Annotated in this window: 47 protein-coding genes; 38 read left to right on the forward strand and 9 right to left on the reverse strand. The window is 71.6% G+C overall.

Annotated features, from left to right (window positions below; all coding sequences use genetic code 11):
- Positions 1–276 precede the first annotated feature (276 nt).
- Both EV190_RS22000 and EV190_RS23810 read right to left on the reverse strand, forming a co-directional pair.
- Positions 277–2,037 carry a serine/threonine-protein kinase gene (locus EV190_RS22000; protein ID WP_243742727.1) on the reverse strand — a complete coding sequence of 587 codons (1,761 nt, stop codon included), beginning with the start codon at positions 2,035–2,037 and terminating at the stop codon, positions 277–279.
- 309 nt (positions 2,038–2,346) lie between these two features.
- Positions 2,347–4,371 carry a serine/threonine-protein kinase gene (locus tag EV190_RS23810; protein ID WP_208113287.1) on the reverse strand — a complete coding sequence of 675 codons (2,025 nt, stop codon included), beginning with the start codon at positions 4,369–4,371 and terminating at the stop codon, positions 2,347–2,349.
- 485 nt (positions 4,372–4,856) lie between these two features.
- Between EV190_RS23810 and EV190_RS22010 the strand changes: the two genes are divergently transcribed.
- Together EV190_RS22010 and EV190_RS22015 are read left to right on the forward strand one after the other, a co-directional pair.
- Positions 4,857–5,249, forward strand: coding sequence for a DUF948 domain-containing protein (locus EV190_RS22010; protein WP_133743520.1), 393 nt, complete (start codon positions 4,857–4,859; stop codon positions 5,247–5,249).
- Positions 5,246–5,509, forward strand: a complete 264-nt coding sequence (locus EV190_RS22015; protein WP_133743521.1) for a DUF6167 family protein — start codon at positions 5,246–5,248, stop codon at positions 5,507–5,509. The genes EV190_RS22010 and EV190_RS22015 overlap by 4 nt, the downstream gene beginning before the upstream one ends.
- Positions 5,510–6,137: 628 nt before the next feature.
- On the opposite strand, the gene EV190_RS22020 is transcribed toward EV190_RS22015, so the two are convergent.
- Together EV190_RS22020 and EV190_RS22025 are read right to left on the reverse strand one after the other, a co-directional pair.
- Positions 6,138–7,079, reverse strand: a complete 942-nt coding sequence (locus tag EV190_RS22020) for a hypothetical protein (RefSeq protein WP_133743522.1) — start codon at positions 7,077–7,079, stop codon at positions 6,138–6,140.
- Positions 7,080–7,444: 365 nt separating this feature from the next.
- Entirely contained in the window at positions 7,445–7,810 is a 366-nt protein-coding gene (locus tag EV190_RS22025; RefSeq protein WP_133743523.1) for a hypothetical protein, read from the reverse strand.
- Between the two features lie 192 nt (positions 7,811–8,002).
- Between EV190_RS22025 and EV190_RS22030 the strand changes: the two genes are divergently transcribed.
- Both EV190_RS22030 and EV190_RS22035 read left to right on the forward strand, forming a co-directional pair.
- Positions 8,003–8,866, forward strand: coding sequence for a helix-turn-helix domain-containing protein (locus tag EV190_RS22030; protein WP_133743524.1), 864 nt, complete (start codon positions 8,003–8,005; stop codon positions 8,864–8,866).
- Complete coding sequence (locus tag EV190_RS22035; RefSeq protein WP_133743525.1) at positions 8,863–9,099, forward strand: DUF397 domain-containing protein; 237 nt, start codon at positions 8,863–8,865, stop codon at positions 9,097–9,099. Before EV190_RS22030 ends, EV190_RS22035 begins: the two co-directional genes overlap by 4 nt.
- A gap of 7 nt (positions 9,100–9,106) precedes the next feature.
- Here the strand turns inward: EV190_RS22035 and EV190_RS22040 are convergent, their stop codons facing one another.
- Positions 9,107–9,646 (reverse strand): NUDIX hydrolase, encoded by a 540-nt coding sequence (locus EV190_RS22040; RefSeq protein ID WP_133743526.1) that lies wholly within the window; start codon positions 9,644–9,646, stop codon positions 9,107–9,109.
- A 43-nt stretch (positions 9,647–9,689) separates the two neighbouring features.
- The gene (locus tag EV190_RS22045; protein ID WP_133743527.1) at positions 9,690–11,024 is read right to left on the reverse strand and encodes a transcriptional regulator; all 1,335 of its coding nucleotides are present in this window, start codon (positions 11,022–11,024) and stop codon (positions 9,690–9,692) included.
- 182 nt (positions 11,025–11,206) lie between these two features.
- Between EV190_RS22045 and EV190_RS22050 the strand changes: the two genes are divergently transcribed.
- From EV190_RS22050 to EV190_RS22200, 32 genes are all read left to right on the forward strand, one after another.
- Positions 11,207–11,332 (forward strand): albusnodin family lasso peptide, encoded by a 126-nt coding sequence (locus EV190_RS22050; protein WP_133743528.1) that lies wholly within the window; start codon positions 11,207–11,209, stop codon positions 11,330–11,332.
- Positions 11,333–11,394: 62 nt separating this feature from the next.
- Positions 11,395–13,104 carry an albusnodin/ikarugamycin family macrolactam cyclase gene (locus tag EV190_RS22055; RefSeq protein ID WP_133743529.1) on the forward strand — a complete coding sequence of 570 codons (1,710 nt, stop codon included), beginning with the start codon at positions 11,395–11,397 and terminating at the stop codon, positions 13,102–13,104.
- Positions 13,101–13,844, forward strand: coding sequence for a lasso peptide biosynthesis B2 protein (locus tag EV190_RS22060; RefSeq protein WP_133743530.1), 744 nt, complete (start codon positions 13,101–13,103; stop codon positions 13,842–13,844). Before EV190_RS22055 ends, EV190_RS22060 begins: the two co-directional genes overlap by 4 nt.
- Positions 13,841–14,422, forward strand: a complete 582-nt coding sequence (locus tag EV190_RS22065) for a GNAT family N-acetyltransferase (RefSeq protein ID WP_133743531.1) — start codon at positions 13,841–13,843, stop codon at positions 14,420–14,422. The genes EV190_RS22060 and EV190_RS22065 overlap by 4 nt, the downstream gene beginning before the upstream one ends.
- A gap of 12 nt (positions 14,423–14,434) precedes the next feature.
- Positions 14,435–14,992 (forward strand): DUF6879 family protein, encoded by a 558-nt coding sequence (locus EV190_RS24445; protein ID WP_341770571.1) that lies wholly within the window; start codon positions 14,435–14,437, stop codon positions 14,990–14,992.
- On the forward strand, positions 14,892–15,158 hold the full coding sequence (locus EV190_RS22070) for a DUF6082 family protein (protein WP_133743532.1): 267 nt from the start codon (positions 14,892–14,894) through the stop codon (positions 15,156–15,158). Before EV190_RS24445 ends, EV190_RS22070 begins: the two co-directional genes overlap by 101 nt.
- Before the next feature lie 682 nt (positions 15,159–15,840).
- Entirely contained in the window at positions 15,841–18,513 is a 2,673-nt protein-coding gene (gene alaS / locus EV190_RS22075) for an alanine--tRNA ligase (RefSeq protein ID WP_133743533.1), read from the forward strand.
- A 112-nt stretch (positions 18,514–18,625) separates the two neighbouring features.
- Positions 18,626–19,105 carry a Holliday junction resolvase RuvX gene (gene ruvX, locus EV190_RS22080; protein ID WP_133743534.1) on the forward strand — a complete coding sequence of 160 codons (480 nt, stop codon included), beginning with the start codon at positions 18,626–18,628 and terminating at the stop codon, positions 19,103–19,105.
- The gene (mltG, locus tag EV190_RS22085; RefSeq protein ID WP_133743535.1) at positions 19,102–20,931 is read left to right on the forward strand and encodes an endolytic transglycosylase MltG; all 1,830 of its coding nucleotides are present in this window, start codon (positions 19,102–19,104) and stop codon (positions 20,929–20,931) included. Before ruvX ends, mltG begins: the two co-directional genes overlap by 4 nt.
- A gap of 91 nt (positions 20,932–21,022) precedes the next feature.
- A complete protein-coding gene (locus EV190_RS22090) occupies positions 21,023–21,859 on the forward strand; it encodes a shikimate dehydrogenase (protein WP_133743536.1) in 837 nt (278 codons plus the stop codon).
- A gap of 346 nt (positions 21,860–22,205) precedes the next feature.
- Positions 22,206–22,808 (forward strand): translation initiation factor IF-3, encoded by a 603-nt coding sequence (gene infC, locus EV190_RS22095; protein ID WP_279536635.1) that lies wholly within the window; start codon positions 22,206–22,208, stop codon positions 22,806–22,808.
- 155 nt (positions 22,809–22,963) lie between these two features.
- The gene (rpmI, locus tag EV190_RS22100) at positions 22,964–23,155 is read left to right on the forward strand and encodes a 50S ribosomal protein L35 (RefSeq protein ID WP_133743538.1); all 192 of its coding nucleotides are present in this window, start codon (positions 22,964–22,966) and stop codon (positions 23,153–23,155) included.
- A 202-nt stretch (positions 23,156–23,357) separates the two neighbouring features.
- Positions 23,358–23,735 (forward strand): 50S ribosomal protein L20, encoded by a 378-nt coding sequence (rplT, locus tag EV190_RS22105; protein ID WP_133743539.1) that lies wholly within the window; start codon positions 23,358–23,360, stop codon positions 23,733–23,735.
- A gap of 20 nt (positions 23,736–23,755) precedes the next feature.
- Positions 23,756–24,580, forward strand: coding sequence for a TrmH family RNA methyltransferase (locus EV190_RS22110; RefSeq protein WP_133743540.1), 825 nt, complete (start codon positions 23,756–23,758; stop codon positions 24,578–24,580).
- A gap of 406 nt (positions 24,581–24,986) precedes the next feature.
- Positions 24,987–26,078: a sensor histidine kinase gene (locus EV190_RS22115; RefSeq protein WP_133743541.1), complete on the forward strand. Its 1,092-nt coding sequence runs from the start codon at positions 24,987–24,989 to the stop codon at positions 26,076–26,078.
- A 382-nt stretch (positions 26,079–26,460) separates the two neighbouring features.
- Positions 26,461–27,579 (forward strand): phenylalanine--tRNA ligase subunit alpha, encoded by a 1,119-nt coding sequence (pheS, locus tag EV190_RS22120; protein WP_133743542.1) that lies wholly within the window; start codon positions 26,461–26,463, stop codon positions 27,577–27,579.
- A complete protein-coding gene (pheT, locus tag EV190_RS22125; RefSeq protein WP_133743543.1) occupies positions 27,579–30,074 on the forward strand; it encodes a phenylalanine--tRNA ligase subunit beta in 2,496 nt (831 codons plus the stop codon). Before pheS ends, pheT begins: the two co-directional genes overlap by 1 nt.
- A 179-nt stretch (positions 30,075–30,253) precedes the next feature.
- Complete coding sequence (locus EV190_RS22130) at positions 30,254–30,739, forward strand: MarR family winged helix-turn-helix transcriptional regulator (RefSeq protein ID WP_133743544.1); 486 nt, start codon at positions 30,254–30,256, stop codon at positions 30,737–30,739.
- A gap of 272 nt (positions 30,740–31,011) precedes the next feature.
- Positions 31,012–32,454, forward strand: a complete 1,443-nt coding sequence (locus EV190_RS22135; protein ID WP_133743545.1) for an NAD(P)/FAD-dependent oxidoreductase — start codon at positions 31,012–31,014, stop codon at positions 32,452–32,454.
- 155 nt (positions 32,455–32,609) lie between these two features.
- Positions 32,610–33,638, forward strand: coding sequence for an N-acetyl-gamma-glutamyl-phosphate reductase (gene argC / locus EV190_RS22140; protein WP_133743546.1), 1,029 nt, complete (start codon positions 32,610–32,612; stop codon positions 33,636–33,638).
- The gene (argJ, locus tag EV190_RS22145) at positions 33,635–34,786 is read left to right on the forward strand and encodes a bifunctional glutamate N-acetyltransferase/amino-acid acetyltransferase ArgJ (protein WP_133743547.1); all 1,152 of its coding nucleotides are present in this window, start codon (positions 33,635–33,637) and stop codon (positions 34,784–34,786) included. The genes argC and argJ overlap by 4 nt, the downstream gene beginning before the upstream one ends.
- Positions 34,783–35,703 carry an acetylglutamate kinase gene (gene argB / locus EV190_RS22150; protein ID WP_133743548.1) on the forward strand — a complete coding sequence of 307 codons (921 nt, stop codon included), beginning with the start codon at positions 34,783–34,785 and terminating at the stop codon, positions 35,701–35,703. Before argJ ends, argB begins: the two co-directional genes overlap by 4 nt.
- Complete coding sequence (locus tag EV190_RS22155; RefSeq protein WP_133743549.1) at positions 35,700–36,911, forward strand: acetylornithine transaminase; 1,212 nt, start codon at positions 35,700–35,702, stop codon at positions 36,909–36,911. The genes argB and EV190_RS22155 overlap by 4 nt, the downstream gene beginning before the upstream one ends.
- Entirely contained in the window at positions 36,908–37,441 is a 534-nt protein-coding gene (locus EV190_RS22160) for an arginine repressor (protein WP_133743550.1), read from the forward strand. The genes EV190_RS22155 and EV190_RS22160 overlap by 4 nt, the downstream gene beginning before the upstream one ends.
- Positions 37,442–37,536: 95 nt before the next feature.
- Positions 37,537–38,958 carry an argininosuccinate lyase gene (gene argH, locus EV190_RS22165; RefSeq protein WP_133743551.1) on the forward strand — a complete coding sequence of 474 codons (1,422 nt, stop codon included), beginning with the start codon at positions 37,537–37,539 and terminating at the stop codon, positions 38,956–38,958.
- Between the two features lie 211 nt (positions 38,959–39,169).
- On the forward strand, positions 39,170–41,467 hold the full coding sequence (locus EV190_RS22170; RefSeq protein ID WP_133743552.1) for a sensor histidine kinase: 2,298 nt from the start codon (positions 39,170–39,172) through the stop codon (positions 41,465–41,467).
- A gap of 82 nt (positions 41,468–41,549) precedes the next feature.
- Entirely contained in the window at positions 41,550–41,972 is a 423-nt protein-coding gene (locus EV190_RS22175; protein WP_133743553.1) for a roadblock/LC7 domain-containing protein, read from the forward strand.
- Complete coding sequence (locus EV190_RS22180) at positions 41,969–42,352, forward strand: DUF742 domain-containing protein (protein WP_133743554.1); 384 nt, start codon at positions 41,969–41,971, stop codon at positions 42,350–42,352. Before EV190_RS22175 ends, EV190_RS22180 begins: the two co-directional genes overlap by 4 nt.
- Positions 42,333–42,965: a GTP-binding protein gene (locus EV190_RS22185; protein ID WP_133743555.1), complete on the forward strand. Its 633-nt coding sequence runs from the start codon at positions 42,333–42,335 to the stop codon at positions 42,963–42,965. The genes EV190_RS22180 and EV190_RS22185 overlap by 20 nt, the downstream gene beginning before the upstream one ends.
- A gap of 94 nt (positions 42,966–43,059) precedes the next feature.
- Positions 43,060–43,989, forward strand: coding sequence for a sirohydrochlorin chelatase (locus tag EV190_RS22190; RefSeq protein WP_133743561.1), 930 nt, complete (start codon positions 43,060–43,062; stop codon positions 43,987–43,989).
- 132 nt (positions 43,990–44,121) lie between these two features.
- Positions 44,122–46,149: a sensor histidine kinase gene (locus EV190_RS22195; protein ID WP_243742729.1), complete on the forward strand. Its 2,028-nt coding sequence runs from the start codon at positions 44,122–44,124 to the stop codon at positions 46,147–46,149.
- Positions 46,146–46,505, forward strand: coding sequence for a DUF742 domain-containing protein (locus tag EV190_RS22200; protein WP_133743556.1), 360 nt, complete (start codon positions 46,146–46,148; stop codon positions 46,503–46,505). Before EV190_RS22195 ends, EV190_RS22200 begins: the two co-directional genes overlap by 4 nt.
- Positions 46,506–46,562: 57 nt before the next feature.
- Here EV190_RS22200 and EV190_RS22205 read toward each other — a convergent pair whose 3' ends face one another.
- From EV190_RS22205 to EV190_RS22215, 3 genes are read right to left on the reverse strand one after another with little or no spacing between them, the layout of a single operon-like run.
- Positions 46,563–47,141: a permease gene (locus EV190_RS22205; RefSeq protein ID WP_133743557.1), complete on the reverse strand. Its 579-nt coding sequence runs from the start codon at positions 47,139–47,141 to the stop codon at positions 46,563–46,565.
- Positions 47,141–47,713, reverse strand: a complete 573-nt coding sequence (locus tag EV190_RS22210; RefSeq protein WP_243742730.1) for a TetR/AcrR family transcriptional regulator — start codon at positions 47,711–47,713, stop codon at positions 47,141–47,143. Before EV190_RS22210 ends, EV190_RS22205 begins: the two co-directional genes overlap by 1 nt.
- A gap of 7 nt (positions 47,714–47,720) precedes the next feature.
- Positions 47,721–48,560, reverse strand: coding sequence for an alpha/beta fold hydrolase (locus EV190_RS22215; protein ID WP_243742731.1), 840 nt, complete (start codon positions 48,558–48,560; stop codon positions 47,721–47,723).
- 235 nt (positions 48,561–48,795) lie between these two features.
- On the opposite strand from EV190_RS22215, the gene tyrS reads away from it, so the two are divergent.
- A complete protein-coding gene (gene tyrS / locus EV190_RS22220; RefSeq protein WP_133743559.1) occupies positions 48,796–50,094 on the forward strand; it encodes a tyrosine--tRNA ligase in 1,299 nt (432 codons plus the stop codon).
- A 432-nt stretch (positions 50,095–50,526) separates the two neighbouring features.
- Positions 50,527–50,721: hypothetical protein (locus tag EV190_RS23815; protein WP_208113288.1), on the forward strand; the 195-nt coding region annotated here is incomplete at its 3' end.

Genomic DNA, 50,721 nt, shown 5'->3' on the forward strand with positions numbered 1-50,721 from the left:
GCCGTCGCCGCCCGCCGTGACCTCGCGATCCGCGTGGCGTGAGGCCGAAAGACCCACCCGAAGCACCGGCACGCCGAACCACCCCCGCGCCGGAGGCTCCGGCGCGGGGAGGGTCGGGGCTCTGCCGGGTCGGGGTCCGCTGTGTGAGGGTTTCGTTGGTGATCGTGACGTCAGCGTTCCACAAAACGGACAAAGTGGAACGCCAGCGTCACGATCATCGAGCAGGCCCCTGTGGTGACCGCGAACCGGGAAGAGGGCTCACGGCCGTCGGGAGAGTCACCCGGCCGTCCCGAACCGGCGCGCCGTCTCGGCGGTGACCGAGGCGATCACGATCCAGGCCAGGCCCTGGGCGCTGTTCGGGTCGGCGCGGAGCACGGACTCCTGCTGGCTGGCCCACCAGCGCAGCGAGGGGCTTCGCAGGTTCAGGACCTCCGCCCGGTGCCGGTCGACCTCGGTGCTGCGCGACCGCACCAGCAGCGCCGTCGCGTAGAGCCGGTCGACGATCCTGCTGTCGGGGGGCAGCAGGACCGAGGAGCCCAGCCGCCGGTGCTCCATCCTGATCTGGTTGCGGAGTTCGCGCAGCGGCGCGGTGGTGTGCGCCACGACGTCGGCGACACCGCCGCGCACCTCCCGCAGGATCCGGCAGCCCCGCCCGAAGTGCCGTCCGACGCAGGTCAGGTGGGCGCACGTGTGCCTGGCAGCGTGGTCGAGGAAGACCCCGCGGTCGCCGAGGAGCCGTCGCAGCAGCTCCTGGTCCCGCTCGTCGCCCAGCGCGAGTTCGACCAGGCCCGCCTCGTCGATGAAACGCCCCCGGTACCTGGGCCGGACGTGCGGGGCCAGCCGCGCGGCGACCGCCGCGCAGGCCAGGTCCATCGCGATGCGGTTGTCCAGCGCGTGTTCGACCAGCCTGGCGAGTTCCGGGTCGGGCCGCTGCCGCCGCAGCTCCAGCGTGATCCCCTCCAGGTTCTCCCGCCACCACTGACGGGGGTCGGCGTGCTGGTCCTGCATCTCCAGGACGAGCAGAGTGGCCGGATCGGCCCGCTTCGAGCCGCCGCCCCCGCCGAAAGGGGGACGCGGGAAGGAGGGCAGGGAGGGAACGGGGAACCGCGCCTGGTGCCCGGGGTCGGGATCGGAGGGCAGCACCGGAGGGTGGACCGGAGGCTGGGCCGGAGCGGGCAGTTCGATGGCGAGGGCGCGGGCGCGGTCCAGCAGTTCCTGGGCGGTGGGACGGTCGTCCGGGTTCTTGGCCATGGCCCGCAGCGCGAGATCGGCCAGCGGCCCGGTGAAGTCGTGCATCGCGGGCTCCCTGTTGAGCACTCGCTGGATGACCGCGTGCGTGTTCTCGGCGGCGAAGGGCTGGTGCCCGGTCGCGGCGAAGACCACCAGGCAGCCCCAGGCGAAGACGTCGGCGGGCGGCCCGCCGGGCTCCCCCCGGTAGCGTTCGGGGCTGATCGTGCCCGTCGTGCCCAGGGGGGCCGACCCCGTCTCGGTCAGCCCCTCGCCGTCCAGGGAGAGCGCGATCCCGAAGTCCAGGATGACCGGCTTGTCACGGCTGATGATGACGTTGGACGGCTTGAGGTCCCGGTGCACGAAACCCGCGACGTGGATGGCGCGCAGCGCGTCCGCGACCACCCGGGCCAGCAGGAGCGTGCCCTTGGCGGACAGGCGGCCCTGGTCCTGCAGGTTCCGGCCCGGAACGTACGGGGTGACCAGCCAGGGGCGGTTCCCGGCGAACCCCTCGTCCAGCAGCGGGATGGTGTACTCGCTGCGAACGCTGCGCAGCGCCTCGATCTCGTTGCGGAACCGCTGGCGCCTCTGGCTGATCTGCCCGGACGTCTCCGGCCGCATGAGTTTCAGCGCGACGGGGCGGCCGCCCGCTCCGATCGCGGCGTAGACGACGCCCATGCCGCCCTCGCCCAACCTGCCCAGCAGGCGGTAGCCGGGAATCCGGATCTCCTCCTCGTCGGGGGTCAACGGGGACAGGTCCGCGGGGAAGGTGTTCGGCATCGGCGTTCCGGAGTGGAGGGAGGGGCCCATCAGTCGATTATCGGCCGTTCCGCCGCGGGGGTTCCGCCGAATGGCTGGATCCGGTCAGTATCGGGCCTTCCGCGGCGGTCCGGCACAGGGGCCGCGGCAACGGGGACGCCCACCACGGTTCCGGTGCGGGGCGTGCAGGGCGTGCGCGGCGGTGCGCGTTCGGAAACACCGGGAACCGGAGGACACCTTTGAAGGCCGCGTGACGTTCGCGCTGCCGTCGCTTCGCGAACGTCACGCGCCCCCGGACCGTCGCCGGTGGTCGGGCCGGATCCCGGCCGGCCCTCCGAGCGGCGCCGCGGGGGATTCTCTCTAGCCCGCGGGCGGGTACAGCTCGGTGACCGAGACGACCAGGGGGAGGTCGGTCTCGGGGTCGCGGTCGCCGAAGGTCACCTCGGCGACGACCACGTCACCCCAGCCCAGGTAGTCGGCCAGGTCCCGGCCGGTGACCGCGAAGGTGCCGCGGCCCTCGCCGTCGGTCGACAACTGGTCGGGGTTGAGGCAGAAGCGCGCGCACAGGACCTCGGCGTCGGGGGCGATCAGCGTCTCCAGGGGCTGGTCCACGCCTTCCGCCGGGTCCCACCGCTCGCCCCAGTCCTCCGGGGTGATCTCGCCGCCGCTCTGCCCCTCGAACGCGTCGCCCGTGTCCTGGAGGGGGGTGTACGACCACGGGCCGGAGATCAGGTTGGCCTCGCCCGGTCCCTCGAAGCGGACCGTGATGGTCCCGCTGTCCAGTTCCGGGGGCACGGGGGCGGACGAGGAGTCGGCCGCGGGGGCCCCGGGCTCGGCAGTGGGCTCGTCCCCGGGATCCCCGCCGAACGCGGCGACACCGGCCCACACGGCGCCGCCCACGAGGAGGAGGGCCAGCACGCCGCCGCCCGCGAGCAGGAGGGTGCGGTTGCCCGGCTTCCCCGGGGCGGACGGGAACGCGGGCGCCGCGCCGCCGGAGACGGTGGAGAAGGCCGCCGTGGTCTTGGCGGGCTCGGAGGGCCCGTGGAGGGCGGTCGGCGCGGGGAGGGAGACCGCCGGTCCCGTGGGCGCCGGGAAGCTCGGAGCGGAGGAGACGGGCAGCGTGGGCTCGTCGGCTCCGGGGCCCGCCGGGGTCACCGGTCCGGCCTGGCCGGGAAGCGTGGGGCCGTCGGCGTCCTCGGCCTTGTCGGCCTTCGGAGCCGGGGAAGGGGCCGCCTCGGGTTCCACCGGATCCACCGGTCCGGCCTGGGCGGGAACAGCGGGCGCGTCGGGTTCGGGCGTCGGGGGGACGGCGGGCGCGGGTTCGGCGGGCACCGGGGCCACCGGGACCGGGGGCGCCGGTACGGCGGGTGCTGACGGGACGGCCGCCGCGGCCTGCTTCCTCCAGCCCTTCTTACCCTTCGCGCGCTCGTCCAGGTGGACCACGCGGGGCAGCAGGGCCGGTTCCACGATCCCCTGCCACTCCCGGTGCAGCAGCCGGGTCACCCCGGAGCCGGGACCGGCCTCGGTGCCGACCGTGCCGAGACCCTCCTCCCACAGCGCGATGGAGCCGCGCACCACGTCGCGCACGCCGGGTCGCTGCTCGGGGTCCTTGGCCAGCGCCGACTCCAGCAGCGGGCGCATCTCGTCGGGAACTCCGTCGAGGTCGGGCTCGGCCGTCCCCACCCGCTGGGCGAGCGACTCGGGCTCGCCCTCGCCGAACGGCAGGCGGCCGGTGGCGGCGAAGGCCAGGACCGCACCCCAGGCGAACACGTCGGACGCCTCGCCGGGCGGCGCTCCCCGGTGGCGCTCGGGGGCCGTCCACGCCGCGGACCGGCGCACCACGTCCGGGTCGCCGGGCAGCACGCAGTCCAGGACACGCGGGCCGGAGGAGCTGAGGAGGATGTTGCCGGGCTTGAGGTCGCCGTGCGCCAGGTCCAGCGCGTGCAGCGTGGACAGGCACTCGCCCAGTCCGGCGGCCAGGGCGATGAGGCGTCCCGGGCTCATGGGGCCGCGCTTGCGCGCGTACCGGGACAGCTGGGTGCCGGGGGCGTACCGCATGGCCAGCCAGGGCGTCGCGGCCTGGGCGTCGAAGGCGACGGGTGGTACGTAGCAGCGTCCGTCGACCCCGCTCAGAGCGCGCAGCCGCGCGTCCAGCAGGGCGCGGGACGCCGGGTCGGTCGCGTGCGAGGGGGGCAAAGTCTTGACGGCCAGCAGCACGTCCGGTTCCACGGTCGGGTGCACGGCCGCGTACACGGTTCCGGTCCGCCCCGAACCGAGCCGCCCGACCAGCGCGTACGGCCCGATCTGGCGGGGGTCCTCCGACGCGGTGGGGGTCAGATCGGGCGGGACCAGAACGGAGATCGTCCGTTCGGAACGTCGGCTCATCATGGTCCTGTCTCAAGGAAATCCAAGGTGGAACGCTGGATCTTGTGGCGCAATAGTAGCCAACCAGCGGTTGTCGCCATTATCCGGAGAACTCGGTCATCTTGTCAGATTCGGAAGGCGGATCCGCTCCTCCGACATCCTGTGATCCGCGTCCGCCGCAGCGGGTTCTGCTCCCCTTCGGCGAGCCTCGGTCCGAAGGGCGGACGCGTGGCGCGCCTTTCGCGGACGACGCCGCCGGATCGGCGAAGAGAACTACTTTGGGTAACTATAGAGGCATCTCGAGTTGCGGAACGTGATTGGATGACGGTCGGGTCTCGTGGGGGCGGTGGGAATCACGCGATAGGGTCATCCCTAATTCGGCTCTCTCGGTTGTGCCGGACGCCCTTTCGGCGTGTCCGCCACCGGAGAGGACCGGCTCCCCGGCGCCTTCGCGCCGCATCCGCCTGTTCGACGCCCGAAAGCCCCCAACCGTTAGCGGAGTCCGCATGCTGACCGGAGGAGAGCTCGCAGCCCTGATCGCCGTCGTGGTCTGGGCGGTGGTGGCCGCGTTCCTGTGCGTGGTCCTGTTCAAGCTCACACGGCTCCTGGCCGAGGCCACCAAGGCCGTGTCCGAGTTCCGGGAGCGCACCGGCCCCCTGCTCGACGACGTCACCGCCACGGTCGAGCGCGCCAACGGCTCGCTGGACCGGGTCGAGGAGATCACCGCCAACCTCGCCAGCACGAGCGAGGACGTGTCCACGGTCACCGCGCTCACCCGCTCGGCGGTGACCGGCCCGCTGGTCAAGGTCGCGTCGCTGTCCTACGGGGTGCGCCGGGTCCTGGGTCGGCGCAGGGAGCTGGCCCTGATCCGCACCCGTCGCAGGAGGGAGCGCGCGTGATCGGCAGGACCCTCTACTTCGTCGCGGGGGCGGCGCTCGGCGGGTACGTGGTGCACCGGCTCACCCGCACCGCGCGCGCCTGGACCCCCGGCGGCATCGCCCACCGCGTCGAGGGGCACGTCTCCTCCTACCGGGACGCCCTGCGCGAGCTCAACGACGACGTCGCCGACGCCGTGCGCGAGCACGAGGCCGAACTCACCCGCCGCTACGCGCCGGAGACGCCCGAACCTCCGGCGTCCCGCGCCCTCCCCGAACGCTGACCGGTTCCCGCTGTGCCGTGATCCTGCCCGCGCTCACGATGACCCTGGGCTTTTCGAGCCTTTCACGTCCCGGAACGGACGGAAAACCGCTCAGAGAACACTGGTCCGTGTCCGATCGGACGTGGCACATTCCGTAGAGCCGTGCCGCGCGCCTTCTCCGTCACCTGGGTCATGCTGGCGGAGCCACGCGTATCCGCTTCGCCACCACCGCTGACTTCTGCGATCCGCACGCCCTGGTTGCCGCAGTTGGGGTCGTCTACGCACCGGACGGGGACGTGCTCCTGGTCGCGGAGACGAAGGGCGTTCTCACCGGGTGGCTGACGGGCACGTTGGCGGGTGCCTACCCCGGGCCTGCAACGCCGGCGCGGCCGCCGCACGGCTACGTCCAAGCGGTGGTCGTGGTTCCGACCGCCCGCAGGTCGGGGACCGGGGGATGCTGCTGAAGGCATCCGCTGTGCTCGCGCGAGCACGGTGTGGGACGGGTGTTCGCTGTGCCCGACGAGGGACCCGGGGGCGCGGGCCGGGTCCGGTGGCTGTCCGCACGCGGCTTCACCGCGTTGGCCGACTCTGACGAGCCGTGGCCGGTGACAGGGCGTTGGGTGAACCGCGCTACGTAGAGCCGCAGCTTCTACGCTTGGCCGTGCTCGTGGACCATCGCGCGCAGGCCCTGGGCCGGGTGATAGCCCTCCAGGTCCCGCACCAGAGCGGTCAGGCGCCCGCGGGTGGTCGCGCGCAGCTGTCCGGCCGGGATCGCTTCGAGCGCGCTCGAAGCGACCGCGACCGCGTCCTGGCCCTGGCGTTGGGCAGCATGGGCGCGGGCGTGGACCACGGTGGCCGCGGCCCAACCGGGAGATCCGGCGCGCTTGTGCGCGAGGGAGGTCTGCGCGTGAGCGGCGGCAGCGGCGGGGTTCCCGGCGCTCAGGTGAGCCTCGGCCAGGTGTAGGTGGAACTCGGCCTGGTCGAACCCGAACCGGCCGGGCCGCTCCTGGGCGGCGTCCATGTGGTGGCGGGCCTGGGTGGTGGCCGTGGCCAGCTCCTCGGTGCGCCCCAGCGCGGCCAGGGGACGCAGGCGACACCAGGCGGTGATCTGGGCTCGGTGCAAGGGGGTGTGGGCGTGCTGGGCCGCCTGATCGGCCAGGTCCAGTGCCTGAGTAGGCCGGTGCCGGGCGTGGGCGACCATGGACTGGGCGCCCAGCGACCAGCCGGTCAGGTGCGCGTGGCCGATCTCGGTGCCGATGCGGGCGGCGGTGCTCAAGTGGATGAGGGCGCCGGCGCTGTCGTCGGTGTGGTGGGCGAGGTTGCCCAGCAGGGCCGAGAGCCAGCCGATGATGTGCCGGGCCTCGGTGTTGGTGTCGCCGTGGCCGATGAGCAGGCTCCGGCAGCGGGACACCTCGGCGGCCAGGGCCCGGGGCGGATAGTGGCTGTAGCGCTGGGCGTAGAAGTCCAGGGCGTGGATGTAGTCGAGCCCGGGACGGGTGGGCCCGTGTTCCCACCGGCACAGCATGGCGGTGGTCAGCCCGGGAGGGGCGAGCCCGTCAGCTCGGTAGACCTCGCGGACGGAACCTGTCAATCGCTGTGAGACGTTCTATGCTGCGGGTTTTCCCAGACCGGGAGTGGTTTCCTCCTCGCCCTCGATCCGGGGCGGTTTGATCAGGTCCCACTCGTCGTCGGTGAGGTCACCACGTGCCATGGGTCTGGTCTACCGGTTCGGGCACTCGCCCGGGGGACGGGCGCCCGAACCGTGATCAAGACCCGGAACAGGCCCCAGCGGTCCGGGGCCGAGAGGTGGGAGGCGTTCCCGGGACGGTCGCGCGAGTGCGGTCACCGCGGGCTCCCCACCGCGATCAGCGGCCCCGGCGAGCACGTACCCGACTCCTGCGGTCAGCACACGGGGAGGAACTAGAGGTGAACCAGCCGCTCTGTCGGCGGTGTCCCCTAACCTTCGTCGGGGGTGGCGGTGCCGAGGATCTCGGCGATCCGGATGGCCAGGCGCAGGGCGGTGGTGCCCTCGGGGATCTCGTCAGAGGCTTCGAGGGTCCAGTCGGCACCGCGGTCGTCGCGCATGTCGAGTTCCACGGTGAAGCCGGTCTTCTGGTTGGTGATCCGCAGCGAGCCCGGGGTGTTCTCGTCGGGAACACGCACCGTCAGGCCCGCCGCGTCGAGAAGGGCGGCGACGGTCTCGGTGTAGCGGTCGAACTGGTCCTCCGACAGCAGTTCGGGTACTTCGGTGTCGATGGAGGTGTCGACTCCGCCCCACCCCTGAGGGACAATCGGGGTCGGGAGTGCGTGGACGTCGGTCATGGATGTTCCCCTCTCCTGTATGCGCCGTCCGGGGCGGATGAGGGTTCCAATCTCATTCCTCCGCCTCGGACGGCGTTCTTGCCTGCCTTTGGCTGCTTCTTGTGAGACGGTTCTCACGTACTGCTAGGGTGGCATATGTATTTGCTTCATACAAGCGCCAATGCAAATTGGCATAAATCTTCGGGGGAGTCCATGGCGGCGAAGCGGGAGCGGCGTATCACCCTAAGGGCGCAGTGGCTGGGGCAGATGCTGCGTCAACTCCGGGAACGAAACAACCTGACGCTCAAGGACGCCGCCGAATACTTGCAGAAGGACCTCTCGACAGTCAGCCGGTTCGAGCTGGGGACTTTCCCGGTGAGGCGCGGTGATCTGCTCGCCTTGATGGATCTGTACGGGGTTGATGGCAAGTCCCAGCGGGACACGCTGCTCCAGCTCTGCGGAGAAGTGTGGCAGACCGGTTGGTGGGAGAAGTACTCCGGAGATGACGTCTGGGGTTCCACCATCGACGGAGTCTGGCTGGAGAGCCGGGCTCACACTCTCAGCACATTCGCGGCATTGACTGTCCCAGGGCTGTTGCAGACCCCTGAATACGCCCGGGCGTTGATTGACATGGTTGACAGTGACGCTTCCGAAACGCAGATCGAACGATGGGTCGAGCTCAGGCTGGCCAGGCAGAAGATCCTCACTGACAAGCGACTCAGCAGTTTTTCCGTGGTGCTGGATGAGGCAGCGATCCGTCGCCCGATCGGCGGCGCATCCGTTATGGCTGGCCAGCTGCGCCGTTTGGTCGCGGTCGCCGAAACGGGGCGGGTCGAGGTCCGGGTGGTTCCGTTCGGAGTCGGTGCTCACCCGAGTCCTGAAGGAGCTTTCACCCTGCTCACGTTGGACGCCCCGTTCTCAACCGTCGCGCATATTGAGAGCCGAGGAGGTGGGATTTATCTAGAACGTGGTGATGCTGACCAATTGGCCGCTGTATACGATCGGCTACGAGGGATCAGTCTCAGCCAGGAAGACTCGGTCGCGTTCATCGCGGCCCTGGAGAAGGACCTGTCATGAACCGGGAAGCGTCGTCAGTGGTCGGCTGGCATACCAGCAGCTACAGCATGAACGGTGGCGGTCAGTGCGTCGAAGTCGGCTGGCACGTCAGCAGCTACAGTGCCGGTCCCTTCCTTGACAACGCCCCTCGGACCGCTGTTCGTGACTCCACGCAGCGCGGCCTCGGCTTCCTCTCCTTCCCTGCTGCCGAGTGGGACGCCTTCCTGTGCGCGGCGGCCCGAGAGGCGCTCTGACCCCGCCTCATTCCCGCTTGTCGTACCCCGTCGCCACCAGGTACAGCAGGGCGTTCATCGTCGTGCCCGACACGATCTCCCGCTTGGCCACCAGCTCGGGCACCCGGCCCAGCGGCACCCACTCGACGCGCTCGGCCTCCCAGTCCTCCTCGGGGGCGCCGACGCGCTCGGCGGTCTCAGCGAGAAAGACGTGGTGCTCGGAGTCGGAGATCCCCGCAGAGGGCTGGGCGTACAGCAGCGGGCGCAGCGGGCCGGGCCGCCAGCCCGTCTCCTCCTCCACCTCACGGGCCGCCGCGGCCTCAAGCGATTCGTCCTTCTCGATGCCACCGATCGGGATCTCGTATCCCCACGAGTCGGTGATGAACCGGTGCCGCCACAGCAGCAGCACCTCACCCGTTCCGTTCACGACGACGGCCCCCGCGCCGGGGGCCGAGCGGATCACCCGGTGCTGGAGGTGCCGTCCGCCGGTGATCTCCACGTCGGCAAGGCGGATGTCGAGCCACTGGTCCCGGTAGAGCGGTTTCTCGGAGTGGACGGTCCAACGCATGCGACCCCTTCCAGGCGTGAGGTTCCGTCAGGACATCAGGCAATCACAGAGGAAGCCGGAGTTCCGCATCGGCGTGTTCGGCGAACTCGCGAACGCCGGGTTCGGCGCTGCGAGAAACGAGCGCGGACCGCACCGAGCGCACACGGTCGTGCAGGCGGCCCGACTCCATGCCTCGGACCCGCGCCAGCATCTGCCAGGCGGGCTCTAACGCCTCGTCCACCCGCCCGGCCTGGGCCCGCACCATCGCCAGACCCGCGAAGCGGTGCACCTGGCCACGCGGATGCGCCTGCTCGACCATCGCCAGACTCTCCACCGCGTAGCGCTCGGCCGCGGTCAGGTCGCCGAGCTGGCGCAGTGCCTCGGCGTGCTGTGTCTCCACCAGCCCCGGCTGCACGTACGAAGCCTCAGAAGGCTCCTCGCCCGTGCGGATGTGCCCCGCCGCGCTCTCGGAACGGGTCATCTGTGCGTGACATGCCAGTCGGTCCCCGATACGGGCGTAGGCGCGAGCCTGCATCGTGCACAGGTCGGAGACCAGGGCGGGGCTCAGGCTAGCTCCGGTGGCCCGTAGAGCCGTCTCCGAGTACTGGATGACGAGGCGGTATTCGCCCATGCTCATCGCCTGGTTGGCCAGTAGTGCCACCACGTATGCGCCGAAGCCCCGATCGCCGCTGGCCTTGGCCATGCGCAGGGCCGCGAAGAAGTATCGCTGCGCGAGGGCCTGCCTGCGAGCGTCGTAGGCGCAGATACCGGCCAGGGCCGTCAATCCGCCCACGGTCCGGTGGAGCCGTCGGCCGGTGGCGTCGGGATAGGAGGCGTTCAGCGCCTCGGTGGCGTGCCGAGCCAGGAACGCACCCAGACGCCGCCGGACGGGGAGCCCGCCAACCCGTCGGTACATCTCCTGGTACCGCTCACGAGCTTGCTGGAGCTGGATGATCTCGGTCTCGCCGATAGAACGGATTCCGCGCCCCGAGACGTCGGCATCGCCGGGAGGGTTCTCCCATACGAACGCCGGAACGACGACATCGGGGCCCCGCTCCGGCCGCGCGTCGGCAAGAAAGAACTCCTCGCGGCCGTCTTGATGCCACAGGGCGGCGGTGTGTCGCATCACCGACTCCAGGTCCGGCACGGGTCGGCGGGGCAAGCCCTTCTCCATGCCGATATCGGCCCGCGTCACGGTCCGCCCGATCCGTTCGGTCAGGACGGTGCACACGGCCTCGGGCGCACGCCCGCGCGGGACGGCCCGGTCGCGGATCCAGCGGGCGACGGCCGTGTGGTCGTAGCGTGTTCCCAGTCGGGCGTTCACACGGGACGCCAGCCCCGCGTTGGACATCCCCGCCTCCTGAATCAGGTGGGCCAGAAGGACGTTGGGCTCGCTCATGGTCTGGTGCACCTCGTTTTCGCACCCCGTGTGAATCGATCGCCTCACCGGGAGGTGGTCACACCCTGCCAGTAGAGCACTCCGCAACGATATCTCTGGGACGCCGGGAAACAAGAGGAGATCGGCCGGTGGCATGAACCGGCCACCCGCTTCCCGGCAGAGGAAACGAAAGGCGGACCGCAGTGTCGGAGCCCCCCCAGCAGGACCAGGACGTCGACGCCCTTCTCGTGGACGTCGGAGACGCGGCCGAGATGACCGAGGGTGTCGGTAAGGCCAAGTCCGAGGCCAAGCGCCAGCCGTACAACTGACGAAGACGAACCGGTGGGGGTGCCGTCAGGCATCCCCCTTCTGTCACCGGGAGGTAGCGAGTATGTGGTTCGGAGGCTCTGGCGGTCCTCGGGCAGGATGGCGGCGCCCTGTATCGTCCCGTCCCGTATGGCCCGACTCCGCCGGGTTCTGGGACAGCGGGGATTGGCCCCGCCACGAGCGCAAGACCGTTGAGCGCGGAGGTGTCCGCGTCGCGGTCTTCGGCCCCTGTGGAGTTTCCCGGAACGAACTGGAGGCCCTGGCCGCGTCAGACGCTCCCGATGACATGGCATGGCGCTGGCCCGGCAGCTACACGGTTGTCCGCCTCGACCATGAAGGCACCACAATCTGGACCGACCTCGGATGGGCCCAGCCCGTCTACATCCTCACCACACGGGGGGTGACCACGTGGGCGTCCAGTTCACTGCTGTTGGCCTCACTGAACGGTCACCGGCCCGACCTGAGTCAGATCACCGACCGCCTGATCGACCCGGACCTGAGTGAGTCGGCGGCCCGCCGATCCTGGTTCGCCGGCGTGGAACGACTGCCGCCCGGACACCGGGTCACTCTGGCGCGGGACGGCACGGTCGGTGTAGGCCGGGTGTGGGTCCCCCGCCACAAGCACGGCCTCGACCACCCGGCCTTGCTGCGGACGGAACTGGACGCGGCGGTTCGCCTGCGCGTAGACACCGCCGATGCTCCTAGCACTGATTTCTCCGGAGGGTTCGATTCCACTGCTCTTGGCCTGATCGCGGCGGAGCACCTTTACCCCCGAAGACGCCGGATCATCGCCTCGACCGTGCACCCCTCAGGCGTGACCAGTGGAGGGGACCTGGACTACGCGCGGGAGGCCGGATGGCACCCCGGCCTTCATCACGTGTGGCTGCCGCTCGGGGACGAGCACGCCCCCTATCAGGAACTGGACCGTGTTCCGGCCACCGACGAGCCCGCGCCCACGACGGTCTCCCACGCCTACTTCTCCGCCCAACTCCACTGGCTCGCTCGTGAGCACGGATGTGACCTCCATATGACCGGAGATGGCGGAGACGGACTTCTGCTGACCCAGGTGGGCTACCTCGCCGATCTCGCCAGAGCAGGGAAGGCCGTGCGGGCGGTGCGTGAGACCGCGCTGTGGGCGCATGTTCGGAAGAAGTCGTGGTTCGATGTGCTCGGAAGCATCCGAAAGAGCTCCAGTCCCCAAGAGGGGCGGCCCTGGGTCAACAAGGTCGCCCGGGAGCAGGAAGCTCCGGTCGCAGAGCTCTTCGAACCGTGTACCCGCTCGCAGCGCTCCGTCATCTCCGCGGTCCTCCCCGCCGGTCGCACCGCGCGCTCCGATGCGCAGATCGCCGAACGGTGCGGGATCGGCCTGCACAACCCCTACTTCGACTCCCGGATCATCGACACCTGTTTGGCCGTCCCGACGAGGGAACTGCCCGGCCCCGCTCGCTACAAGCCCCTGATGGCCGAGGCCATGGCCGGTCTCTTCCCGCCCCGGCTCGCCCGGCGCACGACCAAGGGCGATGCCTCCGCCGACCACTATGGAGGACTCCGCAAGGCCCTTCCCCGTATCACGGACATGCTGGACGGGCACCTCGCCGCGCTCGGCCTGATCGATGTTCCCCGGCTGCGCCGTGTGGTGGCCGACACTGCCGCCGGGCTCTCCAGCGACCTCTATCCGGTGGAGTCGGCGGTGGCGGTCGAGACATGGCTTCGCGCCCTGACCGCCCGGCCGACAACCACATGGCTCATTGAGCGGACGGAGGCCCGGACGTGACCGGCTACATCAGCGCCCCCGACCACATCGTCGCCTGTGATCTCGGTCCGGCCACTGTCATCGTCGACTACCGGACAGGCCGTGTCCGCAGTCTCACCGGCGCTGCGGCTACCTGGTGGACAGATATGGCGCGGTCCGGTGAGCAAACATCCTCCACAGCGCTTCCCAAGGCTGCGGCGAAGACGCTCACCGAGCGCCTCCTCACCGCCGGACTGCTCCACGAGGCCGATGGCCCAAGTCCGTGGAACCCGCCCGTACCCGGACATCCCTGGCGGCCGAGTTGGGGGACCCAGGAACTCGGCTACGGGTTCTCCGACCTGCCGGACGTGCCTCCGGGGCGTCTGGCGCTCGCGTTGCTGGCCCTCGCCGCCACCCTGGCCGTGCGTTCCTGCGGCCCTCGCCGACGCGCGATGGCCCGGTTGGTGCGCCTTGTCCGGCACGCCCGGGCTGGAACACCCGCGACTCCAGAGGAGGCCGAAACCGTAGTCCACGCCGTGCGGAGGGCGGGCCTCTGCCTTCCCGCGCGAGTGGCGTGCCTGGAAGAGTCGGTCGCGGCCGCTCTCACCCTCGCGATGCTGGGATGCGCCGTGGTCTGGTGCCACGGCGTGGCTGGAGACCCCATCGAACTGCATGCGTGGCTTGAGACCTCTGCCGGGAACCCGATCGCAGAACCTCCATCAACAGGGCGCTTTCGGGCCCTGCTCGCCATCCGAACCGAGAAGGAGACCGATCCATCGTGACCGATCCCGTCCTCTGGCTGCGGGGGAAGACCGCCGCCATCGGCCCTATCCGCGCCGACCTGGTTGAGGAGTACTGGCGGTGGGAGCAGGAGATCCCCACGATCGTCGGCTACAACCGCCAAACACCGCAACTGATCGAGAACACTCGCGAGATCTACACCACCGCCTACGAGAACTCCTCGGACCGACAAATCAAGTTCACTCTCTACGACCTGACCGAAGAAGAGCCCGTTCCGGTGGGCGCTGCCATGCTTCTGATCGACCCGGGCTGCGCGGTCGGTGAGTACACGGTCGCGATCGGCGCGGCCGACGCCCGGGGCAAGGGCGTGGGAACGGAGGCGACCCGCCTCGTCCTTGACTACGCGTTCCACGTCACTGGTCTGAACTGCGTCTACCTCACCGTTCTGGAGCCCAATGAGGGAGCGATCAAGGCGTATGAGAGGGCGGGGTTCAGACGGCAGGGCCTCCGCCGCAACTCCAACCAGTGGCTCGGCCAGAAGGTCAACGAGGTCCTGATGGACGCAATCCCCGAGGAGTGGGAAGGTCCCTCACTGGTCAAGAGGTACTTCCAGTTCTGACCGGAACAATGGATGGAGTTCCGCCGGTCGCGGATCGTGGAGCGTCCGCCGAGCGCCTACCCGCGCTGGGAGATGCACAGCCACAAAGTCTTCGCCGAGTGCGGGCGTCCCGTTCGGGTGCTCGACGCCAAGGGGATCGCGTTGTATGAACGGGCTGAACCGCTGCCGGACTACTTCGCGCGTGAGATCCCCCTTCGGACCGCCAAGATACGAACCGTGACCACAGGAAGAAAACGCCCGGCGGGCCGGGGAGCCGTGCGGTGGCTATCGACGGCTGCGATGCTGGTCACCGTGTTTGCGGCACTCGCTTCTGTGGGGGCTTCCCCGTTCGCCCTCAGCCGGCTGGTCGGGGCGAGCGGCCGATGGGAGCAGTCGAGCTTCATCGGCCGGACCTACGGCGCGGTCTCGGCGCTTATCGCGGTGTCTGCCTTGGTGGGGATCTCCGGGACGCCGGTTTACCAGGCGCGCGGTGGAGGAGACCCGGCGGCAGGCGACGGGAGAGCTGCTGCGGATGGCGATGGAGGCCCCGGACCTCGACGAGTGCCGGGGGCCGGTTCCGGAACCGAGTGATCCCACGGTTCGTAAGCGGCAGCTCTACGTGAACATGATCATCTCCCAATGGATGGTCGCCTTCGGGCCGGGGGCGCTCCCCGAACAGCGGTCGCGCGCCATCGCCCGGGAGATGTTCAGCGCCGGACCGGGGCGCGTCTACCGGCGGCGGGCGCGGACGCAGTGACCGGCCAACGATGGCCGATGGAAGGCAGCGCCGCTTCAACGAGGTCCTCGACGAGGCGTACTGGTCGGCCGAGGCCCCTGCCGCGCGCTGACGCATCTCACGGGGGTTCCCGGCAGCGGAGACCAGGACCGCGATGGTCTTGACGCCGGCGTTCCTCGAAACGGACATGTGAGAACGGCGGCGTCAAGGTCATCAGCGATCGTCCGGGGTTCTGACCGGTTGAGTGCTCGGCCTCGCCGGATGGACGCCCCGGGAACCGGAGCGGCGCCAGGAGAAAACCCCCTTCAGGAGTTGGCGGCAAAGCGGTGACTGCGATAGACAGTCGCTGCGCCCCGGAGTGGTCGGAACAGAGCACGGTCTCGTGCTCACCGGGCCGACGCTCCCGTACCGGGTCAGGATGACGGACGCGCGTTCGACTCGAAGGCTAGTAACCTTGGTGTTGGGCGATACACGGCCACCTCTTCCGTTTCCACTGAGAAACCGGAACCAGGGCGTTGGTATCGAACGACATCAAAAAGGACGTTTCCGGCGCTGGTGCGGCTGCGTGCGGCGATGAGCGTCCGCGTCGCCGTTCCCCCTACGATGGGCGCCTGTCAACCCGCTCACGCCGTCGACACCCCGGACTGGGAACACCTCAGACCGCCATGACGGTGGCCGCAGTATCACTTACAGGAGGGCATCCATGGAGACGGCAGAGATCGCTCGCCGCTTCCTCGCGTTTTTCGAGAAAAACGGACACACCGTGGTGCCCTCGGCAAGCCTCGTCGCCGACGACCCCACCCTGCTCTTCGTCCCGGCCGGCATGGTGCCGTTCAAGCCGTACTTCCTGGGCCAGGCCACCGCGCCCCACGCGCGCGCGACCAGCGCGCAGAAGTGCATCCGCACCATCGACATCGACGAAGTGGGCAAGACCTCACGGCACGCCACCTTCTTCCAGATGCTCGGCAACTTCTCCTTCGGCGACTACTTCAAGGAGAAGGCGATCCCGCTCGCGTGGGAGCTGCTGACCTCCTCCATCGCCGACGGCGGCTTCGGCTTCGACCCCGAGCGCCTGTGGGTCACCGTCTACCTCGACGACGACGAGGCCGAGGACATCTGGCTGAACACGGTGGGCGTGCCCGCCGAGCGCATCCAGCGCCGCGACATGGAGGACAACTTCTGGTCCATGGGCGTCCCCGGTCCGTGCGGCCCGTGCTCGGAGATCTACTACGACCGCGGCCCCGAGTACGGCGCCGAGGGCGGGCCGATCGCCGACGAGAACCGCTACCTCGAAGTGTGGAACCTCGTGTTCATGCAGTTCGAGCGCGGTGAGGGCGGCGCGAAGAAGGACTACCCGATCCTGGGCGGGCTTCCCCGGCCCAACATCGACACCGGCATGGGCCTGGAGCGCATGGCCGCGCTGCTGCAGGGCGTCGACAACATCTACGAGACCGACACCCTCGGCCGCATCCTGCGCCGCGCCGCCGAGCTCACCGGCACCGAGTACGGTCGCGACGAGCGCGCCGACGTCATGCTGCGCGTGGTCGCCGACCACATGCGCAGCGCCACGATGCTCGTCTCCGACGGCGTCACGCCCGGCAACGAGAAGGGCGGGTACGTGCTGCGCCGCATCGTGCGCCGCTCCATCCGCAACCTCCGGCTGCTCTCGGGCGACGAGTCGGTCCGCCTGCACGACCTCACCCAGACCGCGATCGACGTGATGGGCGACCAGTACCCCGAGCTGCGCGCCGACGCCGCCGCGATCCACGGCGTGATCGACGCGGAGGAGAAGAACTTCGCCGACACGCTGCGCTCGGGCACCACGCTGTTCAACCGGGCCGCCGCCCGCACCCGCGAGAGCGGTGGCACCGAGTTCTCCGGCGCCGACGCCTTCCAGCTGCACGACACCTACGGCTTCCCCATCGACCTGACCCTGGAGATGGCCGCCGAACAGGGCCTCAGGGTCGACGAGGACGCCTTCCGCCAGCTCATGCAGCGGCAGAAGGAGACCGCCAAGCGCGACGCCAAGGCCAAGAAGCTCGGCAACGCCGACGTCAGCACCTACGCCCGCCTGGCCGAGACGGCGGGCCGCACCGAGTTCCTCGGCTACACCGAGTCCGAGAGCGAGGCGCGGGTCCTCGGCATCATCGTCGACGGCGAGTCCGCCGGCGCCGCGCGCGCGGGCGACAAGGTCGAGCTCGTCCTGGACCGCACCCCGTTCTACGCCGAGAGCGGCGGCCAGCTCGCCGACAAGGGCACCGTCGCGGTGGACGGGCGGGGCGTCGTGGACGTCGACGACGTGCAGAAGCCCCTCATGGGCATGTTCGTGCACCGGGGGACCGTGCGCTCGGGCGAGATCGTCGTGGACGACGTCGTGCACGCCGCCATCGACGCCGACCGGCGCGTCTCGGTGTCCCGCTCGCACTCGGCCACCCACCTCATCCACTCCGCGCTGCGCAACGCGCTGGGCCCCTCCGCCGGCCAGGCCGGTTCGGAGAACCAGCCCGGCCGGCTGCGCTTCGACTTCACCGCGAACCGGTCGCTCGACGCCGCCGACCTCGCGCACGTCGAAGAGGAGGTCAACACGGTCCTGGCCCGCGACATCGAGGTCCAGTACATGGAGACCACCCTGGACAAGGCGCTCCAGATGGGCGCGATGGCCATGTTCGGCGAGAAGTACGGCGACCGCGTGCGCGTGGTGGACATGAGCGACTACTCCCGGGAGCTGTGCGGCGGCACCCACGTCGGCGCCACCGGGCAGCTCGGCCTCGTCAAGCTCCTGGGCGAGTCCTCGGTCGGCTCGGGCGTGCGCCGCGTCGAAGCCCTCGTCGGCATCGACGCCCTGCGCCGCGTCTCGACCGAGTCCGCGCTGGTCGGCCAGCTGTCGGAGCAGCTCAAGGCCCCGCGCGAGGAACTCCCGCAGCGGATCGACACCATGGTCACCCGGCTGCGCTCGGCGGAGAAGGAGATCGAGCGGCTGCGCGCCGCCCAGGTGCTCCAGGCCTCGGCCGGACTGGCCTCGGGCGCCCGCGAGCACGGTTCCACTCTCGTCGTCGCGCACCGCGCGCCGGACGGGACCGGAGCCGACGACCTGCGTAAACTCGCCCTGGACGTGCGCGGTCGGCTCGGTGAGAACTCCCCGGCGGTGGTCGCGGTCGCGAGCGTTCCCGGCGACCGCCCCGTCGTGGTGGTGGCGGTCAACAAGACCGCCCAGGCCGCCGGTCTCAAGGCGGGCGAGCTGGTCGGCGTGGCCGCCCGCGCGCTCGGCGGCGGAGGCGGCGGAAAGCCCGACATCGCCCAGGGCGGCGGAACCGACGCCTCGGCGGTGGAGGCGGCGCTGCGCGCCGTGGAACAGCGAGTGGCGGAGGCTTCGTGAGCGAGCGTCGTCCTGGTGGGCGCGGGGCCGGAGAGGCCCGGAGAACGAGCCCCAGACCGATAACGGCGGCCGTGCCGGACCGCGGCGTCCGCCCGAGAAGAAGGACCCCCCGTTGAGAGACGGCGTGCGGATCGCGGTCGACCCGGGCAACGCCCGGATCGGGGTCGCCCGCAGTGATCCCAGCGGTACCCTCGCGACCCCGGTGGAGACGATCCGCCGGGGTCCCGGAGACCTCGACCGGATCGCCGCCCTCGTACTGGAGCACCAGGCGCGTGAGGTCGTGGTCGGATACCCGGCGTCGCTGTCGGGCACCGAAGGGCCCGCCGCGCGCGGGGCCCGCTCCTTCGCCCGAACCCTGGCGCGCAAGCTCGCGCCGGTCCCGGTCCGCCTGGTCGACGAGCGGCTGACCACGGTCACCGCGCAGAGCCAGCTGCGGGCGGGCGCCACGTACGGCAGGCGCGGGGCCCAGGGAGGCAGGGCCCGCCGCTCGGTCATCGACCAGGCCGCGGCCACCGTCCTGTTGCAGAGCGCGCTCGACACCGAGCGGCGCACCGACCTGCCTCCCGGTGAACTCGTCGAGGGGACGCCATGAACGGCAACGACCGGTACAACGACGCTCCGCGCCGCCCGCGGCGCCCCGATCCACTGGCCGACCCCTGGCCGGTCCGGAAAGAGGCCGAGGAGCGGCGCGGGGAGGCCCGGCACTCCGGTCACGACGGCCGCGGCTACCGGGACGAGCGCGGCGTCGGCCACCGGCAGCGCGCGGAACGCCCCCCGGCCGGCAACGGCTTCCGGGAGAGCGCCGTCCCCCCCGCCCCCCCGGGGACGGGCCCGGGAGAGCCGGCCGACACCGACCGCCCGCGGGGCCGGCGTCGGCGCCCCGGCCCCGCGGACACCGGCTCCTTCCAGGTCCCCGCGTCGGGGTACGAGGCGCTGGACGAACGCCCGCGCGGCCGGAGACGCAAACCCGACAGCGAGGACGCGCCGCCGACCCCGTACAACGGCTTCGAGACGACCGAGCGGTCCCCCGGCAGGCAGAGCCGGGGGACCGCGGTCCCCGAGCCCGCGGACCGCGCCCCGGCCCGTGACCTGGACGAGGCCCCCCCGCTCCGTCCCCGGCGCTCCCATCGGCCCGCCCCCGACCCCGAGCCCGAGGAGGAGCGTCCGCGCGGGTCCCGGCCGGCGCGCGGCCCCGACCTGGACGAGGAGCCCGCGAGGCGACCCCGGCGCGCCCCCGAGCCCGACGAGGACGAGGAGGCCGACGCCTTCGCGCTGCCCTTCGACGACGAGGACGACGAGGACGAGCGTCCGAGCCGCTCCCGGGGCGGGCGCGGGAGGGGCTCGGGCGGCAGGCGCTCGGGCGGCAAGCGCAAGCGGAAGAAGAGCAAGGCCGCGCTCATGGGGGCGCTGCTCGTGCTGACCCTGTTCGTCGGCGTCGCGGGGATCGGCGGCTACACGCTGCTGCGCGCCTACGTCATCCCGCCGGACTACTCGGGCGAGGGGAGCGGGGAGGTCGACGTCGTCATCGAGGACGGCGACTCCGGGACCGCGATCGCCCAGAAGCTGGAGGAGGCCGGGGTGATCGCGAGCGTGCGCGCGTTCACCAACGAGATCCGCTTCTCCGAGACCAACTTCACCCCGGGCACCTACCGGCTGCGCGAGCAGATGAGCGCGGAGGCGGCCATCACGCTGCTGCTCGCCCCGGGCACCCGCGTCGGCATCCAGGTGACGATCCGCGAAGGGTTGCGCTCCACCACCATCCTGGAGGAGCTCGCCGAGCAGACCGAGATCCCGCTGGAGGAGTTCCAGGCGGCCTACCAGGACACCGAGGCGCTCGGACTCCCCGAGTACGCCACCGCGGGGCCCGAGGGCTACCTCTACCCCGAGACCTACACCTTCGACCTCGACGCCTCCGCAGCGGACATCCTCAAACAGATGGTGGTCCAGTACAAGCGGGTCGCCGCCGAGGTCGAGCTGGAGGAGCGCGCCGAGGCGGCCGGGCTCACCCCGAACGAGGTCATGTCGATCGCGGCGATCGTGCAGGCCGAGACCGGCGGGGTGGAGGACATGGGCAAGATCTCCCGGGTGGTCTACAACCGGCTCGAGATCGACATGTACCTGAAGATGGACAGCACCTGCTTCTACGCCCTCGGCGAGTACGGCATCGCGATCAACCTGGATCAGCAGGAGCGCTGCAAGGTGGACGAGAGCGGGTACGACACCTACTTCCACGAGGGCCTGCCGGTCGGTCCCATCGGAAGCCCCGGCAAGGACGCCATCAAGGCCGCGCTGGAGCCGGAGGAGGGGGAGTGGCTGTTCTTCGTGGCCACCGATCCCGAGAACGGCGTCACCGAGTTCGCGGAGACCGAGCAGGAGTTCCTGAACCTGGTCGAGAAGTTCAACCAGTCCCAGGACTGAGGGCCGTCCGCGCCCCTTCCCGCCGCCACGGGCGCGCGGGGAGGGGCGCGGACGGCCGTCGAGCAGTGACGCACCGACAGTGAGGAGACCCGTGAAGCGCGCGGCAGTACTCGGTTCGCCGATCGCCCATTCGCTCTCGCCCGTGCTGCACACGGCCGGATACGCCGAACTCGGCCTGGCCGACCGGTGGCGGTACGACCGCTACGAGTGCGACGAGCAGGGCCTGGCCGCCTTCCTCGACGGGTGCGACGACTCCTGGGCGGGGCTTTCGCTGACAATGCCGCTCAAGCGGGTCGCGATGGCGCTCGCCGACGAGGTCGAGGAGACCGCGGCCGCTGTCGGCGGGGCCAACACCATCGTCTTCGACGGGGGACGGCGGCGCGCCCACAACACGGACGTCGCCGGGATCGTCGCCGCTCTGCGCGAGGCGGGCGTGCGCCGGGTGGACACCGTGACGATCCTGGGGGCCGGCGCGACGGCGGCCTCGACCCTGGCGGCGGTGCGCGAGCTCGGGGCCACCGAGCCCGGCGCGGTCACCGTGCTGGCCCGCTACCTCGCGCGGGCCGGCGGTCTCGCCGAGGCCGCGGAGCGCATGTCGGCGAAGGTGACCCTGGCGCCGCTGGCGGACATCGACGAGCACCTGGCGGTGGACCTGGTGGTCTCCACGGTCCCCGCGGGGGCGGCCGACTCCTGGGCGCGGACCGTGGCGGCCTCGGGCGCGTCGGTCTTCGACGTCGTCTACGCTCCCTGGCCCACCGCGCTGGGGTCCGCCGCGGCCGGGGCCGGTTCGGTCGTGGTGGGGGGTTTCCCGATGCTGCTGCACCAGGCCGCGGCCCAGTTGACCCTGATGACCGGCCGCGCGGCCCCGGTCGAGGCGATGCGCGCGGCGGGCGAGGCGGAGCTGGCGCGCCGCGCGGCCGGGGAATAACCGGCTCGCGTGGGCGTTGTCACAGGCGGGGAATTCGGAAGGCCCGATTCGGTACCGCGGAACGTGGTCCGGCGGTCCGGTTTTCTTGGTAGAGTGAGTCACTGACCTGATCCGGTGCATTCGTGCGCCGGACACGCAAGCGGAGGGTGATCCTCCCACCTGCAGGACCTACGGTTCTACGGGTTCCGGTACTACCGCGCGAAGGCGGAGCCCTCGGGGGCGGCGTCGTCGTTCGGTAGATCGCCCCGCTTGCACCAGCTGGCGGGGTTTTTCGCTGTTCCGGCGCAAGGCCATTCTGGAGACCCCGCGGCAACGAGATACTCGACGAAATTTAGGGAGGGGTCCCATCAGCGCTGAGCAGCCCCGCATTAACGACCGCATCCGGGTGCCCGAGGTCCGCCTCGTCGGCCCCAACGGGGAGCAGGTCGGAATCGTCCCGGTAGGCGACGCACTCCGTCTCGCCCAAGAGGCCGATCTCGACCTCGTGGAGGTCGCACCGACCGCCCGCCCGCCGGTCGCCAAGCTGATGGACTACGGCAAGTTCAAGTACGAGTCCGCGGTCAAAGCCCGTGAGGCGCGCAAGAACCAGACGAACACGATCATCAAGGAGATCAAGCTCCGCCCGAAGATCGACCCGCACGACTACGAGACCAAGAAGGGTCACGTGGTGCGGTTCCTCAAGGGCGGCGACAAGGTCAAGGTGACGATCATGTTCCGCGGCCGGGAGCAGTCCCGTCCGGAACTGGGCTTCCGCCTCCTGCGCAGGCTGGCCGAGGACATCCAGGAACTGGGTCAGGTCGAATCCCAGGCCAAGCAGGACGGCCGCAACATGGTCATGGTGATCGGTCCGCACAAGCGGCGCGCCGAGCACAAGGCCGAGGCGCGTGCCGCCGCCGAGGCCGCCAAGGCCCGTGACGGGCACGAGCAGCCCGGCGCCTCGGCCGAGTAGGGCCGGACAACACCAGCCTGACGCATCAAGACGAGCGCGGTCGCGCGGCCCGCACGGGTCGCGCGCACCCCGCTCTCTTCATGCGTGGTGTGAACATCCGTGCCGCCGCCAGACGGCGGCACGCTGACTGAGTAGCGAAAAGGAGCGACGGCGCCATGCCGAAGAACAAATCGCACAGTGGAGCCAGCAAGCGTTTCCGCGTCACCGGCACCGGCAAGATCATGCGTCGCCGCGCCAACAAGAACCACCTTCTGGAGCACAAGCCGACCAAGCGCACCCGTCGCCTCAGCCCCGACGTGCAGCTGGCCCCGGCCGACACCCGGAAGATCAAGAAGCTGCTCGGCTAGTCGGCCAGGCCGTCCGCCGGACGGTTTCGGACCGGGGCCACGAGGAGGGCCGTGCCGGGCCGGTCGTCCTGAGTGAGGCCGCCCGGGCGGGGACCCGCACCGCGGGAGCCGCCCTCCGTCCGAAGGCCCGCGCAACCTCCCTGGCGGTTCATCGTCGGACGTGATGCAGTCCGGCACGTAAGTTTCAACTGAGGAGTCACAAGTGGCACGCGTGAAGCGGTCTCTCAACGCAAAGAAGAAGCGCCGCGTCGTTCTCGAACGCGCCAGCGGTTACCGCGGCCAGCGGTCGCGCCTGTACCGCAAGGCCAAGGAGCAGATGCTCCACTCGATGACGTACGCCTACCGGGACCGCAAGGACCGCAAGGGCCAGTTCCGTCGTCTGTGGATCCAGCGCATCAACGCGGCCTCCCGCGCGAACGGCCTGACCTACAACCGCTTCATGCAGGGCCTCAAGGCCGCGGGCATCGAGGTGGACCGCCGCATGCTCGCCGAGCTGGCCGTCAACGACGCGCCCACCTTCGCGGCGCTGGTCGAGACCGCCAAGAAGGCCATCCCCGCTCCGGCCAAGTCCGCGGCCTGAACGGCGGCGTAACCGTAGCGATGGCGAGCCACGAGTTCACGAGTATTCGGTCCCCCAAGATCAAGGGGGCTCGTCGGCTCGCCAAACGGGCCTTCCGCCAACGGGAGAGACACTTCCTGGCGGAGGGCCCACAGGCGGTCCGCGAGGCGCTGGCCTCGCCGGACGTCGTGCGGGAGCTCTACAGCACCGCCGAGGCGATGAACCGGCACGCCCCCCTGGTCCAGGCAGCCGAGGCGGTCGGGATCCCGGTGCACCGCGTCACCCTCGAGGTCATGGGCGAACTGGCCCAGACGGTGACACCGCAGGGCCTGCTCGCCGTCTGCTCCTTCGTCGACGTCCCCCTCTCCGAACTGGGGCCGATCCGGCTCGCAGCGGTGCTGTCCCACGTGCGCGACCCCGGCAACGCCGGGACGGTCCTGCGCACCGCGGACGCCGCGGGCGCCGACGTCGTCATCTTCACCGACGCCTCCGTCGACCCGTACAACGGCAAGTGCGTGCGCGCCTCCGCGGGAAGCCTCTTCCACCTGCCCGTCGTGGTGGGGCCGCGGATCGACGAGGTCGTGCGCCACCTGCGCGAGGCCGGTGCCGCGATCCTGGCCGCCGACGGCCGGGGCGACCGCGACCTCGACGCCGCGGCCGACTCCGGGGATCTCGGAGGCCCCGTGGCCTGGGTCTTCGGGAACGAGGCGTGGGGACTGCCCGAGGAGACCGTCGCCCTCACCGACGGCGCGGTCAGCGTCCCCATCTACGGCGACGCCGAGAGCCTCAACCTCGCGACGGCCGCCGCGGTGTGCCTCTACACCACGGCCCGCGAGCAGCGCCGCGGCCCTGCCGCGTCGAACTGACCGAAGGCCCCGCGAACCCGGCCGACCAGCCGTGTGTCCTCTGCTATGCGCCGTGCGCGTGGCGACCCCTAACACGGGTAACGTACGGTCGCGGCTGCTCCGCGTCGGAGTGGAGTACCACCCCGTCACACAGTGTCCATGATCGTCCTGGGATATCGGTGGAACAGGGTTATTGTCGGATTGCCCGCTTACCCACGGTTGCCGATACGCTCTTGGCTTCGGCCCCCGTGGTGACGTGCGCGGAACTCTGTCCGCCGCTCTCGCAGGTCGAGGTCGGCGGCCCGCGCGTAGCCGTCGCGGCCGGCGGGTAATGATCTTGGAGACGGTGTCCGACCGGTTCCGTCCGGACGCAGGGTGTTGCACAACATGGGCTGTTCCGTGCTCACGGAGGCGCGGATGTTCACATATGGCTTGGGAGGCGGTCGTGGGTGGCGACCAGTCGGCAGTCGGTGACCACGGTCGTGACGCTCTGTTCTCGGCCGAGGACCTTCCCGATGGGATCCTGGTGGCGGACCGTGACGGCCGGGTGATCGTGTTCAACCGGATGGCCGCCCATCTGACCCGGACGCGGGCGGGCGACGCCATCGGCCGCGACTTCCGAGACGTGCTGCCCCTGCAGGACCCGGAGGGGCGGGACTGGTGGAAGTGCACCGACCCCTACGGCGGTCTGCGCATCCGGGTCCGCCAGCCCGAGCGGCTGCTGCTGCTCGCCGACAGGCGCGAGGTCATGATGGCCGCGCGGTACGTGCGGCGGAGCCCCAACGGGGAGCTGACCCGCCTGGTGGTGACCTTGCGCGACGCCGCCTACCGCGCGCGTTCCGAGCGCTCCAGCGCGGACCTGGTCTCCACGGTCGCCCACGAGCTGCGCTCCCCGCTGACCAGTGTCAAGGGCTTCACCGCGACGATGCTGGCCAAGTGGGAGCGGCTCAACGACCGGCAGAAGCTGTTCATGCTGGAGACCGTCAACGCCGACGCGGACCGGGTCACCCGCCTCATCACCGAGCTGCTGAACGTCTCCCGCATCCAGTCCGGCCGTCTCGAGGTGCGCAGGCAGCTCGTGGACCTGGGGGAGCGGGCGCGCCGGATCGTCGCCGGGCGGGTCGCCGGCGGGGACCCCGAGAACCGGTTCCGGCTGGACGTGCGAGGCCCGCTGCCGGAGATGTGGCTGGACGCCGACAAGGTCGACCAGATCATCTCGAACCTGGTGGAAAACGGGCTGCGGCACGGCGCTGGTACTGTCACCATAGTGATCGAGCCGTATGGGGGAGGGGCAGCAGTGTCGGTGCGCGACGAGGGCGAGGGCATCACGCCCGAGGCCGTTCCGCGCGTCTTCCGCCAGTTCTGGCGCGGCAAGCGGCGTGGTGGCACCGGGCTCGGGCTGTTCATCGTCAAGGGCCTGGTCGAGGCCCACGGCGGCACGATCACGGTCGGCCGCGCGCCCAGCGGCGGGGCCGAGTTCCGATTTACCATGCCCGCCGGTACCCCCGAGTTCGTCTGACGGCCTCGGAAACGGCGGGCTCAGAGCGTGTCGGGCAGACGCCTCCGACCGCCTCCGCTGTGCGATGCTTCTCGGGGTTCCGCGGGTTTCGCGGTTTCGCGCGGCACGGGTCCGGAACGGTCTCCCGGCCGCGCTCCCAGGACGTGTTCGGAAAGTGATTCCGGGACGGCTCGCGTTCCTCCGGGGCGGGGCCGCCGGACGCCGCGAAGGTCATCCCGGTCGGCCGTCCGAGCGGCACCGACGGCACCGCGGACGCGGGCCCGGAACGGCTCTCCGAACACGACCCGGGACTTCCTTGTCGGTTTGAGCCCACCCGCCGCACGGCGGTGGGCCGTGACGGTCCGTCCCGCAGCCTCTGCGAGGGCGGAGAGGCAACCACCTTATGTCTGCACCCAACAATTCCTATGACCCCGTCGAGGTGAGCGCGCTGCACCCGGACGAGGTCGAACGCATGCGCACCGAAGCGCTCGACGCCATCGCGAAGGCCGCCGGCCTGGAGGAGCTCAAGGAGGTCCGGATCGCGCACGCGGGGGACCGCTCCCCGCTGGCACTGGCCAACCGGGAGATCGGCGCGCTTCCGCCGGCGGCCAAGGCCGAGGCGGGCAAGCGCGTGGGCGGCGCCCGCCGCGCGGTCTCCGAGGCGGTCAAGGCGCGCCAGTCCCAGCTCGAGGACGAGCGCGACGCCCGCGTGCTCGTCGAGGAGGCCGTCGACGTCACCCTTCCCTTCGACCGGATCCCGCGCGGCGCCCGGCACCCGCTGACCACCGTCGCCGAGCGGATGGCCGACATCTTCGTCGGCATGGGCTTCGAGGTCGCCGAGGGGCCCGAGGTCGAGGCCGAGTGGTACAACTTCGACGCGCTCAACTTCCTGCCCGACCACCCGGCCCGCACCATGCAGGACACCTTCTTCGTGGCGGGGCCCGACGGCGCCGAGTCCGGTCTGGTGCTGCGCACCCACACCTCGCCGGTGCAGGTCCGCTCGATGCTGGACCGCGAGCTCCCCGTCTACGTGGTGGTGCCCGGTCGGACCTTCCGCACCGACGAGCTGGACGCCACCCACAGCCCGGTCTTCCACCAGCTGGAGGGGCTGGTGGTGGACGAGGGGATCACGCTGGCGCACCTGCGCGGCGCGATCCAGGTGTTCGTCGAGCGGATGTTCGGCGAGGGCCTGCGCACCCGCATGCGCCCGTCCTACTTCCCGTTCACCGAGCCGTCGGCCGAGGTCGACATGGAGTGCTTCGTGTGCCGGGGCGCCTCCGTGGGGAACCCCGACGCCCCCTGCCGGACCTGCTCGTCGGAGGGCTGGATCGAGATCGGCGGCTGCGGCGTCGTCAACCCGCGGGTGCTCACCGCCGCGGGGGTCGACACCGAGCGCTACAGCGGTTGGGCCTTCGGCCTGGGCATCGAGCGGACACTGATGTTCGCCCACGGTGTGAAGGACATGCACGACATGGTCGAGGGTGACATCCGGTTCACCGCGGCCTTCGGGATGGAGATGTGATGCGGGTTCCCCTTTCCTGGCTGCGCGAGTACGTCGAACTGCCCGAGGAGGTCACCCCGCGCGCTCTGGCGTCGGCGCTGATCTCGGCCGGGCTCGAGGTCGAGACCGTCGACGTGGTCGGCGCCGACATCACCGGCCCCGTCGTGGCGGGCCGGGTGCTGGACATCGAGGAGCTCACCGGGTTCAAGAAGCCCATCCGCTTCTGCCGGGTGGACGTGGGCGGCGCCAACGGCACGGGCGAACCGCAGGAGATCGTGTGCGGTGCGCGCAACTTCGCCGAGGGCGACCTCGTCGTGGTGGCGCTGCCGGGCGCGGTGCTGCCCGGCGACTTCGCGATCTCCGCGCGCAAGACCTACGGCCGCGTCTCGGCGGGCATGATCTGCTCGGCGAGCGAGCTGGAGCTGTGGGAGGACCACGCGGGCATCATCGTGCTGCCCGAGGGCGCCGCCGATCCCGGCGCGGACGCCTACGGCCTGCTGGGCCTGCGCGACGACGTCCTGGACATCGCCGTCACCCCGGACCGCGGCTACGCGCTGTCGATCCGCGGCGTGGCCCGCGAGGCGGCCGCCGTCTACGGCGTTCCCTTCACGGACCCCGCCGACGTGGCCCCGCCCGAGCGGAACGACGGCGGTTACCCGGCGGTCGTGGCCGATCCCGAGATCTGCTCGCGCTACGTGCTGCGCGGCGTGAGCGGGTTCGACCCCGCCGCGCCGAGCCCGCTGTGGATGCGCCGCCGCCTGCACCTGGCCGGGGTGCGCTCCGTCTCCCTGGCGGTCGACGTCACCAACTACGTGATGATGGAGCTCGGCCAGCCGCTGCACGCCTGGGACCGCTCCGCGTTGCGCGGCCCCATCGAGGTGCGCCTCGCCAAACCGGGCGAGAAGCTGGAGACCCTCGACCACGTGGTGCGCGAGCTGGACCCCGACGACATCCTGATCACCGACGACTCCGGGCCGATCAACATCGCCGGGGTGATGGGTGGTCTGGACACCGAGATCGGGGACGCCTCCACGGACGTCCTGATCGAGGCCGCGCACTTCGCCGAGACGCACATCGCCCGCACCTCGCGCCGCCACCAGCTCTCGTCGGAGTCCTCCCGCCGCTTCGAGCGCGGCGTCGACTCCGCGGTGCAGATGGCCGCGGCCACCCGCGCGGTCGCCCTGCTCGCCGAGCTGGGCGGGGCGGTCGTCGACGACGGCGTCACCCATCTGGACCTGGGAGCACCTCGCGATCCCATCGTGGTCCGGGCGGACAACGCGGGCCGGATCGCGGGCGTGGCCTACCCGGTCGAGACCGAGATCGCGCGGCTGCGCCTGGTGGGCTGCGAGGTCGTCCAGGACGGGGACACGCTCTCCGTGACCCCGCCGACCTGGCGTCCGGATCTGACCGACCCCAACGACCTGGCTGAAGAGGTCATCCGGTACGAGGGGTACGAGAACATCCCGGCGGTTCGGCCGAGGGCCGAGGCCGGCCGCGGGCTGACCCGTGGCCAGCGGCTGCGCCGGGGAGTGGGCCGGACGCTGGCCGACGCCGGGTTCAGCGAGGTGCTCAACTACCCGTTCATGGGCGAGCGGGACCTCGACGGCCTCCAGTTGGAGCCCGGTGACGCCCGCCGGTCCGCGCTGCGCCTGGCCAACCCGCTCAACGACGACGAGCCGCTGCTGCGCACGACCCTGCTGCCGGGCCTGCTCAAGGCACTGGTCCGCAACGTCGGGCGCGGGTTCGGCGACGTGGCGCTGTTCGAGATGGGCCTGGTCTACCGGCCCGAGCCCGGCGCGCCCGAGCGGGCTCCGATGCTCGGCGTGGACCGCGGTCCGACTCCCGAGGAGCGTGCCGCCGTGGACGCGGCGATCCCGAACCAGCCGCGCCGGGTCGGCGCGGTGCTGGCGGGACAGCGCGAACGGGCCGGATGGTGGGGGCCGGGCCGTGCCGCCACCTGGGCCGACGCGATCCAGGCCGCACGCGAGGTGGCCGCCGCGGCCGGGGTGGAGCTCGTGGTGCGCGCCGACCGGCACGCGCCCTGGCATCCGGGCCGCTGCGCGGCGCTGTACGTGGCGGGGGCCGACGGCGAGCGGCTCGTGGGACACGCCGGTGAGCTGCACCCCCGCGTGGTCAAGGCGTACGGGCTGCCCGAGCGGGTCGCGGCCGTGGAGGTCGAACTGGACCTCGTCGAGGCCGCCGCCGGTGCCGCGACCGCGCCGGAGGTCTCCACCTACCCGGTGGCCACCCAGGACGTCGCGCTCCTGGTGGACGGGACGGTGCACGCGGCGGACGTCGAGGCCGCGCTGCGCGAGGGCGCGGGCGCGCTGCTGGAGAGCGTCCGGCTGTTCGACGTCTACACCGGTGAGCAGGTGGGCGAGGGGCGCAAGTCGTTGGCCTACTCGTTGCGTCTGCGGGCCGGCGACCGCACGCTGACGGCGGAGGAGGCCACGGCCGCGCGCGACGCCGCGGTGGCCCTGGCGGCCGAGCGCACGGGAGCGGTGCTGCGCGGCTAGGGGGAGGAGGGGGCGCGTCCCGGCCGGGCGCCGGGGCGTGGTCCCCTCCGGCCCTGGGGGCGGCGAGGCCCCGACCGGCCGAGATCGGCCACGACCGGTCCCCAAATTAGTTATCTAGGAAGATATTTCTTGCATATGATGGAAGCGGTCGCACCGTGGCGGCCGCGAGGGGGGACCGTATGAATACGCAGGCAGGGACGACGGAGACGATCACCGACGACGACCTCATCACCGGTTGGGGGCTGTTCCACGAGGCGCTCTCCGCGACCGACCCGCTCCTGCTGCGCGGGATCGACCCGTGCGGGAAGGACATGTCCGGCCCGTGGTTCGAGGTGCTGATCCGCCTGCAGCGCTCGCCCGACCACCGGCTTCCGATGAGTCAGCTGGCCCGTGAGGTGTCCCTGAGCAGCGGCGGGTTCACCAAGTTGGCCGACCGTCTGGAGCGCAACGGCTACCTGGCCCGTCAGGCCTGCCCCTCGGACCGTCGCGTCACCTACGCCGCCCTCACCGAGGAGGGGCTGGCCCTGGCCGAGCAGGCCCGGGCCAAGCACGTGGCGCTGCTGCGCGAGCACGTGCTCGGCCCACTGGGCCTGGAGGGCCTCCAGGCCCTGGCCGCCCAGGCTCGCAAGCTGCGCGACAGCTCCCGCGAGTCCGGCGGCCTCTAAGGCGTGTCTGGACAGTGCTTCCGGCCGTCCGGTGCCCGTTCTCCCGCTGATCTTGGCCTTTCCGGGGTCTCAAAGGCGCTTGAGACCCCGGAAAGGCCAAGATCAGCGGGACCGGCGTGCCTCCGCCGACGATCGGGGAGGCCCCGGGCGGGACGCCGCCGGTCTTTACTAAAATTGGCGTTCTTCGGGACAATCACTCCCGATAGCCTTGTGGGTCGCACCCGTCTGGGGCATGGGGTGCGAGACGCGGAACGTCCGGGGGAAGCAGACTCATGAAACTCATCGCCAACGCGGCCGAGATGCGCGCCATTCCCCGCTCGACGGAGTTCCGCAACGGCGGGGTGTCCTTCTGGTACCGGGACGCGGGCCTTCCCGAGCGCAGAGCCCCGCTGCCCGGCGACGCCGACTACGACGTCTGCGTCGTCGGCGCCGGGTACACCGGCCTGTGGACCGCCTACTACCTGAAGAAGGCCCGGCCCGACCTTCGGGTGGCGGTCCTGGAGCGCGAGTTCGCGGGCTTCGGCGCCTCGGGGCGCAACGGCGGATGGCTGTCGGCCGAGTTCGCCGGGTCGCGCGAGCGCTACGCGGAGTCGCACGGCAAGGGCGCGGTGATCGCCCTGCAGCGCGCGATGATGGCCGCGGTCGACGAGGTCATCGAGGTGGCCGAGGCCGAGAGCATCGACGCCGACATCGTCAAGGGCGGCATGCGCACGGTGGCCACCAACCCGGCGCAGAAGGCCCGCCTCCTCGAGGAGATCACCTACCTGCAGGAGTGGGGCTACTGGCCCGAGGACTTCTACCTGCTGGAACCCGACCACGAACCGCGCCTGCGGGTGGACGGAACGATCGCCGAGGCCTTCAGCCCGCACGCCGCGCGCGTCCAGCCCGCCAAACTCGCCAGGGGCCTGGCCGCGGCGGTCGCGGCCCTGGGAGTGGACGTCTTCGAGGACACCGCCGTCACCGAGATCAGGGGGCGCCAGGGCGGCGAGTCGGCCGCGGCGGTGACCGAGCGCGGCACGGTGCGCGCCGCGCACGTCATCCGCGCCACCGAGGGGTTCACCGCCTCGATGGCCGGCGAGCGCCGCCAGTGGCTCCCGATGCACTCCTCGATGATCGCCACCGAGCCGTTGAGCGCGGAGGCGTGGAAGCGCATCGGCTGGGAGGGCCGCGAGGTGCTCGGCGACGCCGCGCACGCCTACGTCTACGCCCAGCGCACCGCCGACGACCGCATCGCCATCGGAGGGCGGGGCGCGCCCTACCGCTTCGGTTCGGGGCACGACAACAACGGCGCCACCCAGCCGCAGGCGATCGCCGAGCTGTGGCGCGCCCTGGTCCGGCTGTTCCCCGCGGCCTCGGAGGTCCCCGTGGCGCACGCCTGGTCCGGTGTGCTGGGGGTGTCCCGGGACTGGTGCCCCACCGTGCACCTGGACTCCGCCGAGGGGCTGGGCTGGGCGGGCGGTTACGTCGGCAGCGGCGTCACCGCGTCCAACCTGGCCGGCCGTACCCTGCGCGATCTGGTGCTGGGCCGCACCACCGAGCTGACCAGGCTGCCCTGGGTGGGACACCGCGCGCGCGGCTGGGAGCCCGAGCCGCTGCGCTGGATCGGCACCCAGGTGAGCCACGGCCTCTACCGCACCGCGGACCGCCGCGAAGCCGACCACGGCGCGGAGACCTCCACCTTCGCCGACCTGGCCGCCAGGATCTCGGGCCGCTGAGAAGACGCGGGTCCGTCACGGCGTCGAGCGGGCGGTCGTCCAGGGCACCGCTCGGAGGCGGCCTCGCTCCTATCCTTATGCAGTGACTTGCATAATCTTCCAGAAGAGTGCATGATGGTGCACGCCAAGCACCACGCCTCAAGGGGGAGTCCAGGATGGGGTACACGGCGGCCGTCGCCGGAGCCAGTGGGTACGCCGGAGGCGAGCTGCTGCGCATCCTGCTCACCCACCCCGACATCGAGATCGGCGCGCTCACCGCGGGCGGCAACGCCGGCACCGCGCTGGGGGCGCACCACCCGCACCTGCTGCCGCTGGCCGACCGGGTGCTCGCCGAGACCACCGTCGAGACCCTGGCCGGGCACGATGTCGTCTTCCTGGCGCTGCCGCACGGACAGTCGGCCGCCATCGCCGACCGGCTCGGCGACGACGTGCTCGTCGTGGACTGCGGCGCGGACTTCCGGCTGACCGACCCGGCCGCGTGGGAGGCGTTCTACGGTTCCCCGCACGCCGGGACCTGGCCCTACGGACTGCCCGAACTGCCCGGTGCCCGCGCGGCGCTCACCGGGACCAGACGCGTCGCGGTCCCCGGCTGCTACCCGACCTGCGGCACGCTCGCGCTCTTCCCGGCACTCGCCGAAGGGCTGGTCGAACCCGAGGTCGTGGTGGTCGCGGCGTCGGGCACCTCCGGCGCGGGCCGGGCCCCGAAACCCACCCTGATCGCCAGCGAGGTCATGGGCGCGGCGAGCGTCTACGGGGTCGGCGGCGCGCACCGCCACAACCCCGAGTTCGTCCAGAACCTCTCGGCCGTGGCGGGCACCCCGGTCACGGTGTCCTTCACCCCCGTGCTGGTGCCCATGCCGCGCGGCATCCTCGCCACCTGCTCGGCCCCGCTCCGGCCCGGTGTCGGCGCGGCGGAGGCGCGCGCCGCCTACGAGCGCCGCCTCGCCGACGAGCCCTTCGTCCACCTGCTGCCCGAGGGCACCTGGCCCACCACCGCGATGACCCTGGGAGCCAACACCGCGCTCCTCCAGGTCACCGTCGACGAGGCGGCGGGCCGCCTGGTCGCGGTCGCGGCCATCGACAACCTCACCAAGGGAACCGCGGGCGGCGCGATCCAGAGCGCCAACATCGCCCTCGGCCTCCCCGAGACCACCGGACTCCCCGTGACTGGAGTGGCACCTTGAGCGTTACCGCACCCCGCGGCTTCCGGGCGGCCGGTGTGGCCGCCGGAATCAAAGGCGGAGAGCACCGAGACGTCGCCGTCGTCGTCAACGACGGCCCCGCCCGCTCCGCCGCGGCCGTCTTCACCACCAACAGGGTCAAGGCCGCACCGGTCCTGTGGTCCCGGCAGGTCGTCGCCGGAGGCCGGGTCCGCGCCGTCGTCCTGAACTCCGGCGGGGCCAACGCCTGCACCGGAGCCCCCGGCTTCCAGGACGCGCACGCCACCGCCGAGCGCCTGGCCGACGCGCTCCAGGACTCCGCGGGCGAGATCGTGGTCTGTTCCACCGGCCTCATCGGCGAGCGCCTGCCCATGCCCGAGCTCCTGGCCGGGGTGGACGCGGCCGCGGCGGAGGCCGCGCGCGACGGCGGCCTGAACGCCGCCGACGCCATCCGCACCACCGACACCGTCTCCAAGATCGCCTTCAGGCGCGGCGAGGGCTTCACCATCGGCGGCATGGCCAAGGGCGCGGGGATGCTCGCGCCGTCACTGGCCACCATGCTCTCGGTGGTCACCACCGACGCCGTGCTCACCTCCGAGCAGTGCGACACCCTGCTGCGCGCCGCCACCGCGCTGACCTTCGACCGGGTCGACGCCGACGGCTGCACCTCCACCAACGACACCGTGCTGTTGATGGCCAGCGGCGCCTCGGGCGTCGCCCCGGACGAGGCCGAGTTCTCCCGGCTGCTCACCGAGGTCTGCCAGGACCTGTGCCGCCAGCTCCTGGCCGACGCGGAAGGCGCCTCCAAGACCATCGAGATCGAGGTCGTGGGCGCGGCCAGCACCGCCGACGCGCTGACCGTGGGGCGCTCCATCGCCCGCAACGCGCTGTTCAAGTGCGCGATCTACGGCGAGGACCCCAACTGGGGCCGGGTCCTGGCCGCGGTGGGCACCACCGACGCCGCCTTCGAACCCGACCAGCTCAACGTCGCCGTCAACGGCGTGTGGATCTGCCGCGGAGGGGCGGTCGGCGACGACCGCTCCAAGGTGAACCTCAAGCCCCGCGAGGTCACCGTCACCGTGGACCTGTCCGCGGGCCCCGAGGCCGCCACCGTGTGGACCACCGACCTGACCGTTGAATACGTGCACGAGAACTCGGCCTACTCGACATGATCTCCAGAATCCACCAGACCGCCCTGGACAAGGCGAGCACCCTCATCGAGGCGCTGCCGTGGATGGGCGCCCTCCACGGCAAGACCGTCGTCGTCAAGTACGGCGGCAACGCGATGACCGACCCCGAACTCCGGGCGCGCTTCGCCGAGAACATCGTCTTCCTGCGCTACGCGGGACTGCGCCCGGTCGTCGTGCACGGCGGCGGTCCGCAGATCAACGCGCATTTGGAGCGGCTCGGCGTGGAGAGCACCTTCACCGGGGGCCTGCGGGTCACGACCCCCGAGACGATGGACATCGTCCGGATGGTGCTGGTCGGCCAGGTCAACCGCGAGATCGTCGGACTGGTCAACGCGCACGGCCCCTTCGCGGTGGGCATGTCGGGCGAGGACGCCAACCTGTTCACCGCCGAGCGCAAACCCGCCATCGTGGACGGCGAACCCGTCGACATCGGCCTGGTCGGCGAGGTCGTGGACGTGCAGCCGGGCGCGGTGCGCAGCCTCCTGGACGACGGGCGCGTCCCGGTCGTCTCCAGCATCGCCCGCTCCGCCGAGGGCGTGTACAACGTCAACGCCGACACCGCCGCCGCGGCCCTGGCCGTGGCCCTGGGCGCGGCCAAGCTCATCGTCCTGACCGACGTCGAGGGCCTGTACGCCGACTACCCGGCCAACTCCGAGCTGATCAGCCACCTCACCGCCGCCGAGCTGGAGGAGCTGCTCCCGGGCCTGTCCTCGGGGATGGTCCCGAAGATGGAGGCGTGCCTGCGCGCGGTGCGCGGCGGCGTCCCCCAGGCGCACGTGCTGGACGGACGGGTGCCCAACGCGATGCTGCTGGAGATCTTCACCGACGACGGGATCGGCACCATGGTGCTGGCCGACGAGCGGGCCAAGGACGAACTGACCGCGGGAGGACCCTCGTGAGCGCCACCGAGCAGCTGAAGAAGCGCTTCGACGCGGTCTTCATGCCCAACTACGGGACCCCGCCCGTCGCCCTGGAGAGGGGCGAGGGCCGGTACGTCTTCGACGTCGACGGCAAACGCTACCTCGACCTCATCGCCGGGATCGCGGTGTCCGCGCTCGGGCACGGCCACCCCGCACTGGTCGAGGCGGTCGCCGCGCAGAGCGCCAGGCTCGCGCACACCAGCAACCTGTTCCTGCACGAGGGCGAGGTCGCGCTCGCCGAGAAGCTCGTCGACCTGCTCGGCGCGCCCGCCCGGGTCTTCCTCGCCAACTCCGGCACCGAGGCCAACGAGGCGGCGCTCAAACTCGTCAAGCGGGCCGCGGGACCCGAGCGGACCTACTACGTCGCCACCGTCGCCGGCTTCCACGGCCGCACCTCCGGTGCGCTCGCCCTGACCGGCAAGCCAGCCATCCGCGAGCCCTTCGGCCCGTTCGGCATGGACGTGCGGTTCGTGCCGCACGGCGACGCCGAGGCGCTGCGCGCGGCCGTCACCGACGAGTGCGCCGCGGTCTTCGTCGAGCCCGTGCAGGGCGAGGCCGGTGTCGTCCCCGCCCCCGAGGGCTACCTCAGGGAGGTGCGCGCGGTCTGTGACGCCACCGGCGCAGCCTTCGTCCTGGACGAGATCCAGAGCGGTATCGGGCGCACCGGGCGGTGGTTCGCCCACCAGGCCGAGGGCGTCCGGCCCGATGTGATCACCCTGGCCAAGGGCCTGGGCGGCGGGCTGCCCATCGGCGCCTGCGTCGGCTTCGGGGCGTACGGCACCGCGTTCGCCAAAGGCGACCACGGCTCCACGTTCGGCGGGAACCCGGTCGCCGCCGCGGCGGCCCTGGCCGTCATCACCACCATCGAGAACGAGGGCCTGCTCGCGTCGGCCGCCGAACTCGGCGAACTGCTCGCCGGCGAGATCCGCGAGATCGGCCATCCCCTGGTCGCGGAGGTGCGCGGGGCCGGGCTGTGGCGCGGCGTGCGCCTGACCGCCCCGGCCGCGGCGCACGTGCAGTCCCGCGCGGCGGAGGCCGGGTTCCTGGTCAACGCGGTCACCTCCGACACCGTTCGCCTGGCCCCGCCGCTGACCATCACCCGCGCCGAGGTCCTCGAGTTCACCGGGGCGCTCCCCGCCGTCCTGGCCGCCGCGGCCGGGGACGCCGACGAGGACGGGCGACGATGACCGTCGACGGCGCGAAGTCCACACCCCTCACCAAGGCCGCCCGGCACGCCAGGATCACCGAGACGCTGACGAGGAACGACGTCCGTTCCCAGAGCGACCTGGCGCGCCTGCTGGCCGAGGCGGGCGTCCAGGTCACGCAGGCGACGCTCTCGCGCGACCTGGACGAACTGGGAGCGGTCAAACTCCGCACCGTCGACGGCAACCTCGTCTACGTCCTGCCCGGGGAAGGCGGTGAGCGCCTGCAGCGGGCGCGTCCCGACACCCTCGGCCTGGAGCACGTATTCAACTCACGCATGAGCAGGCTGGCCGAGGACCTCCTGGTCTCGGCCGAGTCGTCGGCCAACATGGTCATCGTCCGCACCCCGCCGGGCGCGGCCCAGTACCTGGCCTCGGCGATCGACCACACCGACATCCCGGCGATCCTGGGGACCATCGCCGGGGACGACACCATCCTGGTGATCGCCCGCGACCCCCAGGGGGGCGGGGAACTCGCCTCGGCACTGCTGAGGCTCGCCAACCGGCGCCCCTAGGAGCCGGTCCCCGCCCGCAGCGGAGGAGCCGGGCCGGCGGGGGCCCCTCACGTCCCGTCCGACCGAACACCGACGATCCCAGCTAAGGACCAATCGTGGCCAACGAGCCCGACGACCAGGCCATGCGACTGTGGGGTGGCCGCTTCGCAGGCGGCCCCTCCGAGGCACTGGCCAGACTCTCCCTGAGCACCCACTTCGACTGGCGCCTCGCCCGCCACGACATCGAGGGCTCGCGAGCCCACGCCCGCGTCCTGCGCTCGGCGGGCCTGCTCGAGCAGGACGAGCTCACCCGCATGCTGGAGGGCCTGGACCGCCTGGAGGCCGACGTCGCCTCGGGCGCGTTCACCCCGGTCCTGGCGGACGAGGACGTGCACACCGCCCTGGAGCGCGGATTCATCGAACGGGTCGGCCCCGAGCTGGGAGGACGGCTTCGGGCCGGGCGCTCGCGCAACGACCAGATCGCCACCCTGGTGCGCATGTACCTGCGCGAGGAGGCCCGCGCGATCGCCGCGCAGGTGCTGGACCTGGTGACCGCGCTGGCAGACCAGGCCGAGGCCAACATCGGCGTGGCCATGCCCGGGCGCACCCACCTCCAGCACGCCCAGCCGGTGCTGCTGGCCCACCACCTGATGGCGCACGCCTGGCCGCTGGTGCGCGATGTCGACCGGCTGCGCGACTGGGACCGCCGCGCCGACGCGTCGGCCTACGGCTCGGGCGCGCTGGCCGGCTCGTCGCTGGGGCTGGACCCCGAGGCGGTCGCCGCGGACCTCGGCTTCTCCCGCTCGGTGGAGAACTCCATCGACGGCACCGCCGCCCGCGACGTCGTGGCCGAGTTCGGCTTCGTCACCGCGATGATCGGAGTGGACCTGTCCCGCTTCGCCGAGGAGATCATCCTGTGGGCGACCAAGGAGTTCTCCTTCGTCACCCTCGACGACGCCTTCTCCACCGGCTCCTCGATCATGCCGCAGAAGAAGAACCCGGACATCGCCGAACTCGCGCGAGGCAAGGCCGGACGGCTCATCGGCGACCTCGCGGGGCTGCTGGCCACCCTCAAGGGGCTCCCGCTGGCCTATAACCGGGACCTGCAGGAGGACAAGGAACCGGTCTTCGACGCCGTCGACAACCTCACCGTCCTGCTGCCCGCCTTCACCGGTATGGTCGCCACCCTCGTCTTCAACAGCGGGCGGATGGCCGAGCTCGCCCCGCAGGGCTTCTCCCTGGCCACCGACATCGCGGAGTGGCTGGTGCGCAACAGGGTCCCGTTCCGCGAGGCGCACGAGATCGCCGGGGCGTGCGTGCGGGTTTGCGAGGAGCGCGGCATCGACCTGCCGGAGCTGACCGATGAGGACTTCGCGTCGATCTCGCCGCAGCTCACGCCGCGGGTCCGCGAGGTCCTGACGGTCTCGGGCTCCCTCGAGTCGCGTTCCGCCAAGGGCGGCACCGCCCCGGTCCGGGTCGCGGAGCAGCTCGCCGGCCTGCGCGCGGCCGTCGCCGCCCACCGCGGCTTCACGGACTGACCGAACCCACCACGAGGAGGAGCGGACCGGGCGGGCCCGGACCGCTCCTCCTCGCGTGTCCGGGGAAGCGCACCATCCGGGTGGATTTGGCCAAAGCCCCTGCGCACCCGAGCCGTTTCCGGTAGCGTCCAAGATCGATGAGCACCATGAGTGTGCGATCGATTGCGGGCAGTAATTGTTGTCCCCGGTCGCGGTGCGGGGGAGGACCTTCATGAGTGAGTCGGGCGGCACCGGTCGCGGCATCAGGTCGCAGCTCAACCGGATCGTGCTGATACCCGCCGTCACGTTCCTGGTGCTGTTCGCCGTGCTGAGCGCGGCGACGGTCGCCCAGGCGGTGTCACTGCGCGCGGCCGGCGCCGAGGGCGAGCACGGGATCCGGCTGTACGCCGCGCTGGTGGAGTTGCAGCAGGAGCGCAGGCTCGCCCTGGAGTTCCTGGGCGCGCCCTCGGCCGAGGCGCTGGGAGTCCTGCGCGAGCAGCAGGCGGCCACCGACGGGGCGCTGGTCGAGGCCGATCCCGAGGACGCCTCGATGACCAGCGACTTCCGCGCGGCTCTGACCGCGCGCGGCTCCCTGCGTGAGGACGTCGCCTCGAAGCGGGCCGACCGGGACGACGCCCACGCCCGCTACAGTGCCCTCATCGACCTCGGCATCGGCCACTACGCCGAGCACAGCTGGTCGTTCCACGACGGCCGGGCCGTCGCCGCCGGCACCACCGTGGTCCAGGTGCTGCGCGTGCAGGAGACGTTCGCGGAGGCCGACGCGCTGCTGGCCGGGGTGGCGGCCGCGGGCGAGGCCACCGGAGCGGAGCAGACCTCGTTCAGCGGTCTCGTCGGGGAGCTGAGGCGCCGCCTGGTCGAGATCGAGCCCGCCCTGGCGGCGGAGGCCGCCCGCGAGCACGCGGACCTGGTCGAATCGGCCGCGTGGACCGACATGCTCGACACCGCCGAGCAGATCGGTGCCTGGGAGCCGGCCCCGCCCGCGGACCCGGACGAGGCGGTGCCGTCCACCCCGGAGGCGCTGCCCCCCGCGGTGGCCGACTGGAGGGGCGACGCGGACACGGTCAACGCCTCGCTCGTCGCGCTCGCCGACGCCCAGGCCCGGGCAGCGGTCAGGGCCATCGACGCCGCGAGCGCGAGCGTGTTCTCCGTCGCGATCGGCGGCTCGCTCCTGGCCCTGTTCGCGGGAACCCTCGCCTACGGCATCGCCTCCAGGACCGCCAGGCGGCTCACCAACCGGCTGTCCCGGCTGCGCCGGGACACCCTCGACCTGGCGGGGAGCGAGCTGCCCGAGATCGTCCGACGGCTCGAACGGGGGGAGAACGTCGACCTGCGGGAGCGACCGCGCCGCCTCGACTACGGTCACGACGAGATCGGCCAGGTCGCGGACGCGTTCAACACCGCCCAGCGGACGGCGGTGGCCGCGACGGTCAAGCAGGCCGAGATCCGGGAGGGCGCCAACCGGGTGTTCCTGGCGTTGGGGCACCGCGACCAGTCGTTGCTCCAGCGCCAGCTGAACCTGCTGGACCGCATCGAGCGGGAGGAGGAGGACCCCGACCTCCTGGAGGAGCTCTTCCACCTCGACCACCTGGCGACCCGGGGCCGCCGCAACGCCGAGAACCTGATCATCCTGGCCGGGGGCAGGCCCGGACGGCGCTGGCGCCACCCGATCCCGCTGATGGACGTCCTGCGCAGCGCGATCTCCGAGATCGAGGAGTATCCCAGGATCAAGGTGCGCCCCGCCCCCGAGGTGGCGGTGCGCGGGGAGGCCGTCGCCGACGTCATCCACCTCGTCGCCGAACTCGTGGAGAACGCCGCGTCGTACTCGCCGCCGCACGCCGACGTTCGGGTCCACGCGGAGAGCGTGCCCAAGGGCCTGGTCGTGGAGGTCGAGGACCGGGGGCTGGGCATCGGCGAGGACGACCTGGCCGCGGCCAACGAAACACTCGCCACCGCGCCAGAGTTCGACGTGATGGCCCTCAACGAGGACGCCCGGCTGGGCCTGTTCGTTGTGGCCCGCCTGGCGGCCAAGCACGGCATCCAGGTGCGGCTGCGCGACTCGCCCCACGGCGGCACCCGCGCGATCGTGCTGCTCCCGGCCGAGCTGGTGGTCACCCCGCCGAGCCCCCCCGCGCTCACGCCGACGCCCGAGCGGCCCAGGGACCTGCTCGACCCCGGGTCGGGGCCGTTCCCGCGGACCGTCTCGCGCACCCGGACCGCCTCCGCCACCGGGCCGGCGGACCCGCTCGAGCCGCGCGGTGGGACGGGAGCCGACGGGGAGGAGCGGCCGTGCGACGCGGAAGAGGGGGACCTCCGGCCCAGCCTGCCCAGACGCCGCAGGCAGGCGCACCTCTCCCCGCGGCTGCGAGGCGAACCGGAGACCACGCCCCTGGAGATCGGCGGAGCCGCGGGAGCGCGCTCGGCGGACGAGACCCGCAGGATGATGAACGCCCTCCAGAGCGGTACCCGCCTGGGCCGCCGGGGCGAGCCGGCCCAGGCGGTGCCCGAATGAGGGCGCGGAGGACGGCACCGAACCCACACAGCGTGCCGAACGGCATGCGAGCCTCCATCGGAACGAGCGAATGAGGAATCGGATGAGTAACGTCGCGGGTGACCTGAGCTGGCTGCTCGACGATCTGGTGGACCGTGTCGTGGGCGCCGACCACGCCGTCGTGCTGTCCGCGGACGGTCTGCTCCTGGGCAGGTCGCGGGGGATGACCGCGGAGGACGGCGAGCACCTCTCGGCGGTCGCCTCGGCGTTCCAGAGCCTGGCGCGCGGAACGGGCCGCCAGTTCAACGGCGGCCACGTCCTGCAGACGGTCGTGGAGATGGAGCACGCCTACCTGTTCGTCACGGCGGCGGGGGAGGGCGCCTGCATGGCCGTCCTGGCTGGAGAGGACGCCGACGTGGGGATGGTGGCCTACGAGATGAACACCCGCATCAAGCGGGTCGGCCAGTTCCTGAGCAGCGCGCCGCGCTTCCCCGAAACCGCGGCGCCGGTCGTGTCGGGGTCATGAGAGACCGCGGCACCGGTGGAGACGCCCCGCTCTGGGACAACGGTGCGGGGCCGCTGGTGCGCCCCTACACCATGACCGGTGGACGCACCCGTTCGGAGGGGGCCCGGCTGGACATGATCAGCGTCGTCATAGCCTCGGGTCGTGAGGCCGACCGGTCGTCGCTGCAACCCGAGCACGCCTCGATCCTGGGACTGTGCCACAGCCCGGTGTCGGTGGCCGAGGTCGCCGCGCACATGGACATCCCCATGGCCGTGGTCAAGGTGCTGCTGGGCGACCTCGTCGACAGAGGGTTCGTGCTCGCCAGGGCCCCACTGCCGCAGGCCCAAGTCCCCGAAACGAACATACTCCAGGCGGTTCTCGATGGTATTCGCAGACTCTGACGCGGCCCCCGGCGCGGACACGATCCCGAGGGCGCTCAAGATCCTCGTCGCCGGCGGCTTCGGCGCGGGCAAGACCACCCTGGTGGGCTCGGTGAGCGAGATCAGCCCGCTGCGCACCGAGGAGGTGATGACCGAGGCCGGCCTCGGCGTGGACGACCTGTCGGGGGTGGAGCAGAAGACCACCACCACCGTCGCCCTGGACTTCGGCCGGATCACCATCGACCCCGACCTGGTCCTCTACCTGTTCGGCACACCCGGCCAGGAGCGGTTCTGGTTCATGTGGGACGAGCTCGCGCAGGGGACGCTCGGCTCGGTGGTCCTGGCCGACACCCGAAGGCTCGACGCCTGCTTCCCGGCCGTCGACTTCTTCGAGCGCCGCGACATCCCGTTCGTGGTCGCGGTGAACCGGTTCGACGGCTCGGAGGACTACGCCGACGACGAGGTCCGCGAGGCGCTCGACATCGGCGCGGACGTCCCGGTCGTGCAGGCCGACGCCCGTAGCCGGGACTCCGGCAAGAAGGTGCTGCTCACCTTGATCCGACACGTCATCACCCGCCGCAGCCTCGCCCGCACGGGAGGAGCGAGGACGGCGTCGTCACCATCCATGGGATGATCCGTTACCACGGCGCGATCTTCAGTGACGAAGATCGATCCAGCAGGCCAACCACCCCCGAGTCGTTAGCATCTTTCGCGTGAGTTCAGACGGTATGCACAATTCTGACAGACTTCCTCCCCGCGCCCTTCCCCGGCGCCGTTCCGGTCGGCACCGCGACCCGCTGTCCTTCGACAGCTGGGTCGGTACGCCGCCGCTCGTGCTCGTCGTGCCCGGCTCAGCCGCGGACGAGGCCGCCGAGACCGCCCTTGGCGCGTCGATGGCCGACCTCGTCCGCGGCTACCGGCCAGAGGTTCCCATCCGCTTCGCCTACACCCACGGCGAGGAGCGCGCCCTGCCCGACGTCCTGGCGGAGCTGGCGACCGGAGGGGAGGGCGGACAGCGGGCCGCCGGGCCGTGCGACGCGGTCATCGTCCCCCTCGTCACCGATCCGCACCGGCCGACCATGGCCGCGATCGACGACGCGCTCCGGGCCGTCGACGTGCGGGCCCGCGTCACCGACGCGCTGGGACCGCACCCGATGCTCGCCGAGGCGCTGCACCTGCGCCTGGCCGAGGCGGGCTGCGTGCGCGCCGACCGGATGAGGCTGATCAGCGTCGTCGCTCCTGGCGACACCATGGCCGACGGCGTCGTGGTCGGTTCGGTGGGCGGGCCGGACGCGCTCAGCTCGGCCGGCGTGACCGCGGTGCTCCTGGCCGCCCGCCTGGGGGTGACCGTGCTCCCCGCGCCGCTGGACGACCCCGAGCAGCTGGAGCAGGCGTTCGCCCAGCTCTTCGCCGGCGGCTGCCGCCGCCCGGTGATCGCGCCCAGCGTCGTGGGCCGGGAGTTCCCCGCGGCCGAGACAGCGGCCCTGGCGGGCAGGCACGGGGCACGGGCCAGCGCGCCCCTGGGCGCGAGCAGCACCATGGCCAGGATCGTGGCGCTGCGCTACGCCGAGGTGCTCAACGCGCTGGGCATCGACCAGCAGCCGACGCTGGAGGACCTGCCCGCGCCGGTGGGATCGCGGCACCGCCCGGAGAGCTGAGCCGGAGCGGGAGGAGTCGGGCGGATCGTGGTTGGTGTGGTCGGTTCGTCACAACGAAATAACTAGTTGTGACGAACCAACCACGCAGGGACATGATCTTCGGTACGGTCGTCCCCCGAGGGGGAGACCAAGATGAGCAAAGAGCACGACCCGACCGGAAAGAGCGCCATCCGTGGCCAGCTCACCCGAATGGTGCTGATTCCGAGCATCAGCTTCCTGCTGCTGTGGGCGGTGCTGACCGCCGCGGGCACCATCGGCGCACTGCGCCTGACCTCGTCGGTCCAGCACGGCAGGGCGGGGATCGCGGCGTTCGACCGGCTCGCCGCGGATCTGCGCGACGAACGGGAACTGACCCAGGTGTTCCTGGGCAGCGGCTCCGAGACCGCCCGCGACGAACTCCTCGAGGGCCGCGAGCGGACCGACGACACCTTCGCGGAGGAGCGGGAGCGGACCAGGGCGCTACTGGGCTCGGGCGGGGACGAGCTGACCGAGCGGGCCCGGGAGTTCTTCGAGACCTGGAGGGCCCTGCCCGACCTGCGGGAGAAGGTCGACGGCGGCGAGGTCGGCAGGGAGACCGCCCTGAGGGAGTACACCGCGCTGCTGTCCGGCATCCTGCTGGTCGACGACGCCGTCATCGTCCAGCTGCACGGCGACACCCCGCGCGCCGACGGATTCACGGCCCTGGAGCTGATGCGCGCCCAGGAGCGGTTCGCGCAGGCCGACGCGCTGCTGTCCGGTGCTCTGGCCGCCGAGGCCATGACCTACTCCGAGACCGCGCACTTCACCTTCCTCACCGCCTCCTACCGCGACATCCTCAACGGGGCCAGGCCCAACATGGCCTCCGAGGCCGCCGACGTCCACCAGGAGATGCACGAGTCCCGGTCCTGGATCCAGACCCAGGACCTGAGCCTGCGCGTGGTCGCGCGCGCCCCCGTGGCCGACGGCGACGGGCTCGGCCCGGCCGAGTTCAACAGCGAGATCCCCGTCGAAGCAGGGGAGTGGAACCGGGTCATGGCGGACACCGGCCCCCTGTTCCAGCGCCTGGTCGACATCCAGTTCGGCTCGGCACTGGACGAGGCGTGGGCCTCGGCGGTGCGCGTCATCGCGGTCAACGCCGCGGGCTGCCTGGTCACCCTGCTGGCGGGCTTCGCCGCCATCGTCTGCGCGCTGCGCTCCTCCCGGCGGCTCATCGGCCGGCTCCGCCGGCTGCACGCCGAGACCCTGGAGGTCGCCGGAGCCCGGCTGCCCGCGATCGTCGCCAAGGCCCAGGGCGGAGGGCGGGTGGACCTGGTCGCGGAACTGCCGCCGCTGCGCCACGGGAAGGACGAGATCGGCCGGGTCGCGGACGCGTTCAACACCGCCCAGCGCACGGCGGTCGGCGCGGCGGTCAAGCAGGCCGAGATCCGCGAGGGCGCCAACCGGGTGTTCCTGGGGATCGCGTACCGGAACCAGACCCTCGTGCAGCGCCAGCTGCGGCTCCTCGACGAGATCGAGTCGGCCGAGGAGGACCCCGAGACCCTGCGCAGGCTGTTCCGGCTGGACCACCTGGTCACCCGGGGGCGGCGCTACGCGGACAACCTGATCATCCTCACCGGGGCGCGGTCGGCCCGGCGCTGGAAGGACCCGATGCCGCTGGTGGACGTGCTGCGCGCGGCGATGTCCGAGACCGAGGACTACGAGCGGGTGCGGCTCAGGTCGGCGGCCCGCGCCCAGGTGCGCGGAAGCGCGGTCGCGGACGTGACGCACCTGCTGGCCGAACTCGTGGAGAACGCCGCCCAGTTCTCCCCGGGCGACTCGTACGTGGACGTCGGAAGCGGGTTCGTCAAGGCGGGCCTGGCAGTGGAGGTGGAGGACCGCGGACTGGGCATGAGCGCCGAGGGGTACGCCGAGGCCAACCGGAGGCTGGCCGAGCCGCCCGAGTTCGACGTGATGGCGCTGCCCGACGAGCCCCGCCTGGGCCTGTTCGTGGTGGCCAGGCTGGCGGCCCGGCACGGGGCCACGGTGCGGCTCTCGCCCTCCCCGTACGGGGGCACGATGGCGCGCACGGTCCTGCCGATGAGGCTCCTGACGGTTCCCCCGCAGACCGTGCCCTCGTCGGGGAACGGATCCTCCGCGCGGGCCGCCGTCGAGATGGTCCCCCAGTACGGGGGGCGGTCGTGACCGCCGTCACCGACGTCGACGTCGACCCGGGCCGCCTGCTCAGGCCGTTCGCCCTGGCCGGCGGCGCGCCCTCCGCCCACGGGCCGCACCTGGACCTGGCGAGCATGGTCGCGGCCGCGCGCGAGCCCGAGGCCGACGACGAGCTCAACCCCGAGCAGGCGACCGTGCTGCGGCTGTGCGCCGGCCCGCGCTCCGTCGCCGAGCTCGCCGCCGAGCTGGCCATGCCGCCGAGCCTGACCAGGCTGCTGGTGACCGACATGGTCACGGCGGGCGCGCTGCGCGTGGGCGAGCCCCCCGAAGCCGAACCCACCGGATCACTGCTCCAGGCGGTCCTGGACGGGCTGCGCGCGCTGTGACGGCCCCCTTTCCCCGGTATCGCTTCCCGAGGGGAAGGGGGGCCGCCGCCCGGGGGGTCAGCCCCCCAGCAGGTCGCTGATGAAGGAGCCCGCCAGCAGCGCCGCGACCCCCGCCGAGTACAGCACCGCGCGCGTGCGGTCCGGATGGCCGCGGAGCACCCGCCACGCGTACAGCACGACGCCCGCGGCCACGAGCGCGCCCTCGACCAGCGCGGCCAGCAGCGGGGTCTCCCACAGCCCCAGGCCCAGCATCGGCAGGCCGCCGAGCCCGCCCGGCAGCACCGCGATGTCGGGGCGGTGCACCAGCAGGTCCAGCAGCCAGTGGCTGAAGACGACCCCGCCCACGACCGCCCCGGCGTCCGGCCCCCACCGGCCCCGGGCCAGAACCTGGACCAGCAGTCCCGCGGCCACCGCCAGCAGCACGTTGGAGACCAGCGCGTGCGAGTACGCGGCGTCGATCAGCAGCGAACCGTAGCCCGACGCCCCCTCGACCGGGACCAGGCCTTCGATCCCCGCCGCGGCCAGCGGCAGGAACACGATGTCGGGCAGTTGGCCCGCGACCAGGAGCACGCCCATGGGCAGCGCCGGGCGCCACGCCTTCACGATCCCCGCGACCCCGAAGTGTCCCGCCAGCATCACCGCACCGTCCCGTTCCGGCCCTCGGGCCAGGTCCGAAAGACCCGGACGAACCCTTCCACCATCACTTCGAAACTGTGTTCGATGTCCTGGGGCATCCCGAACCCGCCCTGGGACTCCAGGTCCACGAACCCGTGCAGAGCGCTGCGCAGGGTCCTGATCGCGTCGACCACCGAGTCCTCGGGCAGGTCGAAACCGCGCAGCGCCGCGACGATCACCTCCACCGTCGAGGCGGCCGCGGCCAGCCCTTCTCCGTCGCCCGGTTCGGGCGCCCGTTGCAGGGCCGCGTACCGGCCGGGGTGCTCCAGCGCGTAGCGGCGGTAGGCGCGCGCCATCGCGCGCAGCGCGTCCGGTCCGGAGCGTCCCAGCACGGCCCGGCCCAGTACGTCGCCCAGCTCCCGCGCCGACCGGGTCCGGAGTTCGCTACGCAGTCCCTCCAGCCCGTCCACGTGCTTGTACAGGCTCGGCGTGGCCACCCCCAGCCGCTTGGCCACCGTGGCCAGCGTCAGCTGCGCGTAGCCCGCCTCGTCGCTGAGCCTGGCGGCCTCCTCCACCACGGAGGCGGGGGTCAACCCGGCCCTAGCCACGGACGGCGCCGCGGGCGAACTCCAGCACGGCCCTGTTGACCAGGTCGGGTCGCTGCTCGTGCGGGTAGTGGCCCGATCCGGGGACCATGAGGACGTCGGCCCCGATCCGTCCGCGGATCCAGTCGGCCTCGGCCGCGGGGTCCGGCCAGTCCGGATCGGCCTCGCCCATGACGACCAGGGAGGGCACCGCGACCTCGGGGAGGCGCGTCTCCACCGCGGCGTGGGAGGAGCCGAAGGTCCTGATGACGGCGCGGTAGCGGTCCCGGGGACGCAGCGCCGCCGCGACGGCGGCCACGTGCTCACTGTGCCCCTCGGGGGCGGGCCCCGGGTACAGCTTGCCCATGTAGGCCTTGATCAGGGCGGGGCCCCAGGGGCGCAGGAACATCAGCCGCATGAGAAGCCGCCGGGCCGGGCCGCTCGGCGCGTCGCGCAGGAACGGGCCCGTGAGCACCAGCGCGGACACCAGGTCGGGCCGCTCCACAGAGGCCCACACCGCGGCCGCCGCCCCCATCGAGTTGCCGATCAGGACCGCGGGTCCGTCGCCCAGTTCGCCGATGAGCGCGATGGCGTCGGAGCCGGCGGCCTCGTCCCCGTATTCGTCGAAGGAGACGTCGCTGTCGCCGTGGCCGCGCAGGTCCATCGCGGCGACCCGGTACCCCTGCTCGGCCAGCGCCGGAGCGAGGAAGCGGAAGCTCCCGCGCACCGACCCCATGCCGGGGACGCACACGACGAGCGGCCCGGTGTTGCCGGCTCCGTAGAGGTCGTAAGCGATGCGGCCCCGCCGCCGGTCCAGGAGTCTCACGGTGACGTCGCCCTTGTGGTTAATATCCATAGCCTCGAAGCTAATGGCATTAGCTTCAGAATGCAAGAGGCCGGGGGAAACCGCCGAGACGGCGTGGGGGGGCGAACCGATACCGTAGAAGGGCCCGAGCGGCGAATCCCCGGGTGGAGCGGCCGCACAAGACCGGGGCGCGCCCCCGGACCACTCCGGGACGGCGTCGGACGGGAGCGACTCCCGCTGCGGCCACCGCCCGAACAGTCAACAGAGAGCCCGACGGAAAGACCACATGACCGACATCATCGACGACCTCACGTGGCGCGGACTCCTCGCGCAGACCACCGACCTTGGCGATCTTCGCAAGGCACTCGCCGATGGCCCGGTCACCCTTTATTGCGGCTTCGACCCGACGGCGGGGAGTCTGCACGTCGGCCACCTGACCCAGGCGCTCACACTGGCCCGCTTCCAGCGTGCGGGGCACCGGCCGATCGCCCTGGTCGGCGGGGGGACCGGCATGATCGGAGACCCCAAGCCCAACGCCGAGCGCTCGCTCAACCCGGTGGAGGCCATCCAGGGGTGGGTCGCGGCGCTGGGACGGCAGCTCTCGGCCTTCCTGCGCTTCACCCCCGAGGGGGAGGCGCAGCGGCCCACCGACGCCGTCCTCGCGAACAACGCCGACTGGCTCGGGGAGCTGACCGCGATCGGGCTGATGCGCGACGTCGGCAAGCACTTCAGTGTCAACCAGATGCTGGCCCGCGACACGGTCAAGTCCAGGCTCGACGGCGTCGGAATGAGCTACACCGAGTTCAGCTACGTGCTGCTGCAGTCCTACGACTACGTGGAGCTCTACCGCCGGTACGGCTGCACGCTCCAGACCGGCGGCAGCGACCAGTGGGGCAACATCACGGCGGGCCTCGACCTCATCCGGCGGATGGACGCCAACGAGCCGCACGGTCCCGCGCACGCCCTGACCACCAACCTGCTGACCAAGGCCGACGGAACCAAGTTCGGCAAGACCGAGAGCGGGACGGTCTGGCTGGACCCGGAGCTGACCAGTCCGTACGCCTTCTACCAGTTCTGGTTCAACTCCGACGACCGGGACGTCTCCCGCTACCTGCGCGCCTTCAGTTTCCGCTCCCGCGAGGAGATCGAGGAGCTGGAGCGCCAGACCGCCGAGCGGCCCGCGGCGCGCGCCGCGCAGCGCGCGCTGGCCGAGGAGCTCACCACCCTGGTGCACGGCGACCAGGAGTGCCGGAACGTCATCGCGGCGAGCAGGGCGCTGTTCGGCCAGGGGGAGCTTGCGGAGTTGAACCCCGCGACCCTGGGCGCGGCCCTGGCGGAGGTGCCGCACGCCGAACTCGCCGGTCCGGCGGCCGGGCTTCCGTCGGTGGTGGACCTGCTCGCCGAGACCGGCCTGGTCCCGAGCCGGTCGGCGGCGCGCCGCGCGGTGCAGGAGGGCGGGGCGTACCTGAACAACGCCAAGGTCGCCGACATCGAGGCGCGGGTCACCGACGAGGACCTCCTGCACGGCAGGTACCTGGTCCTCCGCCGGGGTAAGCGCAACATCGGCGGGATCATCCTGCGGTAGTGCCCGACCGCGCTGTCGGTGCCCCCTTCCGAGCCCGGGAGGGGGCACCGTGTCGTCCACGGCAAGGGTCGGAATTTTTCCGGACCGGATGTTTGGCGCCGAGCCGGCAGGGGCAGGAGACCCGGTGCGAACAACAAACCGAGGCATACCGTGCGGACCTGAGGTCCAAGCCCGCGCGATCCCGAGGCGTCGAGACCTGGTTCAAGGTCTGGCCACCTTGCTGACCTGGGTGTTCACCCAAGGGGCAGGTTGTGTTTGACGTGTCTTCGGGAAGGACCTATCGTTACCCGAGCACCGCAGCCCTGCGGGTGGCCTCTTCGGTCTCCCCGCTCGTTCTGCGGAGCGGTTCGAGAGACACCGGTCGAAGCGTCTGCAGACACTGGTAGTCTCACTTCTCGGCCCTTTCGGTCGAGAAGGTCCAGAAAAGCCAGAATGGAATTTCAAAGCGCCGGTTCGGCGCAGTGGAGAAACACTGGTAATCTGGAAAAGAACAAACGAGGAAAGGTCTCCTGGAGGTCTGGAATCGAGAATGACCTCCTTCTTTCGAGGGAGTCGCCGCGAAAAGCGCGAGTTTGCGCCGGCGCGGAGGCCCTGATAAAGTCGGAGCGCAGGAACAAAGCGGAGAAT

The organism is Actinorugispora endophytica (assembly GCF_004363075.1).
Classification (GTDB): domain Bacteria; phylum Actinomycetota; class Actinomycetes; order Streptosporangiales; family Streptosporangiaceae; genus Actinorugispora; species Actinorugispora endophytica.

Excerpts from the sequence above, each read along its gene's own strand:
- rpmI (WP_133743538.1), top strand. The coding sequence starts at position 22,964 with ATGCCGAAGAACAAATCGCACAGTGGAGCCAGCAAGCGTTTCCGCGTC.
- EV190_RS22190 (WP_133743561.1), top strand. The coding sequence starts at position 43,060 with ATGCACAATTCTGACAGACTTCCTCCCCGCGCCCTTCCCCGGCGCCGT.
- pheT (WP_133743543.1), top strand. The coding sequence starts at position 27,579 with ATGCGGGTTCCCCTTTCCTGGCTGCGCGAGTACGTCGAACTGCCCGAG.
- EV190_RS22010 (WP_133743520.1), top strand. The coding sequence starts at position 4,857 with ATGCTGACCGGAGGAGAGCTCGCAGCCCTGATCGCCGTCGTGGTCTGG.
- EV190_RS22185 (WP_133743555.1), top strand. The coding sequence starts at position 42,333 with ATGGTATTCGCAGACTCTGACGCGGCCCCCGGCGCGGACACGATCCCG.
- mltG (WP_133743535.1), top strand. The coding sequence starts at position 19,102 with ATGAACGGCAACGACCGGTACAACGACGCTCCGCGCCGCCCGCGGCGC.
- EV190_RS24445 (WP_341770571.1), top strand. The coding sequence starts at position 14,435 with ATGGAGTTCCGCCGGTCGCGGATCGTGGAGCGTCCGCCGAGCGCCTAC.
- EV190_RS22110 (WP_133743540.1), top strand. The coding sequence starts at position 23,756 with ATGGCGAGCCACGAGTTCACGAGTATTCGGTCCCCCAAGATCAAGGGG.
- EV190_RS22040 (WP_133743526.1), bottom strand. The coding sequence starts at position 9,646 with ATGCGTTGGACCGTCCACTCCGAGAAACCGCTCTACCGGGACCAGTGG.
- EV190_RS22115 (WP_133743541.1), top strand. The coding sequence starts at position 24,987 with ATGGCTTGGGAGGCGGTCGTGGGTGGCGACCAGTCGGCAGTCGGTGAC.
- EV190_RS22045 (WP_133743527.1), bottom strand. The coding sequence starts at position 11,024 with ATGAGCGAGCCCAACGTCCTTCTGGCCCACCTGATTCAGGAGGCGGGG.
- EV190_RS22180 (WP_133743554.1), top strand. The coding sequence starts at position 41,969 with ATGAGAGACCGCGGCACCGGTGGAGACGCCCCGCTCTGGGACAACGGT.
- EV190_RS22170 (WP_133743552.1), top strand. The coding sequence starts at position 39,170 with ATGAGTGAGTCGGGCGGCACCGGTCGCGGCATCAGGTCGCAGCTCAAC.
- EV190_RS22000 (WP_243742727.1), bottom strand. The coding sequence starts at position 2,037 with ATGGGCCCCTCCCTCCACTCCGGAACGCCGATGCCGAACACCTTCCCC.
- alaS (WP_133743533.1), top strand. The coding sequence starts at position 15,841 with ATGGAGACGGCAGAGATCGCTCGCCGCTTCCTCGCGTTTTTCGAGAAA.
- EV190_RS22035 (WP_133743525.1), top strand. The coding sequence starts at position 8,863 with ATGAACCGGGAAGCGTCGTCAGTGGTCGGCTGGCATACCAGCAGCTAC.
- EV190_RS22130 (WP_133743544.1), top strand. The coding sequence starts at position 30,254 with ATGAATACGCAGGCAGGGACGACGGAGACGATCACCGACGACGACCTC.
- EV190_RS22195 (WP_243742729.1), top strand. The coding sequence starts at position 44,122 with ATGAGCAAAGAGCACGACCCGACCGGAAAGAGCGCCATCCGTGGCCAG.
- EV190_RS22025 (WP_133743523.1), bottom strand. The coding sequence starts at position 7,810 with ATGACCGACGTCCACGCACTCCCGACCCCGATTGTCCCTCAGGGGTGG.
- EV190_RS22205 (WP_133743557.1), bottom strand. The coding sequence starts at position 47,141 with ATGCTGGCGGGACACTTCGGGGTCGCGGGGATCGTGAAGGCGTGGCGC.
- EV190_RS23810 (WP_208113287.1), bottom strand. The coding sequence starts at position 4,371 with ATGAGCCGACGTTCCGAACGGACGATCTCCGTTCTGGTCCCGCCCGAT.
- EV190_RS22160 (WP_133743550.1), top strand. The coding sequence starts at position 36,908 with ATGACCGTCGACGGCGCGAAGTCCACACCCCTCACCAAGGCCGCCCGG.
- EV190_RS22135 (WP_133743545.1), top strand. The coding sequence starts at position 31,012 with ATGAAACTCATCGCCAACGCGGCCGAGATGCGCGCCATTCCCCGCTCG.
- argB (WP_133743548.1), top strand. The coding sequence starts at position 34,783 with ATGATCTCCAGAATCCACCAGACCGCCCTGGACAAGGCGAGCACCCTC.
- argC (WP_133743546.1), top strand. The coding sequence starts at position 32,610 with ATGGGGTACACGGCGGCCGTCGCCGGAGCCAGTGGGTACGCCGGAGGC.
- EV190_RS22215 (WP_243742731.1), bottom strand. The coding sequence starts at position 48,560 with ATGGATATTAACCACAAGGGCGACGTCACCGTGAGACTCCTGGACCGG.
- pheS (WP_133743542.1), top strand. The coding sequence starts at position 26,461 with ATGTCTGCACCCAACAATTCCTATGACCCCGTCGAGGTGAGCGCGCTG.
- EV190_RS22175 (WP_133743553.1), top strand. The coding sequence starts at position 41,550 with ATGAGTAACGTCGCGGGTGACCTGAGCTGGCTGCTCGACGATCTGGTG.
- tyrS (WP_133743559.1), top strand. The coding sequence starts at position 48,796 with ATGACCGACATCATCGACGACCTCACGTGGCGCGGACTCCTCGCGCAG.
- EV190_RS22030 (WP_133743524.1), top strand. The coding sequence starts at position 8,003 with ATGGCGGCGAAGCGGGAGCGGCGTATCACCCTAAGGGCGCAGTGGCTG.
- EV190_RS22055 (WP_133743529.1), top strand. The coding sequence starts at position 11,395 with ATGTGGTTCGGAGGCTCTGGCGGTCCTCGGGCAGGATGGCGGCGCCCT.